The organism is Roseomonas sp. E05 (assembly GCF_030063475.1).
Lineage (GTDB): Bacteria > Pseudomonadota > Alphaproteobacteria > Acetobacterales > Acetobacteraceae > Pseudoroseomonas.
Genome location: NZ_JASIRT010000003.1, coordinates 222851 through 279895 on the forward strand (window position 1 = coordinate 222851; position 57045 = coordinate 279895).

The window sequence follows — 57045 nt, forward strand, 5'->3', positions numbered from 1 at the left end:
CGAGGCCGGGCTGGAGGTGCCGAAGCCCAGCCCGCAGCAGGCGAAGCGCGAGGCCAAGGCGCGCGACCTCCATGGCGTGCTGGAGGCCGCCGCCGACGCCTTCCAGCGCCGCCTCCGCCTGCCCGAGGGGCGCGCCGGGCTGGACTACCTGCTGCGGCGCGGCCTGTCCGAGGAGACCATCCAGAAGTTCGGGCTGGGCTGGTCCGGCGGCGGGCGCGGCGTGCTCGCGGCCGACCTGAAGCCGCAGGGCATCGAACCCCGTCAGCTCATCGAGGGCGGGCTGATGCGGGCGGGGGAGGGCGACGCCCCGCCGGCCGACCTGTTCTTCAACCGGGTCATGTTCCCGATCCGCGACCGGCGCGGGCGGATCATCTCCTTCGGCGGCCGCGTCCTGGGTGACGGCCAGCCGAAATACGTGAACGGCCCGGAGACGGAGCTGTTCTCCAAGCGCCGCAATCTCTACGGCCTGGACCTGGCGCGGGAGGCGGCCTTCCGCGGCGCGCCGGTGGTGGTGGTCGAGGGCTACATGGATGTCATCGCCCTGCATCAGGCGGGCTTCGGCGGCGCGGTGGCCCCGCTCGGCACCGCCCTGACGGAGGAGCAGCTTGCCGAATTGTGGCGCCTGTCTCCGCAGCCCGTGCTGTGCTTCGACGGCGACGCGGCAGGCGCGCGTGCCGCCGCTCGCGCGGCCGAGCTGGCGCTGCCGCTGCTGACGCCGGAGCATTCGCTGCGCTTCGCCACCCTGCCTGCCGGGGAGGACCCGGACACGCTGGTGGCGCGCGGCGGGCCGGGGGCCTTCAAGGCGGTTCTGGAGGCCGCCCGCCCGCTTTCCGAGGTGCTCTACGAGATGCTGGCGGCGCAGTCGCCCGGCGCCTCGCCGGAGGCGCGGGCCATGCTGCGCCATCGCATGATCGCCGCCGCCGACAGCATCCCGGACAAGATCCTGGGCGCCGAGTACCGCCGCCTGCTGCTCGACCGCTTCTTCGCCGGCAGCCGCCGCCAGGCCCCCGCCTTTGCGCCGCGCGGGCGGGGGGAACGGTTCGGGGGCGGGCGCGGCCGGCCGGGCCCCCCGGCGCTCGACCTGCCGCGCCCCGGGATCGACCCGGCCGAGGTACGGCAGGAGCAGGCCCGCTGCCTGCTGGCGGTCCTGATCGCGCATCCCTGGCTCCTGCCGGAGGTGGAGGAGGCATTGATGCAGCTCGATCTTCCCGATGGTGTGGCCATCCGGCTACGGCAGCGGCTCGTCGCCTGGCAGGCGGGTGCGGCGCGGCTTGAAGCCGCCGAACTGCTCGCCCACCTGAAGGAGACGGAGCCGGAAGGATTGGACTGGGCGCGCCGGTTCACCCGGGCTCCGCCGGCCGCCGCCGCTGCCACGGCCCTGCCCAAGCTGGTCGCGGAAAGCTGGTGGCATTTCTATGCCGGGCTGCGGGGCGAGGCGGCCCTGCTGGCCGAGCGGCAGGCCGCGCTGCGGGATTGGGAAGCAACCAATGACCCCATGGCGCAGACCCGCGTCATCCGCCTGAACGAGCTGCTTGCGACTCAGCGCCGCGGCGGCATGGAGGAGGACGGGCCGGGCGAGGAGGCCTGAGCGGGCAACCTCGCCGAATGCCGCCGCGCTCTTGTGCTGGCGGGGGGCGGGGCGTTATGGCCCCCATGTATGGCGTGCAATGCGGGCGCGGCATTTCGGCCCTTGTGCGAGGGCCGTGGGACCAGGGCGAGGCACCCCGGCCAGAATGGCGGGCCGGACAGCGTCAGACGGAGCGGATCGGCATGGCGAGCAAGGTCGCGAACGGCACCGACACGGTCGAGAACCGCGACGAGGCGGTGGAGGGAGCGCTCCTCGATACCCTCTCGGCGGCGGTCAAGAAGCTGGTCGCCCGCGGCAAGGAGCGCGGCTACGTCACCTATGATGAGCTGAACCAGGCACTTCCCTCCGAGCAGGTTTCCTCCGAACTGATCGAGGACACCATGGCGATGCTGAATGACCTCGGCATCAACGTGGTGGAGGCGGAGGAGACCGAGGATCCCGAGGGCGCCAAGGCCGCCACCAAGGCCGAGGGCGCCGAGGAGGAGGAGGACGAGGAAAGCGGCGGCAATGTGGACGAGGAGAGCCTCGGCCGCACCGACGACCCGGTCCGCATGTACCTGCGCGAGATGGGCAGCGTCGAGCTGCTCTCGCGCGAGGGCGAGATCGCCATCGCCAAGCGCATCGAGGCCGGGCGGGACATGATGATCGGCGGGCTCTGCGAGAGCCCGCTGACCTTCCAGGCGATCCTGAACTGGCACGAGGCGGTCAAGGAAGGCCGCATGCTGCTGCGCGACGTGATCGATCTGGAGGCCACCGCCGCCGCCGAGAACCCCGAGGTCCCCCCCACGCCGGAGACCGAGGAGTTCGAGGAGGGCGAGGAGGGTGAGGGGATGGGGCTTTCCCTCTCCGCGCTGGAAGAGAAGCTCAAGCCGGACGTCCTGGCCAATTTCGAGGCCATCGAGGAGCTCTACGGCAGGCTGCAGAAGCTGCAGCAGAAGCGGATGGACGCCTATACCGCCGGCGAGGACTTCGCCGAGCGCAGCGAGCAGAATTACGAGCGGCAGCGCCAGGAACTGGTGGGGCTGGTGCAGAAGGTGCATCTGCACAACAACCGCATCGAGGAGCTGGTGGACCAGCTCAAGGGGCTGAACCGCCGCATCACCGCCTTCGAGGGGCAGGTCCTGCGGCTGGCCGAGGCCAGCCGCGTCAAGCGCGAGGACTTCCTGCAGCACTGGCGTGGCGCCGAGATCGACCCGGCCTGGTTCGAGCGGATCAACACCCTGCCGGGCAAGCCCTGGAAGAACTTCATCGAGCGCAGCCGGGCCGAGGTGGAGGCGATCCGCACCCAGATCGGCAACACCGCCGCCGTCACCGGCCTGCCGGTGGACGAGTTCAAGCGGGTCTACAGCACGGTCAGCCGCGGTGAGCGCGACATGACCCAGGCGAAGAAGGAGATGATCGAGGCCAATCTGCGCCTCGTGATCTCCATCGCCAAGAAGTACACCAACCGCGGCCTGCAGTTCCTGGACCTGATCCAGGAGGGCAATATCGGCCTGATGAAGGCGGTCGATAAGTTCGAGTACCGCCGCGGCTACAAGTTCTCGACCTACGCCACCTGGTGGATCCGGCAGGCCATCACCCGCTCGATCGCCGATCAGGCCCGGACCATCCGCATCCCCGTGCACATGATCGAGACGATCAACAAGCTGGTGCGCACCTCGCGCCAGATGCTGCACGAGATCGGCCGCGAGCCGCAGCCGGAGGAGCTGGCCGAAAAGCTCGGCATGCCGCTCGAGAAGGTGCGCAAGGTCCTGAAGATCGCCAAGGAGCCGATCTCGCTGGAGACGCCGATCGGCGACGAGGAGGACAGCCACCTCGGCGACTTCATCGAGGACAAGAACGCCATCATCCCGCTGGACGCGGCCATCCAGACCAACCTGCGCGAGGCGACCACGCGGGTGCTGGCCAGCCTGACCCCGCGCGAGGAGCGCGTGCTGCGCATGCGCTTCGGCATCGGCATGAACACCGACCATACGCTGGAGGAGGTCGGGCAGCAGTTCAACGTGACGCGCGAGCGCATCCGCCAGATCGAGGCGAAGGCGCTGCGCAAGCTCAAGCACCCCAGCCGTTCGCGCAAGCTGCGCTCGTTTTTGGACAACTGAGATGGCGCTCGCGGCGGTGGAGCCGGTCATCCGGGTGGCGGTGGAGGTCACGTTCCTGCGGATGAGCGCGCCGCCGGCGGAGCCCGGGCCGGCCCTGCCGGCCGGCGCGCGGATGGAGCGGGTGGCGCGCTGCACGGTGCCCTTCTACCGCTATCTCTACAACACGGTGGGCGGGGAGTATGTCTGGTGGCTGCGCCGCGCCGCGCCCGACGCCGAGATCGCCGCCATCCTGGGCGACCCGCATGTCTCCATCCACGTGCTGTACCTGGACGGCGCGCCGGCCGGCTTCTTCGAGCTGGAGCGGCGCCCGGGCCTCGGCACGGCCAATATCGCCTATTTCGGGCTGCTGCCGCATGCCGTCGGGCATGGGCTGGGGCGCGCCTTCCTGCGCGCCGCGGTGGACACGGCCTGGGCGACCGGCTGCGGTGCCGTGACGGTCAACACCTGCACGGCGGACCACCCCCGCGCGCTGCCCAACTACCTGGCGGCCGGCTTCGTCCGGCTGCGCACGCTGCGCGAGGTCTGGCCCGTGCCCGTGCGCCTGGGCCTCAAGGTGCCGGAGCGGCTGCTCGCCTGAGCCGGCGGCCGGCCCCCTTCCGGCGGCACGCCTCCTAAGCCTCCGCTAACCGGAACCGGGGAAGCTTGCGCCGAATGTCCGGCAGCAAGCACCCTCGGAGGCCGCCCATGTCCCCCCCTTCCACGCACCCGCCCGGCCTGCTGGGCCGCCTGCCTCTGGCCTGGCGCCTGGGGCTGATGGTGCTGCTGGCCATGGCCGCGCTCGCCGGCTTCGCCGCCGAGGCCGTCCACAGGCAGACGACCGCGCTGGAGGAGGGGCGGCTGGCCACCCTGCGCGCCGTGGTCGAATCCGTCGTCGCCATCGCCGCCACGGAGGAAACCGAGGAGCGGGCCGGCCGCACCACCCGGGCCGAGGCGCAGGCGCGGGTGCTGCATGCCGTGCGGTCCCTGCGCTACAGCGGCGCCGAGTATGTCTTCATCACCGACATGGAGCCCCGGGTGGTGATGCACCCGATCAAGCCCGATCTGGAGGGGCAGAACGTGGCGGCGGTGCGGGACCCCGCCGGCTTCCCGCTGTTCATGGCGCTGGTCGAGACGGTGCGGCGTTCGGGCAGCGGCTTCGTCTCCTATCTCTGGCCCCGGCCCAACAGCGAGCAGCCGGTCGAGAAGGTGAGCTTCGTGCGCGGCTTCGCGCCCTGGGGATGGGTGATCGGCACCGGCGTCTATGTGGACGACCTGCGCGCCACCCAGCGGCACAGCGCCCTGACCATGGGCGGCATGGCCCTCGGCGTGGCGGCGGTGCTGGGGCTGCTGGCGGCGCTGATCGGGCGTGGCATCACCCGCCCGCTGGCGGCGCTGGGGGCGCGGATGCAGGGGCTGGCGGCCGGCGGGCACGCTGCCCCGGTGCCGGGCCTGGGCCGGGGCGACGAGATCGGCCGCATGGCGGAGAGTGTCGCCGTGTTCCGCACCGCGCTGCTGGAGGCCGAGCAGATGCGGGAGGAGCGCGAGGCCGGCCGGCGTCAGGCGGAGGCGCAGCGCCAGGCGGCGCAGCAGCTCCTGGCACGGGAGGTGGAGGCCTCCCTCGGTGGCGTCGCGGCGGCGCTGGCGGAGTCCGCCGCCGGGCTCAACCGCACCACCGCCGGCATGGCCCATACCCGCCAGCAGGTGACGGGCCAGCTTTCCGCCGCCGCGGCGGAGGCAGAGCGGACGGGCGGCAATGTGCGGGCGGTGGCGGAGGCCGCCGAGGCGCTGGCCGCCTCGGTCAATGCCATCGCCGCGCGGGTGGCCGAGAGCGCCGGCGCCGCCGGCCGCGCCACCACCGAGGCGGTCCGGGCGGACGAGGCGGTGGGCAGCCTTGCCGAGATGGCCCGCCGCATCGGCGACGTGGTGGAACTGATCAGCGACATCGCCGGGCAGACCAACCTGCTGGCGCTGAACGCCACGATCGAGGCGGCGCGCGCCGGCGAGGCGGGGCGCGGCTTCGCGGTGGTGGCCAACGAGGTGAAGGCGCTGGCGGGGCAGACCGCCCGCGCGACCGAGGAGATCGGCGCGCAGATCGGCGCCATGCAGCGCACCACCGAGCAGGTGGTGGTGACGATCCGCGGCGTCAGTGAGGCGATCGGGGAGAGCAGCACCATCGCCGAGGCGATCGCGACCGCGGTGACGCAGCAAGGCGAGGCGACGCGGGAGATCGCCCGCAACGTCGCCGACGCGGCGGCGGGTTCGGGCCGGGTGGCGGCGGGAATGGGAGAGGTGGACCAGTGCATCGCCGCCGATGCCGCCGCGCTGGAGGGGATGCGGCAGGCGGGCGCCGCGGTGGCGCGGCAGGGGGAGGGGCTGCAGGCGGCCCTGTCCGGGCTGGTGCGTCGGCTGCAGGGAGGCACCGCCGAGGCGCAGGGCTGAGGCGGCGCCTCAGCCTGCGGTGCGGGGCCGTGGCGCGGCGGCACAGGGCCGCCGGCGCCCGGCGCGGCTCACTTCGCCGCGGCGATCTGCTTCTGGATGATCTCGGCGGCCTGGGCGGCGTTGCCCCAGCCCTTCACCTTCACCCACTTGCCCGGCTCCAGGTCCTTGTAGCGGGTGAAGAAGTGCTCGATCGCGTCGCGCGTGATCTTCGGCAGGTCCTCCAGCTCCTTCACATCGGTGAAGGCGAGGGTGATCTTGTCATGCGGCACGCAGACCAGCTTCTCGTCCTGCCCGCTCTCGTCCTCCATGAACAGCACGCCGACCGGGCGGGCGCGGATCACCGAGCCCGGCACCACCTGGGTCGGCACCAGCACCAGCGCGTCGGAGGGGTCGCCGTCATCCGCCAGGGTGCCGGGGATGAAGCCATAGGCGGCCGGGTAGGCCATCGGGGTGAACAGGAAACGGTCCACCACCACGGCGCCGCTGTCCTTGTCCACCTCGTACTTCACCGAGCTTCCCTGCGGGATCTCGATCACGACGTTGATGTCATGCGGCGGGTTCTTGCCGGTGGAGAGCTTCGTCACGTCCATGGCGGGCATCCGTTCCGTATCATTGGGCTGGGCAATGTGGCTGGCTGTTAGCAGGGGGCGGCGGCGGCGGCAACGCGAGCGCGCGGCGGGGCTTGCCCGCCCGCCATGCCCAGGGGCACCATGCGGCGTCAGCCGGGCCGCATGGACACGGTACGGACCCGGCCAGAAGGGAAGACAGGTCATGACCACGCGCCGCCTCCTGCTCTCCGCCGCGCTCGCCGGGACTTTGGCTGGCGCGCTGCCGGCAGGAGCCCGGGCCGATACGCCGCCGGCTCTCGTCGAGAAGCGCGAGTTCCGTTTCGAGAACTACACCACGCGCGGCGGCGCCACGATTCCGACGGTCCGCACCGGTTACCAGACGGCGGGCAAGCTGAATGCGGCGGGCGACAACGCGGTGCTCATCACGCATTTCTTCAGCGGCAACAGCCATGCCTTCGGGCAGCTCCAGCCGGGTGGGCCCTTGGGCTGGTGGGACGCCATCATCGGCCCGGGCAAGCCGATCGACACGGAGCGCTTCTTCGTCGTCGCCGCCGACACGATGGTCAACCTGAACGCGGCCGACCAGCACACCATCACCACCGGCCCCGCCTCGGTGAACCCCTCCACCGGCCGGCCCTGGGCGATGAGCTTCCCGGTCGTCTCGATCCGCGATTTCGTGGAGGTGCAGAAGCGGCTGCTGGACAGTCTGGGGGTGCGCCGGCTGGCGCTGGTGGCCGGGCCGAGCATGGGTTCGCTGCAGGCGATCGAGTGGGCGGTGGCCTATCCGGAGATGGTCGAGCGGGTGATGCCGGCCATCGGCACCGGCGAGATGGATGCCTGGATGCTGGGCTGGCTGGACCTCTGGGCCGCGCCGATCCGCATGGACCCCAACTGGCGCAACGGCGACTACTACGCCCAGGGCCGGGAGCCGCCGCTGCGCGGGCTGACCGAGGCGCTGAAGCTGGTCACGCTGCATTCGCGCGACCGCGGCTGGGCCGAGCAGTTCGGCCGCCGCCCGGCGGAGGGGCAGGACCCCGCCCGTCGCATCCAGGACCGCTTCGCCATCGAGCAATGGGTGGAGAGCGCGGCGTCGGCCCGCGCCAAGCAGGCCGACGCCAACTCCTTCCTCTATCTGGCGCGCGCCAACCAGCTGTTCCTGAACGAATACCCGGGCACCGAGGCGGCCCTCGCGCGCAGCCGGGCGCGCTGGATGGTGGTGCCGAGCCGGAACGACCGCGTCTTCCCCATCGAGTACAGCGAGGACCTGGTGAAAAACCTGCAGCGCGCCGGCAGGCCGGTGACCATGGCGCCGCTCTCCGGCGGGCTGGGGCACCTCGAAGGGGTGGCGGGCATGGCGCAGGCCGAGGCACCGATCCGCAGCTTTCTTGCCCCCTGAGGGCATCCCGGTCTAGCAGAGGCGGCGGGGCACGAATCGCGCCCGTCTCCTTTTCCCGGCGCGCCTGTAGCTCAATGGTCAGAGCGGGCCGCTCATAACGGCTTGGTTGCGGGTTCGAGTCCTGCCGGGCGCAGGGAGGGGAGAGGTGCCGCCACGGGGCCCTGCGCGCGGGGCGCGCAATGTTGTCTTGCATTGCTGCTCAAAAAACCGTGAGATGCGCGCGTGCCCGCATGGCGGGCAGTTTCCGCCGCCGGAGAAGCAGCTTGTCCGCGACTGTGCCTGTGTCGCTGCCCGCACCTGCACGGGTGGGCCGCCTGGGGCGCCTTTGGCCGCAGCCCGACGCCGCCTGGTGCCCGGGCTGGTGCCGCGCGGGCGGAGCGCGGCTCTGGCTGGGCCTGAACCTGGCGGTCATGCTGGGCTATCTCGGCCTGGGCTGCGCGGTGGGGCGCTTCTTTGCCGCCTATGGCCTGTTTCCCTCGCCGATCTGGCTGCCCGCCGGCCTCGCCGCAGTGGCGGCGATGCTGGGAGGATGGCGGCTGGCGCCGGGCCTCTTCGCCGGCTCCTTCCTGGTGAATGCCATTGCCTTCGGCAGCCGCCCGGAACTGGCGGCGCTGATCTCGCTCGGCAACATGCTGGGGCCGCTGGCCGGCGCCACGCTGACGCGGCGCTTCCGCCCCGCCACCGGCCTGTTCACCCGCTTCGGCGGCGTGATCGCCTTCCTGGCCGGCGCGGTGCTGCTGCATGCCGGCCTGACCGCGATGGGCGGCACCCTGGCGATGTGGCTGCTGGGCGACGCACCGCCGCAGGCGCTGCCGGGGATCTTCTCGGGCTGGCTGCTCTGCGATGCCGGCGGCACCTTCTATTTCGCGCCCTCGCTGGCACTCTGGCTGGGGGTGGAGCGCACTCCTTCGGCGCCGCAGGGCGCCGGCCTGCGCCTGCTGGACGGCTCGGTATGGCTCGGCACGGCGCTGCTGGCGCTGGTCGTCTTCGAGCTGGACCTGCCGCCGCGCCTGCCTTCGGCGCAACTGGTCTTCCTGCTGGCGGTGCCGCTCTCCTGGATCGCGCTGCGGATCTCGCTGCGCGCCGCCTATTCGCTGCTGACGCTGCTCTGCGTCATCGCCTCGGCCGGCACGGTGGCGGGACATGGACCCTTCCAGGGCGAGGCGGTGGACAACCCGATGCAGTCGGTCGGGCTGCTGATCGTGCTCTGCGGCATGAACATCCTGACCCTGCTCGCCCTGGTCAGCGAACGGCGGGAAGCCGAACTGGCCTTGGCCGAGGCGAACCACCTGCTGGAGCGGCGGGTGGCCGAGCGCACTGCGGAATTGCGCCGGCTGGCGGATACCGACGCGCTGACCGGCCTGGCCAATCGCCGCAGCTTCCTGGCCCAGGCGCAGGCGGCCTTGCAGCGCGCCGCCGGGGCCGGGCGGCCCTTCGCGCTGCTCGCCTTCGATCTCGACCATTTCAAGGCGATCAACGACGGTGCCGGTCACGCGGGCGGCGACCTGGTGCTGCGGCGGGTGGCGGAATGCTGCATGGCGCGGCTGCGGCGGCAGGACCTGCTGGGCCGGCTGGGCGGCGAGGAGTTCGCCATCGCCCTGCCGGAAACCGACTTTGCCGAGGCGGAGCACATCGCCGAGCGCATGCGGGCGGTGCTGGCCTCCATCCGCCTGCCTGCGGGCGCGCCGGCGGAGCATCTTTCCGCCAGCTTCGGCCTCGCCCTGGCACGGGCGGGGGAGGCGCGCCTGGAGGACCTGCTGCGCCGGGCCGACGCCGCCCTCTACGCGGCGAAGCATGCGGGGCGCGACCAGGTGCGGGTGGCCGGCTGAGGCGCGGCAAGGGAGTGCGCTCCATGCCGGCGCCGGCCGGTCCGGAACCCTTACGCTTGGCGTAGGGCGCCCGGATGGCTAGAACCGAGGCCGAACCTCTGCCCCGGGATACGTGTAGTCATGGCCGCTTACCAGTACGTCTATGTGATGAAGGATCTCACCAAGTCCTACCCGGGCGGGCGAGAGATCTTCAAAGGCATTACTCTCTCCTTCCTGCCCACGGCCAAGATCGGCGTGCTCGGCCCGAACGGCGCCGGCAAGTCCACGCTGATGCGCATCATGGCCGGGCAGGACAAGGAGTTCGGCGGCGAGGCCTGGGCCGCCGAGGGCGTCAAGATCGGCCACCTGTCGCAGGAACCCCAGCTCGACCCGACCAAGACCGTGGGCGAGAACGTCCGCGACGCCTTCGGCACGCTCACCGCCGACCTCGAGCGCTTCAACGAGATCTCGATGAAGTTCGCCGAGGAGATGGGCGAGGACGAGATGAACACCCTGCTCGCCGAGCAGGCCGAGCTACAGGAGCGCATCGACGCCGCCAATGGCTGGGACCTGGACCGCACCGTCGACATCGCGCTCGACGCGCTGCGCTGCCCGCCGGCCGAGAGCGCGGTGACGCATCTCTCCGGCGGCGAGCGGCGCCGCGTGGCGCTGTGCAAGCTGCTGCTGGAGAAGCCCGACCTGCTGCTGCTCGACGAGCCGACCAACCACCTGGACGCCGAGAGCGTCTCCTGGCTGGAGAAGACGCTGCGCGACTACCAGGGCGCGGTGCTGATCGTCACCCACGACCGCTACTTCCTGGACAACGTCACCAACTGGATCCTGGAGGTCGATCGCGGCCGCGGCATCCCCTACGAGGGCAACTACTCCGCCTACCTCGCCGCCAAGCGCAAGCGCCTGGCCCAGGAGGAGAAGGAGGAGAGCACCCGTCAGCGGCAGCTGGCCGAGGAGCAGGAGTGGATCGGCCGCTCCCCCGCCGCGCGCCAGGCCAAGAGCAAGGCCCGTATCCAGGCCTATGAGGAGCTGCTGGCCCGCAGCCAGGAGCGCGCCCCGGACCCGACCGAGATCCAGATCCCGCCCGCGCCGCGCCTGGGCAACCTGGTCATCGAGGCCGAGAACCTGCGCAAGGGCTTCGGCAACAACCTGCTGATCGACGACCTCTCCTTCAAGCTGCCGCCGGGCGGCATTGTCGGCGTGATCGGCCCGAACGGCGCCGGCAAGTCCACGCTGTTCAAGATGATCACCGGGAAGGAGAAGCCCGACGGCGGCACGCTGAAAGTCGGCGACACCGTCGATCTCGGCTATGTCGACCAGTCGCGCGACACGCTGGATGACAAGCGCACCGTCTGGCAGGAGATCTCGGACGGCGAGGACCTGATCATGATGGGCAAGCGCGCCGTGCCCTCGCGCGCCTATGCCGCCGCCTTCAACTTCAAGGGCTCGGACCAGCAGAAGCCGGTCGGCGTGCTCTCGGGCGGCGAGCGCAACCGCGTGCACCTCGCCAAGATGCTGCGCAAGCCGCACAACGTCATCCTGCTCGACGAGCCGACCAACGACCTCGACGTGGACACGCTCCGCGCCCTGGAAGAGGCGCTGACCGACTTCGCCGGCTGCGCCGTGATCATCTCGCACGACCGCTGGTTCCTCGACCGCCTGGCGACGCACATCATGTCCTTCGAGGGCGACAGCCACGTCGAGTGGTTCGAGGGCAACTACCAGGCCTATGAGGCCGACCGACGCCGACGCCTCGGCGCGGCGGCGGACCAGCCGCACCGGATCAAGTACCGGCCGCTCACCCGGTAACGTCATGGACGGCCTCGCGCGGGCGGAATCCCCGCACACGGTGCGCACGTCGCGGCTGACGCTGCGCCCCGTCGGCCCCGGGCATCTCGCCGACCTCGTCGCCCTGAAGGGGGACGAGGCCGCCTTCGGACTGATGCTGCACGGCCTGCGCACGCCGGAGCGCGCCGAGGAGGAACTGCGCGACGACATCGCCTTCTGGCAGGTGCGGGGCTATGGCACCTGGGCGGTGCATCTCACCGAGGATGACCGCTTCCTCGGCATCGTCGGGCTGATGGAGCGTCCGGACGGGCGCGGCGTGGCGCTGCGCTTCGCGCTCTGGCCGCAGGTGCGCGGCAAGGGCTATGCGCGGGAGGCGGCGCGCGCCGCGCTGGCCTTCGGGCATGCTGCCGGGCTGGCGCGCATCATCGCCGTGGCGCGGGAGAGCAACCTCGCCTCGCGCGCCGTGCTCGGCGACCTCGGCCTGCAGCCCAGCGACACCTTCCAGCACCAGGGCCACCGGATGCTGGTCTTCGAAAGTTTGCGGCCGCCGGCGCCGCCGGCCCAGCAGGCGCCCGCCCGCAGCGCGTCCTGAGCGCGCCAGCGCCGGCGACCTCCGTCGGCGCGCTTCTCCTCTCCCCATTGTCCTCCGACGGCTGACCTGCTCTGCGCTTCGCGGAGGGGCGCCTCGGCGTGCCAGAAGGCGCCCTCGCCATGCCCGATCCGGCGCCGGCGGCCTGCGCCGGCGCTGTGGATGATTGTGGCGAAGTGGCCACCATTTGCCACAATTTGATGCGCTGCAGCATCTTCATGGCATGGCAGGAAGGGGCGTTAATTTGCTGTTCAGATTTGGGCTTTCTTTGGGGGTGCACCGCCTTTTGCGCGAGGCAATGCGGTTAAAATAAGGCAAAAATGCCATAATTGCGGTTGAAATGTGGCGAAGATGTGGCCTAAGCAGGTCGGCGGAAAGCAAGGCTTAACAGGAGTTCCGCCTGATGATGCGCCCCCGTCTCCTGATTGCCGTGCTGGCCCTTCTTGGGAGTTGGGCGGTGGCGCCCTCGGCGCAGGCGCAGGGTAAGGACATGTTCACGCTGCGCGCGGCCCTCGGCGGAGCTGTGCCCTATGCGCAGAAGGAGTCCTACGTGGTCGCCAACCTGACCGCGCCGGCGCAGGGCCGGCAATTCTCCCTGGCCAGCAGCCTGCCGCTTTCCCAGATGGTGGCGTCGGTCTTCGACGCCCGCCCCCAACTGGTGCTGAATGGCCGGCTTGACCTGGGGCGCCTTGGCCCTGCGGCGGTGTCGCTGAACGCCTATGTCTCGGCGGGCGTCGCGGAGCCGGCGGCGAATGCCGAGCGACCGCTTCTCGGCCTGGCCGCGCTGCGGCTGGTGTTCTGAGCGCCGACGGAAGGCGGGGCCCGGGGGGATACTATCCCCCCGGCGGGGTTCCAGGGGCGGAGCCCCTGGCCTCGGGTGCGGCCCCGCGCCGCCGCCCCAGCAGCCGCACGCCGAGGATGGCGCCCCCGATCACCAGGAAGGAGACCGCGGTGGAGACGGTGCCGAGCGCGTAGAGCACGGGCGTCGTCACCGTCGTGGTCATGCCGAGGATTTCCAGCGGCAGGGTGTTGCCGCTGCCGGCGGTGAGCAGCGTGCGGGCGAACTCGTCGAAGGAGAGGGTGAAGCCGAACAGCGCGATGCCGACGACGCTCGGCGCGATGATCGGTAGCACCACGTGCCGGAAGCTCTGCCAGGGCGTCGCGCCCATGTCGCGCGCCGCCTCTTCCCAGCTCCGGTCGAAGCGGTTGAACACGGCGAACATGATCAGCAGGCCGAAGGGCAGGGTCCAGGTGAGCTGCGCCCCGAAGGCCGAGCTGTACCAGGCCGGCTCCCATTCCATCTGGTTGAACAGCAGGCCGATGCCCAGGCTGACCAGGATGGAGGGCACGATCAGGCTGGCGATGGTCAGGTAGAACACCGCCCCGCTGCCGCGGAAGCGGCGCCGGAAGGCCATGCCCGCCAGCAGCGAGATGACCACCGTGCTCGCTGTCACCATTGCCGCCAGGGCCAGCGTGCGCCGCATCGCCGCGCCGAGGTCGCCTACCGCCTGCGGCTGGAAGAGCTGGGCGAACCAGTGCAGCGAGGCGCCGTTCATCGGGAAGGTCAGCCCGCCATCCGGCCCCTGGAAGGAGAGGATGCCGATGGTGATGGTCGGGCCGTAGAGGAACAGCAGGAACAGGCCGAAGAGCCCGCCCAGCAGGATGCGCGCCGCGCGACCGGGCATCGTCTCAGAGCTCCTTGCGGATGTCGATGGCGCGCAGCATGGCCGAGACCAGCAGCAGCACCATGGCCAGCAGCACCACGGCATTTGCCGCCGCCGCCGGATACTGCATCAGCCCGATCTGGTTGCTGATCATCAGCCCGACCGAGGCGCTCTGCCCGCCGCTCATCAGCCGCACCGTGGCGAAGTCGCCCATGACAAGCACCACGACGAAGATGCTGCCGATGCCGATGCCCGGCTTGCTCAGCGGCAGGATGACGCACCACAGCGCCTGCCAGAAGCCCGCACCCGCATCGCGCGCCGCCTCCAGCAGCCGGCGGTCGATGCGCATCATCGTGTTGAAGATCGGCACCACCATGAACAGCGTGTAGAGATGGACGAAGGCCAGGATCACCGCGAAATCGGAGAAGAGCAGGAATTCCAGCGGCCGGTCGATGGCGCCGACCGCCAGCAGGCCGTTGTTCAGGATGCCGTTGCGGCCCAGGAAAGGCACCCAGGCGATCATGCGGATCAGGTTGGAGGTCCAGAAGGGGACGGTGGTGAGCACGAAGAGCACCATCCGCCAGGCCGGGCTCCGCACCACGAAAGCCAGGAAATAGGCCAGCCAGAAGCCGAGGCCGAGCGTCACCAGCCAGGTCAGGCCGGCGAACCAGAGGGTCTTGAGATAGGTGCGCCAGGTGACCGCGGAGGTGAAGACCTCCTGATAGTTGGTCAGCACGAAATCAGGGATCAGGCTGAAGCTGTCATAGTCGTAGAAGCTGACGACCACCAGCATGGCCAGGGGAACGACCAGGAAGACCAGCAGAACGGCCAGCAAAGGCGCGGTCTGCAGCCAGGGGAAAAGACGGGGCATTCGCGCAAGAACTCCAGCCGAGGCCAGGGGAGGCGCCGCCTCCCCTGGACCCCTCCGCCGGGGTGACCGTGTCACCCCGGACCCCGCCATCAGGTCAGGCCGCGATGAACTCATTCCAGCGCCGCACCATGTAGCGGTCCTCGTCCATCACCGAGTTCCAGCAGACCACCTTGCCCATGCGCTCCATGAAGGAACCGCCATCGCGCACCGCGCCGGCCTTCTCCATCACCTTGCCCTCGGGGGAGAGGATGTCGGCCGTGGCCGGCTTGCCCTCCATCCAGTAGCCCCACTCGTTCTCGCTCATGTTCTGCTTCGCCGTCTCCAGCACGGCCGAGTAGTAGCCCTGGCGGTTGAGGAAGGCGCCGGCCCAGCCGGAGAGATACCAGTTCAGGTACTCATAGGCCGCGTCGAGCTGCAGGCCGGAGACGTGGCGCATGATGCCGAGGCCGGAGCCCCAGGCGCGGTAGCCCTCCGCCAGTGGCTGATAGGTGCAGGGAATGCCGCGCGAGCGCACCGCCGCCACCGCCGGCGACCACATGGACTGGATGATCACCTCGCCCGAGGCCATCAGGTTCACGCTCTCGTCGAAACTCTTCCAGAAGGCGCGGAACTGCCCGGCGCGCTTCTGCTCGATCAGGAAGTTGATCGTCTTGTCGATCTCGGCCTGGGTCATGTTGCCCTTGTCGCCGTACTTGGCGATGCCCGCGCTCTCGCAGACCATCGCCGCATCCATGATGCCGATGCCCGGGATGTTCAGGATGCTCGCCTTGCCCTTGAAGGCCGGGTCGATCAGGTCCTTCCAGTTGGTGATCGGGCGGCCCACCAGGTCGGGGCGGATGCCGAGCGTATCGGCATTGTAGATGGTCGGCAGCAGCGTCATCAGCTCGGTGCGCCTGCCGGCGAAGCTCTTGGCGGCCGGGCTTTCCACGAAGCCGACCGAGAAGGGCGAGGTGCCCTGGCCCATCGGGCTGTCCGGCGTCAGGCGGCCGGTGGTGAAGATCGGCACGATCTTGTCGATCAGCTTGATCTTCTTGGTGTCGATCGGCTGCACCGCGCCGGTCGGATAGACCTTCTTGATCGAGAAATACTCGATATCGGCGATGTCGAAGCTGCGCGCCTGGGTGGCGGCGCGCTGCGCCACCGCGTCCGTATCGGTCACCGTGAGCTGCAGGTTGAAGCCGAGATCCTTCTTCACCTGCTCGGCGATCGGGTTCAGGCCGGAGACGCCGGTGCCGATCTGCCGCAGCGTCACGTCCTTGATGTTCTGCGCCCAGAGGGTCGGGAAGCCGGTCACGGCCCCGCTGCCCAGCGCGGCACCCGCCAGCGCCAGCGCGCCGCGGCGGGTGAGGGATGTCTTCGTCTCGGTCATCCTTACGCTTCTCCTGTCAGGCAGTCGCGGTCGCGGGCAGGGGATGTGCCGCCTCGGCATCCCAGCCCAGGGTCACCGCCGCGCCGGGCTCCACCGGCGCGGCGTGGAAAACGGCATCCGGCAGCAGCGCCTCGGCGGCCTGGCCGCCCTCGCCGCGGACCACCACGCGCACGGCGGCGCCCTGGTACTCGACGGCGGTGACATGGCCGGGCAGCACCGGGCCGCCCGGCCGGGGGGCAAGGCGGGTGCGGTCGGTGCGGATGGCGAAGCGGCCCCCGGGCAGGTCCAGCACGTTGTGCCCGCCGATGAAACGGGCGACGAAGGCGCTGGCCGGCCGCTCGAAGATCTCGCGCGGCGGCGCGGCCTGGGCGATGCGGCCATGGTCCATCACCACGGCGATGTCGGAGAGGGCCATCGCCTCCTCCTGTCCGTGGGTGACGTGGATGAAGGTGATGCCCAGTTCCCGCTGGAGCCGCTTCAACTCCTCGCGCATCTGGCCGCGCAGGAAGGGGTCGAGGGCGGAGAGCGGCTCGTCGAGCAGCAGCACCTTGGGATGGGTGATCAGCGCACGGGCCAGCGCCACGCGCTGCTGCTGGCCGCCCGAGAGCTGCGCCGGCAGCCGGTCTGCCATTCTCTCCAGCTGCACCAGGCGCAGGAACTCGGTGGCCCGGCCCAGCCGCTCGGCCTTGGCCACGCCGCGCATGCGCAGCCCGAAGGCGACGTTCTCCAGCGCCGTCAGGTGCGGGAAGAGGGCGTAGGACTGGAACATCATGGCCGTGCCGCGGGCGGCGGGCGGCAGGTCGGTCACGTTGCGGCCGCCGAGCAGGATGTCGCCCTCGGTGATGCCCTCATGCCCGGCGATCATGCGCAGCGTGCTGGTCTTGCCGCAGCCCGAGGGGCCGAGCAGGCAGCAATAGCTGCCCGGTGGAATGGCCAGGGAGATGTCATCCACTGCCACGGCGCCGCCGTAGCGCTTGGTCACCCCGATCAGCTCGACATCCGGTTGCAAGCGTCTCGCCTCATCCTGTTGCGATGCAGGAAGGTCTCATGCAAGGAGCGCACCACTTTTGGCGGGGCGTGGCGAAGGGGGGCTCTCCTCGAACTCGACAAAGGGCGGACCCGAGGGAGAATGAATTCTCCCCCCGCACCCCCTCTTCTTCTTTTCTGTCAGTTCGGTCGCGCGGGCGGCGCGCGCTCACGCCGGGACTGAAGCAGTCCCGGCGGCTGTGACCGGCAGGGGATCAGGGGCGGGCATCGCCACGGGCGTGACCGGAAAACTGACAAAAGGAAGGAGGGGGTTTGGGGGAGTTCATCTCCCCCAGGCTTCCCTTCATCGACAGGTTTGGCGGCAGGCCCGCGATCAGGGACAGGGAAAGCCTGCCTGCCGGCAGGGCAGGCAAAGGGGAAATGCGCAACGGCGCGGCAGGCGCCGGCACAAGAATGCCAGGGCGGCGCGGGGCCGCCCCGGCCCGGGCAGTCCTCCCGGCCCTGTGGCGACCGGGCCGGGGCGTCAGGAGGCGCTGCTCAGCGGCCTTCGCGGGCCGCCAGCGCGGCGATCTGCCGGCGCATCGCGTCGAGCAGGGCGCTCACCTGGCCGCCATTGCGGCTGACCACAGAGGAGTACTCGCTGCGCTGGGTCAGCCGCAGCGAGGTGCCCTCGGCGATCACGTCCACCACCTGCGGCCGGCCGCCCACATCGCTGACCCGCCAGTCCAGGCTGAAGGGGGCGGTGTTCGGGCGCTCGATGATGGTGTTCACCAGCACGTCGTCCTCGGTGCGCTGCTGTGCGCGGCCGAGGCTGAAGCGCACCCCCTGGTACTCGCCGAAGCGGGCCGAGAGGTTGCGGATCAGCGTCTCCTCGAACAGCTTCATGTATTCCTGCTGCTCCGCCGGCGTGGCGACGCGCCACCAGCGGCCGAGGATGAAGCGGCCGACACCCCCCACGTCCACGGCGTTGCGCAGGATCTGCGCCACCCGTTGCCGCCGGGCGGCGATCGGCTGGTTGCTGTTCAGCGCCGCCACCAGCTCCTGGCCGGTGGAGTCGATGAAGGAGGCAGCCTGATTGATGTCCATCTCCGCCCGGGCGGGGGAGGCCGCCAGCAGCGGCAGGGCAGTGGGGGTTGCCAGCGCGACGGCCAGCAGCGAACGGCGATTCATCCTGTTCCGTCTCATTCTCGTTTCGGGCGGCGCGGCGTCGCGCCTGTATTCAACGGGCCGGACCGGCGGGTTCGGTGACATCCAGGCCGGTGCCGAGGGTCGCCGCAGGCGCCTCCCCGGTGGGGCGGCCGTTGCGGACGTCGTTCCGCCGGCGCTGGCGATAGGCGCTGCGCAGCGTGGCATAGGGGTCCAGGCTGGTTTCGTTGATGGAATCGAGCGCCTCGATCAGCCCTTCGCGCGTGTCCACCACGGTCAGGCCGTAGCGGGTCCAGCCCAGCGCCTCCGCTGTGCTGTCGCCCTCTCTGATGGCCCAGCCCACCGGGTCAGCGGCCACGTCCACTCCAAACCCGGCAAGGTCACGCGGGTTGCTCGGCCCAAGCAGCGGCACGAAGAGGAACGGCCCTTCGTCCAGTCCCCAGACCGCCAGCGTCTGCCCGAAATCCTCGGAATGGCCGGGCAGCCCGACCTCCTTCGCCACGTCGAACACGCCACCGATGCCGAAGGTGCTGTTCATCAGGAAGCGGGCGAGGGTGGTGGCGCTGCGCCGGGTCTCGCCCTGCAGCACGTCATTTATGAGGATCACCGGGCTGCGCAGGTTGCCCAGCGCATTGCGCACGCCGGTGCGCACCGGCTGCGGCAGGAAGAAGCGGTAGAACTCGGCCGCCGGCCGCAGCAGCACCGTGTCGAGGCCATTGTGCACCGTGTACATGGTGCGGTTGAACGGCTCCAGCGGGTCGTTGGCCTGCTCATACTCCGCCAGAGCCTCCGGCTCGCTGGCGGGGGGGCGAGTGGCGCAGGCGGAGAGGGCGAGCAGGCCGAGCAGCAGCAGGGTCGGGCGGCGGAGGAAGGGCATTGGATGGGGGATTCCTGGACAACGCTGCCTGGAGGATGGCAAGGACTACATACATTCTGGGATGAATGTTAGGAATACCTGATGGTAGTACCGGCAGGTGCTGCCAGGGATTTTAACGGTGGGCCTGGCTTCACTTTTCTGCGGCGGTTCAAATCGCCCGGCGGGTAGGCTATGGGAGAGAGCATGAACCATCTCGCCGACCGCGCCGCCTCCGGCACCCTGCAGCGCTGGCTGACCGGCCCGCGCGTGGCTGGCCTGCCGGTGCCGACCGAACTGCCGCCCCCGGCGCTTTCCTTCGAGTTCTTCCCGCCCCGCACCGACGCGCTGGAGCAGCAGCTCTGGGCCTGCGTGCGCCGGCTGGAGCCACTGGGGCCGCGCTTCGTCTCGGTGACCTACGGCGCCGGCGGCTCCACGCAGGAGCGCACCCATGCCACGGTTGCCCGGCTGGTGCGGGAGACCAGCCTGACCCCCGCCGCGCACCTGACCTGCGTCGGCGCCAGCCGCGGCGAGGTGGATGACGTCGCCCGCCGCTACTGGGAGGCCGGGGTGCGCCACATTGTCGCCCTGCGCGGCGATGCGCCGGCCGGCGAGGGCAGCTATCTGCCGCACCCGGAGGGCTATGCCTATGCCGCTGACCTGGTGGCCGGGCTGCGCCGCATCGGCGATTTCGAGATCTCCGTCGCCGCCTATCCGGAGACGCATCCGGCGGCCAGCTCGCCGGGGGCCGACCTGGACAACCTCAAGCGCAAGATCGATGCCGGCGCCACCCGCGCCATCACCCAGTATTTCTTCGATACCGAGGTGTTCCTGCGCTTCCTGGACCGCGCCCATGCCGCCGGCATCACCGTGCCGATCGTTCCGGGCATCCTGCCGGTCTCGAACTTCAACCAGGTGCGCAAGTTCTCGGCCATGTGCGGCACCACCGTGCCGGGCTGGATGGGCCGCCTCTTCGAGGGGCTCGACGAGGACCCGGAGACCCGCCGCATGGTCGCCGCCGCGCTGGCCGCCGAGCAGGTGCGCCTGCTGCAGGCCAATGGCGTGGACGAGTTCCACTTCTACACCCTGAACCGCGCCGACCTGACCTACGCCATTGCGCATATCCTCGGCGTCCGCCCACAGCCGGCCGCGCTGCCCTGAGGCGCCGCCGGGCGCGCGATTGACTCCACATCGGCCGGGGCGCAAATCTTCGCCGCCGGCGGAGGAATAGCCATGGATATCGGAGTCCCGCTGAAGGACCTGGGCGCCATCGAGGTCGCGGACCTGCTCAAGCTGGTCGATTCGCTCACTGAGGAAGACTGGACCGGCAACACCATGCGGCGGGACATCCTCGCCGCCGGTGCGCATGCCGCGGCCGACAACATCCTGATGAAGACCGAGTGGCACCCCTCGGCCAACAGCACGGGCATCCAGCACTTCGAGGACCTAGTCTATGTCTGGGCCAAGGAGCGCGGCGTTGATCCGGCAAAATACATGCCGATCGCGCGGGAGGATACCGACCTCTGGCCGGTCTTCACCATGCCGGAATGGCTGCAGTACAAGGATGTGCTGGCTCCCGTCGTCGAGCAGGTCATCGCGCCGCTGAAGACGCCCCGCGGTGTCGTCACCCGGCTGGCGCTGGTTCGGCTGCGGGCCGGCGCGCATGTCGCGCCGCATACCGACGGCCACCCGATGGCGGCCAAGGCGCACCGCATCCATCTCTCCCTCAGCAGCACGCCCTCGGTCGAGTACAAGATCGACGGGCGCAAGTTCACCATGCTGAAGGGGCACGCCTACGACTTCAACAACCGCGTCCGCCATTCCGTGCGCAACAACGGCAAGCGCGACCGGATCAATCTCTTCGTGGACTACTACCCCGAGCCGGGGCTGGTGGTGCGCAACCCTCTCGACGTCTCCTCGCCGGCCTACGCGAAGCCGACGCCACGCATCAACTGACTGCCATCGCCTCAGCGCCCCCGCAGCAGCCGGCCATAGACCGGCTTGAGCAGGAAGGGGCTGAGGAAGAGCGGGAACTGGCAGAGCGCGAAGAAGAGCAGAATGCGGGGGTCGGTCGCCGCCGGCAGCACCGCCAGGTAGAGCGCCATGTTGCGGTTGCCGGAGAGCAGGCCGGCGGAAAGCGCCAGCCCCTGGCCCGCCGGCAGGAAGGCCAGTGCCGTCAGCAGGTTGAGCGCGAAGCTGCCGGCGAAGGCCAGCAGGATGCCGCCCAGCACGAAGCCGGGATCGGCCAGCAGCTTCGCCAGCACCCCGTCCATCACGCCGAAGCCGTAGAGCACCACCGAGAGCACCACGGCGCCGTCCACCGCCGGACCCCAGCGGTGCAGGCGCTCCGGCCCGGCCAGCCGGCGGATCGCCAGCGAGGCCAGCAGCGGCAGCCCGACCACCAGGGCCAGCCGCCCCATCAGCGCGCCGATGGAGAGCGAGAGATCCACCCCCAGCAGGCCGAGCGCCAGGGGCGGCGCGGTGAAGGGCACCAGCAGGGTGGAGAGCAGCGCGGCGACCAGGGCGATTTCGCCATCCAGCCCGACCAGCCGGGCGAAGGCGGGGGAGGAGGTGGCGGCGCAGCCCGTCGCCATGATGACCAGCGCGGCGCCGAGCGCTGCGGACCCGCCCTGCGCCAGCCCCGCCATCCACACCACCGCATAGGCGAGCAGCGGGCAGGCCAGCAGCAGCCAGGCGAGCAGCGCCGCCACCATGACCGGGCGGCGCAGATAGCTCAGCAGCTGCGCCGGATCGACCCGCAGCAGCACCAGCGTCATCAGCAGGGCGACGGTCGGCGTCACCACGTCGCGCAGTGCCGCCGCCAGGGGCGGCAGCGCCAGGCCGGCGAAAATGCCGGCCGCCAGCAGCACGCTGCCCTGGCGGGCGGACCATTCGAGCAGGCGGACGGCAAGGCGGAGAATCGGAGCGTCCTCGCGGCGGAGCGGCGGGAGGTTGGCCGCGTTCGCCTCCCGTTCTATATCCGCTGGGTGCGCACGCCAATCCTCCCATTCCTCGCCCTTTTCCTGCTGCCGTTGCTGGGGGCCGCCCCTGCCTTGGCAGGCTGCGCCGAGGCGCCAGCCCCCAAGGTGAACTGGCGCCGCTGCCTGCAGGACGGGCAGGACCTGCGGCAGGTCGACCTCTCCGGCGCCGTGCTGAGCGATGCCAGCTTCGGCCGCACCAAACTGCAGCAGGCGAAGCTGGTGGGCGTTGAGGCGCCGGAGGCGCGCTTCACCTCCGCCGACCTGACCGGCGCCGACCTCTCCGGCGCCATCCTGCGCAACGCCGAATTCACCCGCACCAAGCTCGTCGGGGCCAAGCTGGTGCGGGCCGACCTCCGCCGTGCCCGCTTCTTCCGGGCCGATCTGACCGATGCCGACCTGACCGACGCCGAGATCGCGGGCGCCGATTTCACCGCCGCCACGCTGGACGGCGCCCGTTGGGTGGACGGGGAGAAGCGCTGCGCCGCCGGCTCCGTGGGGATCTGCCAGTGACGAACCTTCCGACCGCCCCCCGCCAGCCGGACTATCTGGCCCGCCTCAACCCGGAGCAGCGCGCCGCCGTCGAGACGGTGGACGGGCCGCTGCTGGTGCTGGCCGGCGCCGGCACCGGCAAGACGCGGGTGCTGACCACCCGCTTCGCCCATATCCTGATGACGCGCCGCGCCTATCCCAACCAGGTGCTGGCCGTCACCTTCACCAACAAGGCGGCACGCGAGATGCGCGAGCGCGTCGCCGGCATCCTCGGCCAGCCGGCGGAAGGGCTGTGGCTCGGCACCTTCCACGCCCTCTGCGCGCGGATGCTGCGGCGGCATGCCGAATATGTCGGCCTCACCAGCAACTTCTCCATCCTCGACACCGACGACCAGATGCGCCTGCTGAAGCAGGTGATGGACGCCGCCGGCATCGACCTGAAGCGCTGGCCGCCGCAGGGCATGATGGCGCTGATCCAGCGCTGGAAGGACCGTGGCCTGACACCCGCGCGTGTCACGCCCGCCGAGGATTCCGACTACGCCAACAACCGCGCCCGCGCCCTCTACGCCGCCTATCAGGAGCGGCTGAAGGCGCTGAATGCCTGCGATTTCGGCGACCTTCTGCTGCACATGACGGAGATCCTGCGCACGCAGGAGGCGGTGCTGGCGCAGTACCACCGCATGTTCCGCTACATCCTGGTGGACGAGTACCAGGACACCAACCTGGTGCAGTATCTCTGGCTGCGGCTGCTGGCGCAGCGGCCCGACCCGGCCGAGCGCAACATCTGCTGCGTCGGCGATGACGACCAGTCGATCTATTCCTGGCGCGGCGCCGAGATCGAGAACATCCTGCGCTTCGAGAAGGACTTTCCCGGCGCCACCATCGTGCGTCTGGAATCCAACTACCGCTCCACCGCGCCCATTCTCGCCGCCGCCTCGGGGCTGATCGCCAAGAACAGCGGCCGCCTCGGCAAGACGCTGCGCCCCGGCCGCAACGATGCGAAGGGCGAGAAGGTGCGCGTCGTCTCGCTCTGGGATTCGGAGGAGGAGGCGCGCATGGTGGGCAGCCGCATCGAGGCGGCGCGGCGGGCCGGGCACAACCTCTCCGAGATCGCCATCCTCGTGCGCGCAGGCTTCCAGACCCGCGCCTTCGAGGAGCGGATGATCACGCTGGGCCTGCCCTATCGCGTCATCGGCGGCCAGAAATTCTACGAGCGCGCCGAGATCCGCGATGCCATGGCCTATCTGCGGGTGCTGAACCAGCCGGCGGACGACCTCGCCTTCGAGCGCATCGTCAACACGCCGAAGCGCGGCCTGGGCGATACCGCCCTGCGCGCCATGCACGACATGGCCCGCAACGAGGGTAAGCCGCTGATCGTCGCCGCCTGGCGGCTGATCGAGACCGGCGCGCTGCGCCCCAAGCCGCGCCAGGCGCTGCGCGAGCTGCTGGAAGGCTTCGCGCGTTGGCGCGAGATGTTGCCGCGCGAGGGGCATGTCGTCGTCGCCGGCACGCTGCTCGACGAGAGCGGCTACACGGAGATGTGGAAGCAGGACAAGTCGCCCGAGGCGCCGGGGCGGCTGGAGAACCTGAAGGAGCTGCTGCGCGCGCTCGGCGAGTTCGAGAGCCTGGCGGGATTCCTGGAGCATGTCGCGCTCGTCATGGAAAATGACGAGAATGCCGAGGGCGAGCGGGTCAGCCTGATGACGCTGCACGCCGCCAAGGGGCTGGAGTTCGACACCGTCTTCCTGCCGGGCTGGGAGGAGGGGCTCTTCCCCCACCAGCGCGCGCTGGACGAGGGCGGCGAGAAGGGCCTGGAGGAAGAACGGCGCCTTGCCTATGTCGGCATCACCCGGGCGCGCAGGCACTGCATCATCAGCCATGCCGCCAACCGGCGCATCTACGCCAACTGGACCAGCGCCATTCCCAGCCGCTTCCTGGACGAGCTGCCGCCCGATCAGGTCGAGGTGGAGGGCGGTGCCGGCGCCTCGCGGGCGCGGATGATGAGCCAGCCCTCCGCCTTCCCCGACCAGTTCCCGCTGGTGGCGCGCAAGCCGCGGGTGATCGAGGCCGGCGCCTGGGAGGTGGCGGAGCGCCCGGCGCGCGCGGCCGGCATTCCGGTCGGCACGCGGGTGTTCCACAGCAAGTTCGGCTATGGCCGCGTGGTGGCCGCCGACGAGAACAAGCTCGACGTCGAGTTCGAGAAGGCGGGCCGCAAGCGCGTGCTCGACACTTTCGTGGAAAAGGCCTGACCGTGAACCGTCGCCATCCCCAGACGCTGGAAACCCTGAGCATCGACGGCCTGCCGGAGGAGGCGGTGCCGGCCTTCGAGTCCGCATTGCAGACCGTCTGCCCCAGCGTCGGCTATTTCCGCGACGAGGCCACCGACACCTGGCGGCTGGAAGGCGTGCGCGAGACCGGCGTGGGCGACGAGGAGCTGATGCCGGCGCTGGTGCTGGCCGCCGCGCTCTCCGGCATCGAGGCGCCGGAATTGAAGCGCGAGCCGGTGGAGGCGGAGGGCTGGTTGGCCCGCACGCTGCAGTCCTTCCCGGAGCAGGAGATCGGTGCCCGCGTGCTGATCCGCCCGACCCATCTGCCGAACCCGCATACCTATGGCCGCATCGTGCTGCGGCTGGATGCCGGGCTGGCCTTCGGCTCGGGGGAGCATGGCTCGACGCGCGGCTGCCTGATCGGCTTCGAGGGCATGGCGCACCGCCGCCCGCGCCGCATCCTGGATATCGGCACCGGCTCGGGCATCCTGGCCATGGCGGCGGCCAGGCATCTGAAGCGGCCGGTGCTGGCCACCGACATCGAGCCCTGGAGCGTGCGGATCACCGAGGAGAACGCGCGGATGAACGGGCTGCGCAACCTGATCCGTCCGCGCCTCGCCGATGGCTGGCGCCACCGCGCCGTGCGCTCAGGCACCTATGATCTGGTCTTCGCCAATATCCTGGCGCGGCCGCTCTGCGCCATGGCCAAGTCGCTGGCGGATCATCTGGCGCCGGGCGGCACCGCCATCCTGGCCGGGCTGCTGGGCACGCAGGTGCGCATGGTGCTGGCCGCGCATCGCCGCGCCGGGCTGGTGCTGGAGCGGCGCATCGACCAGGGCGCCTGGTCGGCGCTGGTGCTGCGGCGGCGGGGCGGCTGAGGCGCTGCCTTCCCCCGCTCTCCGCAAAAGGAAACCGCCCCGCATCGGGGGAAGATGCGGGGCGGCTTGCAGCGGAACGGTGGGGGAGGGGGGGAGGAGGCACCGCTCCGCTTGGTCTGTCGGAATAACCCTGGCCCGGCCGGCGGGTTGCAGGCCGGGCCGGGGATTTTCAGGCTGCGTTGGCCGGGCGGGCCTTGGCAGGCGCGTTGGCGGCCAGGCGCTCGCGGGCGCGGAACTCGTCCTCGAACACGTGGGAGATGTCGCCACGGTTGAGGCCGATATCGGCCAGCTCACGGTCGGAGAGGGTGGCCAGCTCCTCATAGACCCGGCGGCGGCGGGGATACTCCACCACGGCGCGGAAGAGAGAGCTGGCAGCCTTGCGGATCCAGCGGCCGATCGCCTCATCCCGCAGGCGGGTCGCCTCCAGGCGGACCGCTTCGGCGCTGCTCAGCGTGCTGGCGCAGCTGGGGATTGCGGAGTCGAACTCCGGCTTGGTGATACGGGCGTCCATTGTCTAGCGTTCCATTGTCGCGTCGGGGCGGTCCGTGGGACCCGCTCTTGCCGTCAACCACCCGTCCCTGGCGCGTTGACCGTGATGTAGTCCTTTACGCTGGCGAACAGGAGCGCAGCGATTGAAGCGGAGCCATGCGCGGGGCGCATTGAAACCTGTGGAAACATGCCTTTAACGGGATGCTAACCGAAGTGACACACGCCGAACGCCTCGCGGCCCTCCGCGCGGAACTCGCCAGCCTGGACATCGAGGGGTTCCTGGTCCCCCGCAGCGACGAGTATCTGGGGGAATATGTGCCGCCGAGCGCCGAGCGCCTGGCATGGCTCACCGGCTTCACCGGCAGCGCGGGCATGGCCATCGTGCTGGCGGATCGGGCGGCGGTGTTCACCGACGGCCGCTACACAACCCAGGTGGCCAGCCAGACCGACCCCGCCCTCTGGGAGCGGCGCCACATCATCGAGCAGCCGCCGCAGGAATGGCTGGCCGAGCACGCGGCGGGGCGCAGCATCGGCTACGATCCCTGGCTGCATCCGCAGGCCGCCATCGAGCGGCTTGCCGCCGCCGGCGTGCAGCTGGTGCCGCTGGCGGCGAACCCGCTGGACACCATCTGGCACGATCGCCCGGCGCCGCCACGCGCCCAGGCGGTGCCGCATCCGCCGGAATTCGCCGGCCGCGACGCCGCCGAGAAGCGCACCGAGCTGGCTGCCATGCTGCGCCAGGCCGGCGAGGACACCGCGGTGCTGGCCGACCCGCATTCGCTGGCCTGGCTGCTGAACATCCGTGGCGCCGACCTGGAGCACACGCCGCTGGCCCTTGGCTTCGCGCTGCTGCACTCCAACGCCACGGTGGACCTGTTCATGGAGCCGGCGAAGGTGCCGGAGGCCACCCGGGCGCATCTCGGCAATGCGGTGGTGGTGCATCCGCCGGTGGCGCTGCCGACCATCCTGGCAGGACTCGCCGGGCAATCCGTGCGGTTCGACCCCGAGGCGACGCCGGCCTGGTTCGCCGCCACGCTGCGGGAGGCCGGCGCCACGCTGCGGCCGGGCGAGGACCCCTGCCGCCTGCCGCGCGCCTGCAAGAACCCGGCGGAGCAGGCGGGCGCCCGCGCCGCCCACCGGCGGGATGCCGTGGCCATGGCGCGCTTCCTGGCCTGGTTCGCCGCCGAGGCGCCCCTGGGTGGGCTGACGGAGATGAGCGCCGCCGATCGCCTGCTGGATTTCCGGCGCATGGTGCCGCGGTTCCGCGCGGAAAGCTTCCCGGCCATTTCCGGCGCCGGGGAGAACGGCGCCATCGTCCACTACCGCGCCACCGAGGCCACCAACCGCGCCGTCCGTGCCAATGAGTGCTACCTGGTGGACAGCGGCGGCCAGTACACCGACGGCACCACCGACATCACCCGCACCCTCTGGACCGGCCCCGGTACCCCGCCACCAGACCTGGAGGAGCGCTACACCCGCGTTCTGCGCGGCCATATCGCCCTGGCCACGCTGCGCTTTCCCCAGGGCGTGGCCGGGCCGCATCTCGACGCGGTGGCGCGCGCGCCGCTCTGGCAAGCCGGGCTGGACTACGACCACGGCACCGGGCACGGCGTCGGCAGCTTCCTCTCCGTGCATGAGGGGCCGGTCAGCATCAGCCGGGCGGCGCGGCCGATCCCGGTGCGGGCGGGGATGATCCTGTCGGACGAGCCGGGCTACTACCAGCCGGGCGCCTATGGCATCCGTATCGAGAACCTGCTGCTGGCCCGTCCGGCGGCCGAGCAGCCCGGCCAGACGAAGCCCTTCCTGGAATTCGAGACGCTGACCCTGGCGCCCTATGAGCGGCGGCTGATCGATGCCGGCCTGCTCAGCCCGGCGGAACGCGCCTGGGTGGATGCCTACCACGCGCGCGTGCTGGAGGAGGTGGGCGGCGAGGTCGAGCCGGCGGTGCGGGACTGGCTGGTGGCGGCCTGCGCGCCGCTCTGAGGCGGCGATGTTCCGATTCCGCATCAATATGACGGGAGGGGAGGGGATTCGCTTCTCAAGGGAGCGCGCGCTGCCGCAAGCTGCGCGCGTGTTCCGCCGCTGCCTTTCCGTGCGCCGGCCGGGCGGGCCAGGATCGGCCTGCCGCATCTGACACGCGCACTTCCGGAGCGCGGCCCTGGCACGGCAGCAGGAGCCCTGGAGGAAGCCGCGCCTGAGCGGACCCGGTCCGGCCATGCCCCGATCCGGCCATGCACGGCACGCCTGCGGGCCCCAAATCACGGGAGAACGCAGATGTCCACCGCGATGTCCGTCGATGAAGGCCGGCTGCAGGCTTTCATGGGCAAGATGGTCGATGACATGAGCGCGGCGATGAGCGGCGCACTCGTGCTGATCGGCGACAAGCTCGGTCTCTACAAGGCCCTCGCCGGGCACGGTCCGCTCACGCCGCGGCAACTGGCCGACCGCACAGGCACCAGTGAGCGCTACGTGCGCGAGTGGCTCGCAGCGCAGGCCGCCTCGGACTACGTCACCTATGATGCGAAGTCCGGCCACTTCTCCATGTCCGCCGAGCAGGCCATGGCGTTGGCGCAGGAGGACAGTCCGGTCTTCCTGGCCGGCGCCTTCGACATCATCGCCGCGGCCTATATGGACGAGCCGAAGGTGCGGCAGGCCTTCCGCACCGGTGGCGGCGTGGGCTGGCACGAGCACAGCCAATGCCTGTTCCAGGGCACGGAGCGCTTCTTCCGCACCTCCTACACGGCGCATCTGGTGCAGGAATGGCTGCCCGCGCTGGATGGCGCCGTCGCGAAGCTGGAGAAGGGCGCCCGGGTGGCGGATGTCGGCTGCGGCCATGGCGCCTCCACCATCCTGATGGCGCGCGCCTTCCCCCACGCCCGGTTCTTCGGCTTCGACTATCATGACGGCTCGATCACGCGCGCGCGCAAGGCGGCGGAGGCGAGCGGCCTGGGCAACCTCCATTTCGAGGTCGCCTCGGCCAAGGCTTTCCGCGGCTCGGACTTCGACCTGATCACCGCCTTCGACTGCCTGCATGACATGGGCGACCCGGTGGGCGCGGCGCGGCGCATCCGCGAGGCGCTGGCGCCGGACGGCATCTTCATGCTGGTCGAGCCCTTCGCGCGTGACCGGCTGGCCGACAATCTGAACCCGGTGGGGCGGATGTATTATTCGGCCTCGACGATGATCTGCACGCCGGCCTCGCTGTCGCAGGAGGTCGGGCTGGCGCTGGGCGCCCAGGCCGGCGAGGCGCGGCTGCGCGGGGTGCTGGAGGAGGCGGGCTTCACCCGCATCCGCCGCGCCGCCGAGACGCCGTTCAACCTCATCCTGGAGGCGCGGCCCTGAGCGCGGGCTGGGCTGGCGGGCTCAGAGGCCCGCCATCTCCCGCCACTCGGCCTCGGTGAGGGTGCGGATGCCGAGCTCGGCGGCCTTCTTGGCCTTCGAGCCGGCCTCGGCGCCGACCACCACGAAGTCGGTCTTCTTCGAGACGCTCTTGGTCACCTTGGCGCCGAGCCGCTCGGCCACCGCCTCGGCCTCGTCGCGCGAGGTCTGCTCCAGCGTGCCGGTGAAGACCATGACCTTGCCGGCGAAGGGGCTGTCGGCGTTCGCGAAGCCGGCGGCCTCCTCCGGCGTCACCTCGCGCGCTAGGTCGTCCAGCGCGGCGAGGTTGCGCGGCTCGGCGAAGAACTCGACCAGCTCCTGCGCGATGGCCGGGCCGATGCCCTGGATGGAGCCCAGCTCCTCCCGCGCCTCGGAGCCGATGGTGGTGGCGGCCAGCATCCGCGCCCGCCAGTGGGCGAAGGAATGATAGTGCCGCGCCAGCAGCTTGGCGTTCTGCTCGCCGATGCGGCGGATGCCGAGGGCGAAGATGAAGCGCTCCAGCGGTACCTGGCGGCGCGCCTCGATGGCGGCGAGCAGGTTGGCCACCTTCCGCGTCGCCATGCCCTTGGCCGACTTGCCCCAGCCCTCCCACTGCCGCATCCGCTCGGTGTGCTGCGCCAGGCGGAAGATGTCGGCGGGGCTCTTCACCAGCCCCTCCTCGTGCAGCTTGAGGATGTTCTCCTCGCCCAGCCCCTCGATATCCATGGCATTGCGGCTGACGAAATGCTTCAGCCGCTCCACCGTCTGCGCCGGGCAGACCAGCCCGCCGGTGCAGCGCCGCACCACCTCGCCTTCGGGGCGCACGGCATGGCTGCCGCAGGCCGGGCAGCGGGTGGGGAATTCGAAGGGCTGGCTGTCCGCCGGCCGCTTCTCCGGCACGATGCCGACGATCTGTGGGATGACGTCGCCGGCGCGCTGGAGGATGACGGTGTCGCCGATGCGCACGTCCTTGCGGGCGATCTCGTCCTCGTTGTGCAGCGTCGCGTGCTGCACCATGACGCCGCCGACATTGACCGGCTGCATCACCGCGCGCGGCGTCAGCGCGCCGGTGCGGCCGACCTGGATCTGGATGTCGAGCAGCACGGTCATGGCCTGCTCGGCCGGGAACTTCCAGGCGATCGCCCAGCGCGGCGCGCGGCCGACGAAGCCGAGCCGGGCCTGCCAATCCAGCCGGTCCAGCTTGTAGACCACGCCATCGATGTCATAGGCGAGGCCGGCGCGCTGCGCTGCCATCTCCGCCTGGAAGGCCTCGGCGGCGTGCTCGTCGGGCAGTTGCCGGGAGAGCGGGTTCACCGCGAAGCCCCAGCCGCGCAGCCGCTCCAGATAGCCGGAATGGGTCTCCGCCACCGGCTCGCTGGACTCGCCCTGGGCATAGGCGAAGAGGCGCAGCGGCCGCTTCGCCGTGATGGCGGGGTCGAGCTGACGCAGCGAGCCGGCGGCGGCGTTGCGCGGGTTGGCGGGGATGCGGATCTCGGGGCCCACCTTCTCACCGCGCTCGCGGCGCTCCTCGCGCTCCTCGGCCAGGCGCTGCTGCTCGGCCTGGAACTGAAGAAAGTCCGCCTTGCTCATGAAGACCTCGCCGCGGATCTCGATGCTGGCGGGGTGAGGAGCAGGGAGCCGGCGCGGCAGGATGGCCTCGTCGAAGGTCTCCAGGTTGCGGGTGATGTCCTCGCCCACCATGCCGTCGCCGCGCGTGGCGCCGCGCACGAAGCGCCCGTCCTCGTAGAGCAGGTTGACCGAGAGCCCGTCGATCTTGGGCTCGCCGACGAATTGCAGCGTCTCGTCCTCGGGCAGCTTCAGGAAGCGCCGGATGCTCTTCGCGAACTCGGCGAAATCCTCCGGCGCGAAGGCGTTGTCCAGGCTCAGCATCGGCGTGCGGTGGCGGGACTTGGCGAAGCCGGCGGCGGCGGGGGCGCCGGGGGCGGCCTCGCTCGGGCTGTCGGGCCGCTTCAGCGCGGGGAAACGCGCCTCGATGGCGGCGTTGCGGCGGCGTAGGGCATCATAGTCCGCGTCGGTGATCTCCGGCGCGTCGTGCTGGTGATAGGCGATGTCGGCGGCGGCGATCTCGCGCGCGAGGGCGGCGAGCTCCTCGGCGGCCTGGGCCTCGGTCAGGTCCTGGACGGGAATCGGGCGGAGGGGCGCGCTCATGCCGCCCTGCTAGCCTGCCCGGCGCCCGGCGGGAAGCGCCGCCCGGCCGCATTCCGTCCGGGCGGCGATTGTCCTAACCTGGGCGGCCTTCAGGAGCCCGAGACATGCCGGAGCCGTCGATCCTCGCGCTGTTCGCCGCCGCCTGCCTGGCGCTTGCCATCACGCCGGGGCCGGACATGCTGCTGGTGGCCTCGCGCAGCCTCAGCCAGGGCCGGGCGGCGGGCTTCGCGACGCTGGCGGGCATCCAGGTGGGCATCTACGGCCATGCGCTGGCGGCGGCGCTGGGCCTGTCGCAACTCTTCGTGCTGGTGCCGCTGGCCTATGACGCGGTGCGCTACGCGGGCGCGGCCTATCTGCTCTGGCTGGCCTGGAAGGCGATCCGCGCCCCGGCGCCGGCGGCCAGCGCGCCGCCCGGCCTGCGCCGCGCGCCGATTGGCGCGATGTTCCGGCAGGGCCTGCTGACCAACCTGCTCAACCCCAAGGTCGCGTTGTTCGTGCTGGCGCTGTTTCCCCAGTTCCTGCGCCCGGAGGCGGGCTCGGTGCTGGCGCAGAGCCTGGTGCTGGCGACGGTGCTCAACCTCATCGGCGCGGCGGTGAACGGCGCGGTGATCCTGGCGGCCGGCCGCATCGGCCGCACCCTGGCGGGCGGGCGGCTGGGCCGGGCGCCGCAGTTCCTGCTGGGCGCGGTCTTTGCCGGGCTGGCGGCACGGCTGGCCTTCGAAGGCCGGCGCTGAAGGAACAGAAAAAAGCTGGGGGGCCGGGGGAATTCCTTCCCCCGGACTTTTTCCACCGCATGCGCAACGTGACGGCGCTCGCAACCGGCCGGAGGGGCAGGCTAAACTCGCCCGCCGGCCCATTGCCCGTTTGTGCCGCCGCCTGCAGGACGTTCTGCCATCACCTTGCCGCCGCCCGTCATGAGATCCGCGCGCCTTGTCCTTTCCCTGGGGCTGCTGACCGTCCTGCTGGCCGGGTGCGCGCCGCGCATGATCGGCCCTGGTCCCGCGATCATGCCTCCCAGCATGGCGGCGGAGACCTTCACCATGCCGGATGGCGCCGCGCTGCCGCTGCGCGCCTGGCCGGCGCAGGGGGCGCCGCGCGCCATCATCCTTGGCCTGCACGGCTTCGGCGACACCGCCAACAACGCCTTCGCCCGCGCCTCGCAGGCCTTCACCGCGGCGGGCGTGGCCTTCTACGCCTATGACCAGCGAGGCTTCGGCGGGGCGCCGCATCGCGGCGTCTGGCCGGGGGTGGAGGCGCTGGTGCAGGACGCGACGCGGGCAGCCCGGCTGATCCGCGAGCGCAACCCCGGCCTGCCGCTTTACCTGATGGGTGAGAGCATGGGCGGGGCGGTGGCGCTGGCCGCCGCCGCCTCGGCCGATCCGCCGCCGGTGGAGGGCATCATCCTGGTGGCGCCTGCGGTGGAGGGGCGGGCCAGCATGTCCTGGCTCAGCCGCGGGTTGCTCGACTTCGCCGCGCATACGGTGCCGCTGCTGGAGATCCGCAACTCCGCCCCCGGCTTCTCCCCCACCGACGACGAGGAGGCGATGCGCGGCTGGGGCCGCGATCCGCTGACCTACAAGGAGGTGCGGGTGGATGCGGTGTTCGGGCTGGTCGGGCTGATGGACGCGGCGGTGGCGGCGGCGCCGCATGTCCGGTCCCGCCTGCTGGTGCTCTACGGCGCCGAGGACCGGATCATCGATCCCGGGCCGGTGCGCGCCCTGCTGCGGGCGCTGCCCGACCCCGCCGCACAGCGCGGCGCCTACTACCCGAAGGGCTACCACATGCTGCTGCGCGACAGGAACCGCGCCTCGGTGGCACAGGACGTGCTGGCCTGGATGGCGGACCCGGCCGCGGCGCTGCCCTCGGGGGCGGACCGGGCGGCACAGGCCTGGCTGGCGCAGGCGCAATAGCCGGCCCGCTCACGCCGCCTGCCGGATGTGGCGGCGAACATTGCTCAGCAGGCGCGCGGCGAGGCTCAGCCGCTCCGCCGGGGTGGTGCTGGGCTGGCGCAGCACCAAACGCTCGCCCGCGAGCTGCGCCACGGCGCCCTGCGGCCCCACCTCCAGCCGCCGCACGCCGAGACGGCGGCAGCGCAGCCGCAGCCGGCCCAGATCCAGCCAGTGCCGCACCGCCGGCGGGGGCGGGCCGAAGCGGTCCTCGATCTCCTCGGCCAGTTCCTCCAGCGCGCCGGTGGCGCCCTGCCGCAGCACCTCGCCCATGCGGGCATGCAGCTCGATGCGCAGCGCGTCCTCGGCGATGTACTCCTCCGGAATGGCGGCGCTGATGCCGAGCACCACGGCAGGCGACCATTCCTCCCGTTCCGCCTCGCCGCGGGCGGCGCGCAGGGCGCCATCCAGCATGTGCTGGTAGAGGCCGATGCCGATCAGCTTCACATGCCCGGCCTGCTCCTCGCCCAGCAGGTCGCCGGCGCCGCGCAGATCCATGTCGCGCGCGCTGATGGCGAAGCCGGCGCCGATGCGGTCGAAGGCCTGCAGGGTGTTCAGGCGGCGGGCGGCGGCGGCGCTGGGCGGCGCCTCGGGGTCGGTCAGCAGCAGGATGTTGCCGCGCGTGCGGCTGCGCCCGACCCGGCCGCGCAACTGGTGGAGCTGGGTCAGGCCGAACAGGTCGGCGCGCCAGACCAGCATGGTGTTGGCGCGCGGCACGTCGAGCCCGGTCTCGACGATATTGGTGGAGAGCAGCGCGTCCACCCCGCCATCGGCGAAGCGCACCATGGCGGCGTCGATCTCCTCCGGCGGCATGTCGCCATGCGCCTCCAGCACCTTGAGGCGCGGCAGCAGGCGGCGGATGCGGGCGTGCATCGGCGCGATGTCGGCGATGCGGGGGCAGACGATGAAGCTCTGCCCGCCGCGGCGCTGCTCGCGCTGCAGCGTCTCCTTCACCAGGCTGTCGGTCCAGGGCGCCTGCAGCGTGCGAATGGGCTGGCGGCGGGCGGGCGGCGTGGCGATGACGCTCAGCGCCTGCAGCCCGATCAGCGCCGATTGCAGCGTGCGCGGGATGGGCGTGGCGGTGAGCGTCAGGCAATGCACGTCCCGCCCGAGGCGGCGCAGCATGGCCTTCTGCCGGGCGCCGAAGCGCTGCTCCTCGTCGATGATGACGAGGCCGAGCTTTTTGAAGCGCACATCCTTCGCCGCCAGGGCCTGGGTGCCGATGGCGATGCCGATCTCGCCGCTGGCCAGCCCCGCCTTGGTGGCGCGCGCCTCGGCGGGGGAGGAGAGGCGCGAGAGCGGTTCGACACGGGTGCCCAGCGCCTCGAAGCGGCGGCGGAAGGTCTCCAGGTGCTGCCGCACCAGCACGGTGGTGGGCGCCAGCACCGCCACCTGACAGCCGGCCAGGACGGCGACGGCGGCGCCCCGCAGCGCCACCTCGGTCTTGCCGAAGCCGACATCGCCGCAGACCAGCCGGTCCATCGGGCGGCCGGCGGCGAGGTCGTGCAGCATGGCCTCGATGGCCGCCTCCTGGTCGGCGGTGGGAGCGAAGGGGAAGCCGTTGACGAAGCGCTGGTAGGCGGCGCGCGGTGCGCGCAGCACCGGCGCCTTGCGCGCCTCCCGCTCGCGCGCCAGCGCCAGCATGGCCTGCGCCGTCTCGGCAATCTGCGCCTCGACCTCGGCGCGCCGCTTCGGCCAGGCCTCGCCGCCGAGCCGGTCGAGGCTGACGCTCTCCGCCTCGGCGCCGTAGCGCCAGAGGCGGTCCACTTCCTCGCCCGGGACCAGCTCGGTGGCGCCGCCGGCATATTCCAGGCGCAGGCAATCCTGCGCGACGCCGTCCAGTTCCACCGTCTCGACGCCGCGCAGCGCGCCCAGCCCGTGCTCCAGATGCACCACCGCATCGCCGGGCTGCAGCTGCGCCGCACCGAAGATCAGCCCGTGCAAGGGGAGGTCGCGCTCCCGCGCATAGGCCGGGCGCACATCGGCCAGCGCGACCACGGTCGCTTCCTCCGTGCGGAAGCCGCTGGCCAGGGCGCCGTCCAGCCGGCCGAAGCCGCCGGGTGGGGCGGCCCGCAGCGCCAGCCAGCCGGAGAGGGGTTCGGCCGGCGCGCCCAGCCGCTCGGCGGCGAGGCGCAGCAAGGGCCGGGCGGCGCGGGGCGGCCCGGCCAGGGCGACGCGCCGCCCGGCCGCGCGCTCCGCCTCCAGGAAGTCGAGGAAGGCCTCCTCGGGTTCCGGCGCGGCGGCGAAGCGGGGCAACTGGCCTGGCGGCGCCTCCGTGGCCTCCTCCAGGACGGTGACCTCGCGGCCCGCGCGCGCGGCTTTCCAGGCGGCGTGGTCAAGATGCAGCGCGGCCGGCTCGCTGAGGCGGGGCGCCGTCTCCTCGCCGGTGTCCAGGCGCAGGCGGGTGCGGAAGGCCTCGGCCACCTCCCGCTCGCGGCGGGCGCGGCCTTCCTCCACCTCCGGCTCCTCCACCACCCGCGCCTCGGGAAGCAACTCGAACAGGCTGACGAGGCGCGGGTGGAACTCGGCCAGCGCGTGCTCGGCGCCGGCCGGCAGCGGCAGCTCCTCGCCTCCCGGGTTCACGATCTCCGAGGCGGGGCCGAGCGTCACCGCCTCCACCTCCGCCGCGCTGCGCTGGGTCAGCGGATCGTAGCGGCGGATGGCGCCGATGCGGCCTTCCTCCAGCTCGACCCGGCAGGGCAGCGCGCCCTCGGCGGCAGGGAAGATGTCGAGCACCGCGCCGTGCAGGGCCGCCTCGCCGGGCTCGTCCACCCGCTCGTCCAGCACATAGCCAAGCCGCAGCAGGCGATCGCGCAGGGCCTCGCGCTCCAGCGCTGCGCCGCTGCGCAGCGTCAGCCCGTCCAGCGCGTCGGGCGGCGGCAGGCGCTGCATTGCCGCGGCCAGGCTGGCGATCACCAGGCGCGGACCGCATGCCGGCCGGGACAGCGCCGCCAGCGCCGCCATGCGGCTGCCCATCACGGCGCGGGAGGGCGAGATGCGGTCATAGGGCAGGCAGTCCCAGCCCGGCAGCAGCACCGCCTCCAGCGTGGGCGCCAGCGCCCGCACAGCGTGGTGCAGCCGGGCGGCGCGCGCCTCCGAGCGGGCCAGATGGATCAGCCCGGCCGTCCCGCTCTCCTCCGCCCGCTCCACCAGTTGCGCGGCCAGCAGGCCTTCGGGTTCCAGATCCATCGCCTCGTCCTGGCTGTGTTCCGGGCGCCGGTCCGTCGCGGCGCCCTCGGGAGCCATCCTAACGCGCCAGAGGGATAAAAGGCTCAGGACGGGCAAAAGGCTCGCCGGCGGCTGCGGCCCCGAAGGCGCAGCCGCGCCACGCAATGCCGTGACGTGCGGAACCCTGCCCCGCAGCGCGGGTTTCCCGCGAAGGTGCAGCGGCCAGGAGGTCGCGCACCGCCTGAAGCAAAGCCGCGGCGGGCCGCAACCGCGCGGCCCAGACACAGGGTTCCCCCCGCATGAAAGCAGTCGTTTTCCACGGCATCGGTGACATCCGGCTGGAGACCGTGCCGGAACCGAAGATCCGGGCGGCCAGCGACGCCATCGTCCGGCTGACCGCCAGCGCCATCTGCGGCACCGACCTGCACATGATCCGCGGCACCCTGCCCGGAATGAAGCCGGGCACGATCCTCGGCCATGAGGGCGTTGGCATCGTCGAGGAGGTGGGGCGCGGCGTGCGCAACCTGCGGCGTGGCGACCGCGTGGTGATCCCTTCCACCATCGGCTGCGGCAACTGCTCCTACTGCCGCTCCGGCTATTCGGCGCAATGCGACGACGCCAACCCGAACGGCCCGAGCGCCGGCACCGCCTTCTTCGGCGGCCCCGAGATGACCGGGCCCTTCGACGGTCTGCAGGCGGAATACGCGCGGATCCCCTTCGCGCATCACAACCTCATCCGCCTGCCGCGCGATGTCTCGGATGACCAGGCGATCCTGCTCTCCGACATCTATCCGACCGCCGATTTCGGCGCCGTTCTGGCCGAGGTCGGCGCGGGGGACGTGGTGGCGGTCTGGGGCTGCGGGCCGGTCGGGCTCTTCGCCGTGCTCAGCGCCTTCCAGCGCGGCGCGCACCGCGTCATCGCGGTGGACGGCCATGCCGACCGGCTGGAGAAGGCCCGCGAGCTGGGCGCGGAGACCATCAACTTCAATGAAGAAGATCCCGTCGAGACCATCAAGGAACTGACGCGCGGCATCGGCCCCGATCGCGCGATCGACGCGGTGGGCGTCGATGCCGAACGGCCGAAGCAGGGGCCCGCCGCGGTGAGCGGGGAGCAGGCGAAGCAGTTCGACGAGCAGGTCTCGAAGATCGCGCCCGACGCGAAGCCGCAGGGCAGCCTGTGGAAGCCGGGCGACGGGCCCTCGCAGGTCAGCATCTGGGCGGTGCAGACGCTGGCCAAGGCGGGCACGCTCGGCATCATCGGTGTCTATCCGCAGACCGACCAGTTCTTCCCGATCGGCGCCGCGATGAACAAGAACCTCTCGATCAACATGGGGAACTGCAACCATCGCACCTACATCCCGCGTCTCGTCGAGATGGTGGACGCCGGCGTGGTGGACCCGACCTCGGTTCTCACCCAGCACGAGCCGCTGACGGACGTGATCGAGGCCTACAAGCAGTTCGACCAGCGGAAGCCCGGCTGGGTGAAGGTGGAGCTGAACCCGGCCGGATGATGAGCGCCGCACCCGCCGCCTGCGCCTCACGCCCCCAGGGCGGGCCTGGGTGGAACATTAAGAATCGACAAGGCGGGCAACCATGACGAACAGCTGAGATTAGGGCGTTGAAGTCCAAAGGCATGTAAGGGGGACGGAGCCTTGACGCACCGAGCCGCAGCGGAATTGCCGCTTCGCCGCCGCGCAGGCTTTTGTCCGCAGGTCCTGTGGCGCGCCGGTTGATCCGGCATGGCACAGCATTTTCCTCCCAGCGCCGACACCATCCTGCGCGCGGTGCTCGCCGGCGCTGCATTGTTCGTCGTGGCCCTCCTCGCCGTGCTGCTGGTCCGGCCCTACACCGCCTATTCCACCTCGCAGGACCGCATCGTCGAGCAGCCCGTGCAGTTCAGCCACGCCCACCATGTCGGCGGGCTCGGGCTGGATTGCCGGTACTGCCATGAGTCGGTGGAGGAATCCGCCTTCGCCGGGCTGCCGCCGACCCATACCTGCATGACCTGCCACTCGCAGCTCTGGACCAATGCCGAGATGCTGGCGCCGGTGCGCCGCAGCCTGGGCGAGGGCAAGCCGATCCCCTGGCGGCGCGTGAACCAGGTGCCGGACTTCGTCTACTTCGACCACAGCGTGCATGTGAAGAATGGCGTCGGCTGCAGCACCTGCCACGGCCCCGTGCACACCATGCAGCAGACCTGGCAGGACAAGCCGCTGACCATGCAGTGGTGCCTCGACTGCCACCGCGATCCGGCCCAATTCCTGCGGCCGGAGGACAAGATCCTTGACATGAACTGGACGCCGCCCGCCGACCAGGAGGAGCGCGGCCGCAGGCTGATCCAGCACTACCTGATCGAAACCAAGAACCTGACGGATTGCTCGCGGTGCCATCGATGACGCCCCCGATGCCGCCCCTGCTCGGGCGCCGCCAGGCCGCGCTCGGCCTGCTCGCTTCCGCCCTGACGCTGACCTCCTGCGGGCAGCCGGAGGAGGAGATCCTCCCCTACGTCAACAAGCCGGATGGGCTGACGCCGGGCGTCTCGATGCGCTTCGCCACCAGCCTGCCGATGAACGGCTATGCCCGCGGCGTGCTGGCGACCACTTACGAAGGACGGCCGGTGAAGCTGGAGGGCAATCCGCGCCACCCGGCGAGCCAGGGCGCCACCGACGTCTTCACCGAGGCGGCGATCCTCTCGCTCTACGATCCGGACCGCTCCCGCAGCCTGCGCCAGGAGGGGCGGGTGGGCACCTGGGAGGGCTTCGAGGCCGCGCTGCTGCCGCGCCTCGCCGCCGCCGAGGCCAGGGGCGGGGAGGGGGTGCGGCTGCTGACCGGGCGGCAGACCTCGGCCACGCTTCTGCGGCTGATCGGCGGCCTGCGCGAGCGCTTCCCGGCGATGCACTGGCATGTGCACGAGCCCGTCGCCGAGACCGATGCGCGGGCCGGCGCCCGCCTGGCCTTCGGCACGCCGCTGACCGTGCTGCCGCGCCTGGAGCGGGCGCGGGTGATCCTGGCGCTCGACGCCGATCCGCTCGGGCCCGGGCCGGAGCAGATCATGCATGGCCGCGCCTTCGCCGCCATCCGCAGCGCCCGGCGCGACCGCCCCGATAGTCTCGCGCGGCTCTACGCGGTGGAGCCGGGCTTCTCCACCACCGGCGCCAAGGCGGACCACCGGCTGGCGCTGGCGCCCGCCGGGCTGCGGGATTTCGCCCTGGCGCTGGCGGCGCGGCTGGGGGCCGGCCTGTCGGCGCCCGACCTGCCGGCACCCGTCGCGCGCTTCCTGGACGCCGCGGCGCAGGACCTGGAGGGCGCGCGCGGCGCGGCGCTGGTGCTGGCGGGCCCCTGGGCGCCGCCCGAGATGCAGGCGCTGGTCCACTGGATCAACGGCCGGCTGGAGGCGCCGGTGGATTACCTGCCGCCGCCGCCGGAGCAGCCGGAGGACCTGCCCGCCCTGGCCGGAGCGCTGCGCGGCGGCGCCGTGGACACGCTGGTGATCCTCGACGCCAACCCGGCCTATGACGCGCCGGCCGACCTCGACTTCGCCGCCGCGCTGCGCGAGACCGAGGCCTTCACCGTGCATCTCGGCCCCTGGCGCGACGAGACCGCCGCGCTCTGCCGCTGGCATCTGCCGCAGCACCATCCGCTGGAGGACTGGGCCGACCTGCGCGCGCCCGACGGCACGGCCAGCATCGCCCAGCCGCTGATCCGGCCGCTCTACGCCACCCGCTCCGCCGCCTGGCTGCTGGGGCTGCTGCGGGGGCGGCTTTCGCTCGACTCCTATGCCGCGGTGCGCGAGACCTGGGCGGCGCAATGGCCGGCGGAGGCGTTCGAGGCGACCTGGCGCCGCGTGCTGCATGACGGCGTGGTGCCGGAGAGCGCCGCACAGCCCCTGCCGCCGCCCGCCGCGCGCCTGCCGGAGCCGCCATCTGCCCCGCAGGCTGGCCTGACCCTGCTGCTGCGGCCGGACCCGACCGTCTGGGACGGCCGCTACGCCAACAATCCCTGGCTGCAGGAATGCCCGAAGCCGCTGACCCGGCAGGTCTGGGGCAATGCGGCGCTGATGGCGCCCGGCGAGGCGGAGCGGCATGGGCTGCGCGAGGGCGACGTGGTGCAACTGCATGCCGGCGGCCGCATGCTGGAGGCGCCGGTGCTGCCGCTGCCCGGCATGGCGGCCGGCGTGGTGATGCTGAGCCTGGGCTACGGGCGGCGGCGCGCCGGGGCCATCGGCAACGCGTTCGGCGCCAATGCCTATGTGCTGCGCCGGGGCGATGCGCTCTGGACGCTGCCCGGGCTGCGGCTCGCGCCGGCCGGGCGGCGCGAGGACATCCTGCACCTGCAGGAGGCGCACCGGCTGGAGGGCGAGGCGCAGGAACTGCTGCCCGAGCGGCCCTTCGCCGATTTCCTCGACCACCCCCTGGAGCCTGAGCCGAAGGAGCCGCCGACCAGCATCTTCAAGCCGCTGGAGCCGGACGCGCCGGTCGCCTGGGGCATGGTGATCGACAGCACGCTGTGCATCGGCTGCAATGCCTGCGTCGTCGCCTGCCAGGCGGAGAACAACGTGCCGGTGGTCGGCCCCGAGGAGGTGGCGAAGGGGCGCGACATGCACTGGCTGCGCATCGACACCTACTGGCACGGGCCGGAGGCCGCGCCGCGGCCGGGTTTCCAGCCGGTGCCCTGCATGCATTGCGAGACCGCGCCCTGCGAGCCGGTCTGCCCCGTCGCCGCCTCGGTGCATGACGCCGAGGGGCTGAATGTGCAGGTCTACAACCGTTGCATCGGCACCCGCTTCTGCCAGGGCAACTGCCCCTACAAGGTGCGGCGCTTCAACTTCCACGGCTATGCCGACGGGCAGGAATACGCCAACCAGGGTGAGCCCATCGTCGCCGCGCACTACAACCCGGACGTGACGGTGCGCAGCCGCGGCGTGATGGAGAAGTGCACCTACTGCGTGCAGCGCATCAGCGCCGCGCGGCGGCAGGCGGAGAAGGAGGATCGCCCGATCGCGGAGGGCGAGGTGCGCACCGCCTGCCAGTCCGCCTGTCCCTCGCGGGCCATCCAGTTCGGCGATCTGCGGAAGGCGGAGGCCGCCGTCAGCCGGCTGCGTCATGAGCCGCAGCACTATGCGCTGCTCGGCCATCTCGGCACCCGGCCGCGCACCACCTACCTGGCGCAGGCGCGCAACCCCAATCCTGCGCTGGAGGAGCCGGAGGCATGAGCGGTGGAGGCAGCGAGGGGCTGCTGCCGCGCGGCACGAGCTATGGCGCGCTGGTCGGGCTGGTGGCCGACGCGCTGATGCGCCGCAATGTCGGCTGGCGCTGGTACGCCGCCTTCGGCGTGGCCCTGGCGATGACGCTGATGCTGGCGGGCTGCGTCACCTGGCTGTTCCTGCGCGGACTGGGCATCTTCGGCAACAACACCGCGGTGGTCTGGGGCTTCCCGATCGCCAACTACGTCTGGTGGATCGGCATCGGCAATGCCGGAACCTTCATCTCGGCGGCGCTGCTGCTGACGCGGCAGCCCTGGCGCGCGGCGATCAACCGCTTCGCCGAGGTGATGACGATCTTCGCCGTCTCCATCGCCGGGCTGTTTCCCATCCTGCATCTCGGCCGGCCGGAATACGCCTATTGGCTGGCGCCCTATCCGAACGTGATGGGGCTGTGGCCGCAGTGGCGCAGCGCGCTGGTCTGGGACTTCGCGGCGATCGTCAGCTACCTGATCTTCTCGCTGCTGTTCTGGTATCTCGGCCTGATCCCGGACATGGCGACGCTGCGCGACCGGGCGCAGACGCGCACGGGCCAGGTGATCTACGGCGTGCTGGCGATGGGCTGGCGCGGCTCCGCCCGTCACTGGCAACTGCACGATGCCGTCTATCGCGCGCTGGCGGTGATGGCGCTGCCGCTCGTCGTCTCCGTGCACAGCGTGGCGGCGATGGACTTCTCCGCCAGCCTGATGCCCGGCTGGCAGGAGACGATCTATCCGCCCTATTTCGTCGTGGGCGCGCTGTTCTCCGGCTTCGGCATGGTGATCGTGCTGACGGCGCTGGTGCGGCTCGGGCTCGGCCTGCAGGCGGTCATCACCCCGCGCCACTTCGGGGTGATGGGCAAGATCGTGCTGGCCTGCTCGCTGGGCATGGGCCTCTCCTACGCCACCGAGTGGTTCTACGCCTGGTCGCTCGGCAGCCGGGCGGAGCTGGTGCATCTCCACAAGCTGTTCACCGGGGAATACGCGCCGCTCTACTTCGCCATGCTGGCCTGCAACCTGCTGGCGCCGCAAATCCTGTGGTTCCCGCAGGTGCGGCGCAACATTCTCGCGGTGGTGGGCGTGGCGATCGTGCTGAACATCGGCATGTGGCTGGAGCGCATCCTGATCATCTGGAACACGCTCTCGCATGGGCACCTGCCTTCGATGTGGTCGGTGTTCTGGCCGAGCCTGTTCGATTGGCTGATCCTGGCCGGCTCGCTCGGCTTCTTCGCGCTGATGTTCCTCTGCTTCGCGCGGCTGCTGCCGGCGGTGGCGATGCACGATCTCGGCAAGCTGCTGCGCGAGCGGAGACGGGAGTCATGACGGCGCTGCTGCTGGCCGAGTTCCGCGATCCGGAGACGCTCATCGCCGCCGCGCGCCGCGCCCGCGAGGCCGGCTGGAACGGCCTCGACGCGCATACGCCCTTCGCCGTGCCGGAACTGGTCGAGGCGCTGGGCCTGCCGCCCGCGCGCATCCGCCCCGTCATGCTGGGAGCGGGGGTGGTCGCGGCCGTGCTGACCTACGCGATGTGCTGGTACAGCGCGGTGATCGACTATCCGCTCGACCTGGGTGGGCGGCCGCTGAACAGCTGGCCCACTTTCGTCGTGCTCTGCTTCGAGGCGGGGGTGCTGGCGGCCGCGCTGGCCGGCTTCGTCGCCTTCTTCGCCTTCAGCGGCCTGCCGCGGCTGCACCACCCGCTTTTCGCGGCGCGCGACTTCGACCGCGCCAGCCAGGACGCCTTCTTCCTCGCCGTGCAGGACCCGAAGGTGGATGCGGAACGCTTCGCGCTGCTGCTGGATGGGCTCGGCCCCGTCTCGGTGCGGGAGGTGGCGCAATGAGGCATGCCCTGGCCTGTGCGGTGGCCTTGCTGGCACTCGCCGGCTGCAAGCTGGACATGAAGCAGCAACGCAAGCTGAACCCCTATGAGCGCACCGACCTCTGGCCGGATGGCACCGCCGCGCGCCCGCTGCCCGAGGGCGTGGTGGCGCAGGGCGACCTGGCGCGCGACGCCGCCGCCGCCAGCCCGCCGCCCGCCACGCCGGAGCTTCTGGCGCGCGGCAAGGCGCAGTACGAGATCTTCTGCACGCCCTGCCACGGCACCGCCGGGCTGGGCGACGGCATGATCGTGCAGCGCGGCTTCCCGAAGCCGCCGAGCTACCACACGCAGCGCCTGCGCGCCGCGCCGGCCGCGCATTTCTTCGACGTCATCAGCAACGGCTACGGCGTCATGTATGGCTATGGCGACCGCGTCGCGCCGCAGGATCGCTGGGCCATCGTGGCCTATATCCGCGCGCTGCAGCTCACGCGGGCGCCGGCGCTGGCTGAGGCCGGAGGAGGGGGCAGGCCATGAGCGGCGAGGCCTTGCACGCCCGGCCCGGACGGGTGCGGCTGGCCCTGCTGGGGGGCGCGGGCGGGACGGCGCTGCTGCTGGTGGGCCTGTTGGTCCTGCCCGAGGCGCGCGAGGCCCTGGCGGCGGGCTGGATGATCGGCCTGCTGTTCTGGCTCGGCATCGCGCTCGGCGCGCTGGCACTGCTGGCGGTCCATGCGCTGACCGGCGGCAGGTGGGGGCGCGCCCTCTGGCTTGCTTTGGCGCCGGCCGCCGCCAGCCTGCCGCTGTTCCTGCTGCTGATCCTGCCGCTCGTCGTCGGCCTGGGCAGGCTCTACCCCTGGGTTGCCGGCCCGGAGCACCCGGAGCGGAACATCGTGGCGCAGCTCTACCTCAACCTGCCGGCGGCCGCGCTGCGCGGGGTGGCGGCGCTGGCGGTCTGGTCCGTGCTCGGCCTGCTGCTGGTGGGGCTGCGCCCCGGAGGCCTGCGGCAGATGGTGGCGGCGCTCGGACTGATCTTCCACGTGGTGGCGGTTACCCTGCTCGGCTTCGACTGGGTGCAGTCGCTGGAGCCGCATTTCCACTCGACCTCCTTCGGCATGGCCTCGCTGGTGCTGCAGTTGCTGGCCTGCCTCGCCTGGGCCACGCGGCTGCGCCCGACGCCCTCGGAGGCGGCCCCGGATGTCGGTGGGATGCTGCTCGCCACCGTGCTGGGCTCGCTTTATCTCGGCTTCAGCCAGTATCTCGTCATCTGGTACGGCAACCTGCCGGAGAAGGTGGAATGGTACGTGCTGCGCCAGCACTGGGGCTGGCTCAGCATCGAGCTGCTCTCGCTGCTGCTCTCCACGCTTCTGCCGCTGGTGATGCTGCTGCCCAGCGCGGTGCGCGGCAGCCCGGCGGCGCTGGCGCAGCTCGCCCCCTGGGTGCTGGGCGGCGTGCTGCTGCACCAGGTCTGGCTGCTGGCGCCCGGCGCCGGCTTCTGGGCTTTGCCGGTCGCCGCCCTGGCCGTTCTGGCGGTGGGCGGGCTGTGGTTCGGGCTGACCTATGGGCTGATCGCCGGCCGTCTCGCCGGCGTGGCGGAAGCGAGGTCCTGAGGCCATGCCGAACGATCTGACGGAACGCCGCTCCCGCATCGACCTGCGTTCCTGGCTGATCCTGGGCGTCGGGCTGGGCACGGCGGCCTTCCTCGCCCTCGCCATGGGCGGACTTTATGCCCTCTACAACTGGATGCAGGCGCCGATGGACTACGCACCCCCGCGGCAGTTCCCGCAGCCGCGGCTGGAGACCAACCCGGCCGCCAATCTGGACAGCTTCCGGGCGGCGCAACGTGCCGAGATGGAAGGGGGCAGGCAGGCGGACGGCACGCTGCATCTGTCCATCGAGCAGGCGATGGATCGCGTTGTCCGGCGCGGCGCGCAGGCCTATGCGCCGTTGCAGGCGCCCCCCGGCACGCCTCTGCCGGTTCGCCCGGAGGCGGTCCGGTGAGGCGGGGTCTGCTCCTTTTCCCGGCGCTGCTCGCTCTGCTTGGCGCCAGCCCCGCCCAGGCCGCGCTGACGCAGGCGACCCTCTCGGAGGTGGCGCTGGCGCCGCCGCCGGGGGCGCGGCTGCCGGCCGACCTGGCGCTGCACGACGCGGCGGGCCATGCCACCACGCCCGCCCAGGCGCAGGGCAAGCGGCCCGCCGTGCTGGTGCTGGCCGACTACACCTGCACCGTGCTGTGCGGCACCGAGCTGGGGCTGGCCGGAGCGGCGCTGGAGAAGGTGAAGCTGCGGGCGGGAAAGGACTACACCTTCCTGGCGCTGGGCATCGACCCGAAGGACGGGCCGGCCGAGGCGGCGGCGATGAAGGCGGCCCACTTCCCGGATGCGCCGGCGGAGGGCGTGCGCTTCCTGGTCGCCGATGCCTCCGGCATCGAGCGCGCCGAGGCGGCGCTCGGCTATACCGCGCGTTACGACGCCGAGACCGACAGCTACGCGCATCCGCTCGGACTGCTGGTGCTGACGGCCGACGGCGCCGTCTCCCGCGTGCTGAGCGGGCTGGAGATCGATCCGCCGACGCTGCGCCTGGCGCTGGTGGAGGCAGGGAAGGGACAGGTCGGCAGCCTGGGCGAGCAGCTGCGGCTGTTCTGCTACGGCTTCGACGCCGCGCGCGGGATCTACAACGCCTGGGTGGAAAGGGTGCTGACCATCGGCACCACCACCACCGTGCTGCTGCTCGGCGGCTTCCTGGTCTGGGCCCTCTGGCGGGAGCGCCGGGCATGAGCGGGGTCGCCTTCTGGCCAGCCGAGGCCTCCTCCGTCGCCGGACGGGTGGATGTCATCGTCATTGCGCTGCTGGTGATCAGCACCGCGATCGTGCTGCTGGTCGGCGGCCTGATTCTCGGCTTCTCCATCCGCTACCGTCGCGGCTCCTCCGCCCGGCGCGGGGAGCTGCCCGAGTTCATCCAGAAGGAGGTGGAGGTCGGCTGGATCGCCGGCACGCTCTTCCTGGCGCTGTTCCTCTTCGGCTGGGCCAGCATCACCGTGCTCACGGCGGAGCAGCAGAAGGCGGATGCGCTGGAGGTCCATATCGAGGCGCGGCAGTGGATGTGGAAGGCGCGGCATCCCAACGGTGCGCGTGAGATCAACACGCTGCACCTGCCGCTCGGCGAGCCGGTGCAACTGCTGATGCAGTCGCAGGACGTCATCCACAGCTTCTTCGTGCCGGCCTTCCGCGAGAAGCAGGACGTGCTGCCCGGCCGCACCACGCAGATCTCCCTGACGCCGACCAAGGAGGGCAGGTTCCCGCTCTACTGCGCGGAATATTGCGGCACCTTGCATTCGCGCATGGGCGGCGAGGTCGTGGTGATGAAGCCCGAGGACTACATCCGCTGGCGCGCCGCGCAGCCGCAGGAGGATGACCAGTCGAAGGAGGGCGAGGCGCTGTTCCGCACCGTCGGCTGCTCCGGCTGCCACGCGCCCGCCTCGCCGGTGCACGCGCCGGACCTCACGGGGCTCTACGGCCGCATGGTGAACCTGGCCGATGGCCGCACGGTGCGCGCCGACGAGGCCTATCTGCGGGATTCCATCCTGCAGCCGCGGCGCGACATCGCCGCGGGCTACGCGCCGATCATGCCGACCTTCGCGGGCATCCTGAGGGAGGACGAGTTGCAGAAGATCCTGGCCTACCTCATGTCCCTGCGGCAGGAGGGCGGTTCATGAGCGACCTGGCCGCGCGCCGCGTCCGTCCCGCCGAGGCTCCGGCCGAGCCATGGCACGACAACTACCTGACGGCCGAGCAGGGCATCCTCTCCTGGCTGACGACCACCGACCACAAGCGGATCGCCCTGCTCTACATGGCGTCGCTGCTGGCCTTCTTCATCATCGGCGGCTTCGCGGCGGTGATGATGCGGCTGGAGCTGTTCACTCCGGCGCAGGACGTGATGACGGCGGACGCCTACAACCGCATGTTCACCCTGCACGGCACCGTCATGGTGTGGTTCTTCCTGGTGCCCTCGATCCCCAACACGCTCGGCAACTTCCTGCTGCCGCTGATGATCGGCGCGCGCGACCTGGCCTTCCCGCGCGTCAACCTCGCCAGCTGGTACTTGTTCAACGGTGCCGGCCTGCTGCTGCTGCTCTCGCTGCTGCTGGGCGGGGTGGACACGGGCTGGACCTTCTACACGCCCTTCTCCACCATGTTCTCCAACGGCTATGTGCTGCTGGCGGCGCTGGCGGTGGTGCTGGTCGGCTTCTCCTCGATCATGACGGGGCTGAACTTCATCGCCACCGTGCACCTGCTGCGCGCGCCGGGCATGTACTGGTTCCGCCTGCCGCTGCTGGTCTGGGCGATCTACGCCACCTCCATCGTCATCGTGCTGGCTACGCCGGTGCTCACCGCCTCGCTGCTGCTGATCGTGGCCGAGCGCGGCTTCGGCCTGCCGGTCTTCGATCCCGCCCATGGCGGCGATCCGCTGCTGTTCCAGCACCTGTTCTGGTTCTACAGCCACCCCGCCGTCTACATCATGATCCTGCCCTCCTTCGGCGTGATCAGCGAGATCGTCACCTGCTTCGCGCGGCGGCGGATCTTCGGCTACACCTTCATGATCTACGCGATCCTCTGGATCGCGGTGATCGGCTTCCTGGTCTGGGGCCACCACATGTTCGTCTCCGGCCAGTCGCTCTTCGCCAGCCTGGTCTTCTCCTTCCTTTCCTTCGTCATCGCCGTGCCCTCGGCGATCAAGGTGTTCAACTGGAGCTTCACCCTCTACCGCGGGCAGATCACCTTCGAGGCGCCGATGCTCTACGCGCTCGGCTTCATCGGGCTGTTCACCCTGGGCGGGCTGACCGGACTGTTCCTCGCCTCCGTGCCGATCGACATCCATGTCACCGACACCTATTTCGTCGTCGCGCATTTCCACTTCATCATGGTGGGCGGCGCGGTGACGGCGCTCTATGGCGGGCTCTCCTTCTGGTGGCCGAAGATCACCGGGCGCCTGTACCCGGAGGGATGGGCGCGTTTCGCCGCGGTGCTGATGTTCTTCGGCTTCATCTTCACCTTCTTTCCCATGTTCATCATGGGCTATGCCGGCATGCCGCGCCGCTACGGCGCCTATCCGCCGGAGTTCCAGATCTGGCATGTCATGTCCTCCTCCGGGGCGGTGCTGCTGGCGGCCGCCTATCTCCTGCCGATGGGCTACCTGACGCTCTCCCTGTTCCGCGGCGCGCGCGCCACCGACGATCCCTGGGCGGCGACGGGCCTGGAGTGGCGCACCAGCTCGCCGCCGCCGCGCCACAACTTCAGGCGCATGCCGGTGGTGGATGAGGGACCTTACCTCTACCACCCGGAATCCGAGGGGCCGCACCACACCGAGCGGGAGCCGCACGAGAACCAGGGGAGGGGCGCATGAACAGCGGCGGCGAGGCCCTGCGGGAGCCCTGGGAAAGCCTGCGGCGGCAGCGCGAGGCGGCCGGCTTCGGCATGTGGCTCTTCCTCAACAGCGAGGCGCTGCTGTTCGGTGCGCTGATCGCCGCCTTCTTCGCCACCCGCTTCTACCATCCGCAGGCTTTCGAGGCGGCGGGGAAGGAGGCCGAGATCGTCTATGGCACGGTGAACACCCTGGTGCTGCTGACCAGCAGCCTGACCATGGCGGTCGCCTCCTTCGCCACCCGGGCGGAACTGCGTCGCGTGAGCTTCTGGAGTCTCGGCCTGACCCTGGCGCTCGGCCTGGTCTTCCTGGGACTCAAGATCATGGAATGGCGGTCCGACCTGGAGAAGGGCATGGTCCCCGGCCCCGGCTTCCCGATGGAGCAGCCCGGGGCAGTGCTCTTCTGGGGCTTCTACTGGGCGCTGACGCCACTGCACGCGCTGCACCTGATCGGCGGGCTCAGCACCGTGGGCTTCCTGACCTGGCAGGCGGCGCGGGGCGCGCGGCCGCTGCGCAGCCCGGCCTTCGAGGCGGCGGGGCTGTACTGGCATCTCATCGACGTGGTCTGGATCTTTCTCTATCCGCTGATCTACCTCCAGGGGCGGGCCTCCTCATGAGCCGGCACTCCCTGGGCGAGGGCGATCCGAAGACCCTCGGCGCGATCCTCTGGCGCACCGTCCCCGTCTGGGCGGCGCTGATCGCCCTGGCACTGGCGAGCTGCGCGCTGGCCTATGTGCCGATGGGTGGGTTCAACATGGCGGCGAGCCTGGCGATCGCGGCGGCGAAGATGGTGATGGTCGGCGTGTTCTTCATGCATCTGCGCCGCCCGGACCCGCTGCTGCGGCTCTCGGGTGGCGCCTGGCTGCTCTGGATCAGCTTCCTGCTGGCGCTGGTCTTCGCGGACCAGGCGACGCGCGCGCCGATCAGCCAGCCCGCCCGCACCGAAGGCGTGACGCAGCGGCCCACGGGCCCGGCGGGGATGCCGAGCTTTTAGAGCAGATCCTGTTCCGGTGGCATCATCGGAACGGGTGAAGATGCTCGTCAAAACAAACGGCTGGAGCGCTTTCCGCGAGCCAGAGCGAACGGAAAATGCTCTAAGCCCTGGCGGGGGCGCCGCCTCAGCCCTGGGTGACGTGCACGGCCGGCCGCCGCCCGGCATTCCACTGGCCGCTGATCGCCCGCTCGATCTGCGCCGCGAGCTGCAGCAGCAGCCCGTCATTCGCCTGCCGGGCCAGGGCGTGGATGCCCAAGGGCAATCCGTTGTCCTGCATCGCCAGCGGCAGGGAGATGCCGGGAATGCCGCAGAGATTGGCCAGCGGCGTATAGGCGAAGTTGCGCCAGAGATTGCCGAACCAGTCGAGCACCGAGGGATTGTCGCTGAGCGTCAGGTATTCCGTCGTGCCGATGCGCGGCGTCGGCAGGGCGGTGATCGGCGTCAGGATGATGTCCCAGTCCTCGAAGAAGGCGCCGAAGCCGCGGGACGTCGTGTTGAACACCGCCTGCATCCGCGCCCGCTCCGTGTAGGAGGTGTTCAGCCCGGCCTCCCAGATGCGGATGTTGACCGGCTCGACGCGGTCGGCGGGCGGCCGTTCGAGGCCGAGCGGCGCGAGCAGGTTGCCGATGGTCTGCGCGAAGTTGCTGATGTAGCAGGTGGTCTGCGCGGCGAAGGCGGCGCGGAAGTCCACCACCGGCAAGGCCCAGTCCACCTCGTGGCCGAGCTCTTGGAGGAAGCGGCCGACCCGCTCCAGCTCCTGCACCCGCTCCGGCGTGGCGCGGTAGTCACCCCATTCATGGGAGAGTGCGATGCGCAGCCGGCCGGGATCGCGCCGGATCAGCTCGGAATAGGGCTCGGCGGGGGACCAGTAGGGCATGAACTCGCCCGGTGCGCCGCCGCGGCAGCTGTCCACGAAGGCCGCCATGTCGCGCACCGAGCGGGTGAGGCAGCCCTGGGTGGAGACCAGCCCGGTCAGGTCCGAGGCGGAGGGCGCGATGGAGAAGACGCCCCGCGAGGCCTTCAGCCCGATCACGCCGTTGACGCCCGCGGGAATGCGGATGGAGCCGCCGCCATCCGTGGCGTGGGAGATGGGGAGGGCGCCGGCCGCGACCATTGCCGCGCTGCCGGCGGAGGAGCCGCAGGTGGTGTAATCGGTGTCCCAGGGGTTGCGCGTCACGTAGACGGCCGGGTTCTCCGCCGAGCTGCAGACACCGAATTCCGGCGTCGTGCTGCGGCCGAGGATGTTGAGCCCGGCCTGCCGGATCCGTCCGGCCAGGTAGCTGTCGGCGGTCGCGCGGTTGCCGCGCATCAGCAGCGAGCCCATTTCCTGCAGCCGGCCCTTCAGGGTCGGGCCGAGATCCTTCATCAGGTAGGGAACACCGGCGAAGGGGCCGGCCGGGTTCATGCCGTCCTTCAGCGGATCGGCCACGACATCCTCGAAGACCTCGACCACCGCGCTCAGGGCCGGGTTGGTGCGGGCGATGGCGGCGGCAGCCTGGGTGGCCAGCTCGGCGGCGGTCAGCTCGCCTTTGTTCACCCGGGCGGCCAGCGCCGTGGCATCGTGTCCCGCCCATTCGTCCCAGCTCATCGCCAGTGTCATGCCGCGTGCCCGCCTCCTGAATGCCGGGGAAGCGTAGAGAAGCACCGCACGGGGTCAAGCCGGCCTCACCCCTCTGCTGGAGCCGCGCTGGGGCAGCGCGTGCTGGCCGGGAACCGCGGCAGCCCGGGCCCGGAAAGGGGCCGGGGAGGCGCGCTCCCCGGCGCCGGCCTCACTCGGCGAGGCCGAGCTGCTCCAGATGGGCCGCGCCCTTGCGCAGCCCGGCCGGCTCCCGCACCTCCAGGATCAGCCGCGGATCGGAGGTGAGTGCCGCGAGGGCGGCGAAGACGGCCTCCCAGCGCACCGTGCCCTCGCCGGGGTGCCAGTGGCGGTCGGCGAAGCCGTCGGCGTCCTGCAGGTGGACGTGCTGCAGCGCGTCGCCGGCGGCATGCACGTAGTAGTCCACCGGGGGGGCGCCGGTGCTGCCATGGGCATAATGCGCATGGCCGGTATCGAGCGAGACGCGCACCGCCGGGCTGTTGAAGGAGGCGGCAAGGGCGACGCGGGCATGCGGGTCCTTGTCCTCGATGTTCTCGATGACCAGAACGCAGCCCATCGCCTCGGCGCGGGCGACGGCGCGGCGCAGGGTGAGGTGCACGCGCTCGACGAGCCGCTCGCGGGCGCCGGGAGTGTTGTCCAGGTTGTTGTGGCTCCAGGTCGTGTAGGGAGAGTGAACCACCATCTGGGTGACGCCCAGCGCGGCGCAGACATCAAGCGCCTGGTCCATCCGGCGGGCGACCACGGCGCGGATCTCCGGGTCCTCGGAGTCCAGCCGGAAGCCGAGGAAGGGCCCGTGCAGGCCGAGCCGGCCGCGATGGCCGTCGAGCAGCGCCTTGATCTGCTCGGCCAGCGGCTGCCAGTCCCCGTCCAGCACCTCCGGCGCGTAGAAATCCTGCAGTTCCAGGTCGCGCTGCCGTTCGAGGATCCAGCCCCGGTGCATCCGGAGCCCTTCGAGGGGGAGCGCGGCGCCGAGAAGGGGGCGCGCGCGGCGTGTTTCGGTCATGGCCGTCCTTGGTGCTGCCGTGAAGCGTCGCCGGATGCGGCTCAGGACCGGCGGGGCCGGGGCTCCAGGGTGGCGCGCCTGGCCCCGGTCGGTCCTTTGGCGCCCGGATTGTCGCCGGGCGCTTCTAAGCCGGGCCGGCTGCGCTTTTGTGACGCTTCCCGGAAGGAACGGTGACGGATGCCCCGCCCGGCGCGTTCAGGCCGCCGGCTTGGAGGTGGCGGTGCGGATCTTCGTCGCCGTGGGGCCGGCGCCGCCCTGCTCCTCGACATAGTGGACGCGGTCGCCCTGGCGCAGATCCTCGAAGCGGCCGTCGGTCACGCTGTCACGGTGGAAATAGAGCTGCGTGCCGGTATTGGTCAGGATGAAACCATGATCCTGCCCGGGCTCGATCAGCGTCACCTGGCCGGCCATGGCTTCCGCGCTCGGCTTGGTGGTGTCCTCGCGCAGCTTGCCCTTGAAGGATTCGAGCTGCCGCTCGGCGGCCTTGAAGGCGTCGCGCAGCGAGGTGCGCACGTCCGGATTGGCATAGCGTTCCTTGGCGCGCTGCGGCTCGCGCGAGACGGCGAGGTCACGCCCCGGGACGGAGAGGACGATGTGCACCTCATAGACATTCCCGGTCTGGTGCTGCTGGTGCAGCGCCTCCACGGAGACGCGGCAGCCGATCAGATGCGAATAGCGCTTCTGCAGCTTGTCCACGCCCTGGCGAATCTCGGCTTCGAGCGCGGAGGAAGAGGGCATGTTGTGGAAGGCGATCTCCAGCGGGCGATCCATCGGATCCTCCTTTCGTGCAATCAGTAGCGAAGCAGCGCGGCCGCCATGCTGGCGCGCGGGATGCGCTCGCGCGGCAGGGCGAAGGCGCGGCCTCCGGTGCGCAGCGTGGCGATGGCCACCTGGTTGAGCAGATCCTCGTCCAGCCCGTGCGCCGTGCCATGGACCTCCTGCAGGCCGGCCTCCAGGTCGAAGCGGCCCCAGACCGCCGCGTCGGAGGCCACCGCGACGGCATCGACGCGGCCTTCCTCCGCGGCGCGCAGGATCTCCTCCAGCCGGATCGCGACCGTGTTCTCCGCCGCGCCGAGGCGCGCGTTGATCTTCTCGATCAGCGCCTGGGCTTCGCTCTCCAGCAGCGGCTGGATCACGGCGAGGGCGCGTTCCTGCAGCTCCGCCGGGGAGAAGGCGTGCGGATTGAGCGACAGCCCCTCGGGCAGCAGTTGCGGCAGCTGCGCCAGCTTGCGGAAATGGCCGCTCACCTTGGGTTCCGCCGCCAGCAGCAGGGGGGCGGGATCACTCGTCAGGCGCGCCCTGAGGGTCTCGGCGACGCGCTGGATCTCCTCGACCAGGCCCGTCGCGCCCTCCTCCTGCGGCTCCGGCTCTCCGGCGGCTTCGGCGGCGGGCTGCTCCAGCCCCAGCGGGATTTCGCTGCGCTCGAAGGGCGTGACGGAGAACAGCCGGGCGCGCCCCGCGCTGAGCGCCAGCAGCCAGAAGCGGCGATGGCGCGCCATGACGGGCAGCAGCGGCTTGATGCAGGCATGCCGCGCCACGGTCACGTGGAAGGGGACGGCCTGCGGCAGCGGCAGCATCCGCACCCCGCTGTTGTGCAGGAACAGCGCGAGGGCCGGCTCCCGGTGCTCGGCGAAGTCGAGACTGGCGGCGACCTCCACAAGCGGGGCCAGCATTGCCTCGCGCTGGCGCTGATCGAGACCACGCCGCTCCAGCCCGGCTTCCGCCGCTTGCAGAACGTCCCGCAGGCGCCCCTGCTGCAGGCGGATGTCGCGCTGTTCGGGGTCAAGCGGAAGGTAGGCAGAAAGGACGTGCTCGGCAGGCTCGAAAAGATCTCTCAAATTGGCATTGCTGAGCATGGCGCTTCCTGCTGTTGGCACTGGAAGTTCAACGCCCCACGGAAACCGCGGTTTCGGCGCGGGAACTTGCCGGCCGCGGGCAGGAATCCCCCCGGGGCGCGCGCCGACTTGCCGTGCGTCCTGTGATGAGGCTGAAGGTTCCGGCTGCGCTCCGCTGCTACCGGGAGCCGGGCCGCAAGCAGACCAGGCGCGGCGTGGTCAGGCGGCGCCCGCCCCGCCCGCCGGTGAAGCGCAGCGCCGGCACCCGCCCGCTCGCACAGAGGCCGGAGACCAGCTTCGGCGGCAGCGGCGCCGCGCCGCCGCCGTTCCAGGCGGCGCCCAGGCGGGCAAGCGCGACCCGGCGGCTGTAGGCGAGGCCGCGCTCCGGCTCGCCCGAGTGATAGCGCGCGACGGCGGCGCCCCAGTCGCCGTGCTGCGCCCGCAGCGCGCGCAGGAAGCGCACGGCGTAGCGCGTGTTGGCCTCCGGGTCGAAGGCTTCCTCCAGGTTCTCGAAGGCCTTGGGATGATAGAGCAGATTGACCTGCATGCAGCCGACATCGATCGAGCGGGCGCCGCCCGCCAGCAGCTTCTCGACCGCCGCGATGGCGGCCGCCTTGCTGGGGACCGCGAAGCCTTCGCCCTCGACATTGTAGGTCCAGGGCCAGGGCACGGGGCGGCCGGTGGCCGGGTCGGGGCGGCCGCTCTCGACCAGCGCGATGGCGCCGAGCAGGCCGGGTGGCACGCCGGCGGCCGGAGCGATGCGGGCGATGGCCTGCCGGCAGAGCGCCGCGTCACGCTCCGCCGCATGGGCGGCGGGGGCGAGGATGGCGCCAAGGGCAAGCAGGGCGGTGGGGAGGGCGAAGCGGAGCATGCCCGGGAGAAGATGCGCCGGGCGGCGCGCGGCGCAAGCCTCCCCGCCGCCGCGGCAGGGCGGCGGCGGGGCAGGCGAGGCGCTCAGCGGCTGCTCGTCTGCGTGGGCCGGCCGTCGCCGGGAAGCGCATAGGCGATGAGGTAGTCGCCCTGCTTGGTGCCGAGCGAGCCATGGCCACCCGCCACGACCAGCAGGATCTGCCGGCCGCTCGGGGAGCGGTAGGTCATCGGCGTCGCCTGGCCGCCGGCGGGCAGGCGGTCCCGCCAGAGCTGCCGCCCCGTCGTCACGTCATAGGCGCGGACGTAGTAGTCGAGCGTCGAGGTCATGAAGGCGACACCGCCCCCGGTGATGATCGGGCCGCCGAGCGACGGCACACCCATCTTGAAGGGCAGCGGCACCGGCGACTGGTCGCGCACCGTGCCGTTCTTGTGCATGTAGGCGATCTCGCCGCTGCGCAGGTCCACGCCCGCGACATAGCCCCAGGGCGGCGCCTGGCAGGGCAGGCCGAGCGGCGAGACCAGCGGGCCCATGTCCACCGCGAAGGGCGCGCCGTAGTTCGGGTTCACGCCGATCTCGTCGGCGCCGCCCTCCATGTCGGAGCCGCCGGCGGGGCTCTGGATGTCGGCGGGGCGGTTCTCCTGCTGCTGCTCACGCGGGATCAGGCGCGAGTAGAAGGCGAAGTAGCTCGGCGCGGTGAAGGCCACCTGCCGCGCCGGGTCGATGGCGATGCCACCCCAGTCGAAGACGCCGAAATTGCCGGGATAGACCAGCGAGCCCTGCACGGAAGGCGGCGTGAAGATGCCCTCGTAGCGGAGCCGGTGGAAACGGATGCGGCAGTAGAGCTGGTCGAACATGGTGGCGCCCCACATGTCGCGCCCCTCCAGCGGCCGTGGCGGCGTGAAGGTGACGCTGGAGAAGGGCTGGGTGGGGGAGGTGTGGTCGCCCGCGGCGGCGCCCTGCGGCACCGGCCGCTCGGGCGCGGGGAAGATCGGCTCGCCGGTGCGACGATCGAGCACGAAGAGGTCGCCGCGCTTGGTCGAGGCCACCAGCGCCGGCACCGTCCGGCCCTCGATGGTGAGGTCCAGCAGGCTTGGCTGGCCGCCGATATCCATGTCCCAGAGGTCGTGGTGGACGGTCTGGTAGACCCAGCGCACCTGGCCGGTGTCGATGTCGAGCGCCAGGATGGAGCTGGAGAAGCGTTCCATGTTGGGCGTGCGGTGGCCGCCCCACTGGTCCGGCGTGGCATTGCCCATCGGCAGATAGATCATGCCGAGTTCCTCGTCGGCGCTGGAGATGCTCCAGCTGTTCGGCGAGTTGTGGGTATAGGTCTCGTCCGGGCCGATCGGCGCGGTGCGTTCGGGCTGGCCGGGGT

General features: G+C 71.2%; 48 protein-coding genes and 1 tRNA gene (2 of these 49 only partly in view). 32 read left to right on the top strand and 17 right to left on the bottom strand.

The features are described 5' to 3' along the window. The 4 genes from dnaG to QMO56_RS05315 all read left to right on the top strand — a co-directional run. A protein-coding gene (dnaG, locus tag QMO56_RS05300) for a DNA primase (RefSeq protein ID WP_283523994.1) crosses the window boundary here: on the top strand, positions 1-1588 show its 3' portion. 260 nt of this gene lie to the left of the window's left edge; 1588 of the gene's 1848 nt are visible here — the last part of the coding sequence; the start codon falls outside the window, past its left edge; the stop codon is at positions 1586-1588. A 182-nt stretch (positions 1589-1770) separates the two neighbouring features. Next, complete coding sequence (rpoD, locus tag QMO56_RS05305) at positions 1771-3690, top strand: RNA polymerase sigma factor RpoD (RefSeq protein ID WP_283523995.1); 1920 nt, start codon at positions 1771-1773, stop codon at positions 3688-3690. A gap of 1 nt (position 3691) precedes the next feature. Continuing rightward, positions 3692-4267: an N-acetyltransferase gene (locus tag QMO56_RS05310; RefSeq protein ID WP_283523996.1), complete on the top strand. Its 576-nt coding sequence runs from the start codon at positions 3692-3694 to the stop codon at positions 4265-4267. Between the two features lie 107 nt (positions 4268-4374). Beyond that, a complete protein-coding gene (locus QMO56_RS05315; RefSeq protein WP_283523997.1) occupies positions 4375-6108 on the top strand; it encodes a methyl-accepting chemotaxis protein in 1734 nt (577 codons plus the stop codon). Between the two features lie 68 nt (positions 6109-6176). Here the strand turns inward: QMO56_RS05315 and ppa are convergent, their stop codons facing one another. Further along, the gene (gene ppa / locus QMO56_RS05320) at positions 6177-6698 is read right to left on the bottom strand and encodes an inorganic diphosphatase (protein WP_283523998.1); all 522 of its coding nucleotides are present in this window, start codon (positions 6696-6698) and stop codon (positions 6177-6179) included. A gap of 181 nt (positions 6699-6879) precedes the next feature. Between ppa and QMO56_RS05325 the strand changes: the two genes are divergently transcribed. From QMO56_RS05325 to QMO56_RS05350, 6 genes are all read left to right on the top strand, one after another. Next, positions 6880-8073: a homoserine O-acetyltransferase gene (locus QMO56_RS05325; RefSeq protein WP_283523999.1), complete on the top strand. Its 1194-nt coding sequence runs from the start codon at positions 6880-6882 to the stop codon at positions 8071-8073. A gap of 60 nt (positions 8074-8133) precedes the next feature. Beyond that, positions 8134-8206, top strand: a tRNA-Ile gene (locus QMO56_RS05330). Positions 8207-8336: 130 nt separating this feature from the next. After that, positions 8337-9902, top strand: a complete 1566-nt coding sequence (locus QMO56_RS05335; protein ID WP_283524000.1) for a diguanylate cyclase — start codon at positions 8337-8339, stop codon at positions 9900-9902. A 120-nt stretch (positions 9903-10022) separates the two neighbouring features. Then, positions 10023-11702 (top strand): energy-dependent translational throttle protein EttA, encoded by a 1680-nt coding sequence (ettA, locus tag QMO56_RS05340; protein ID WP_283524001.1) that lies wholly within the window; start codon positions 10023-10025, stop codon positions 11700-11702. Positions 11703-11706: 4 nt separating this feature from the next. Beyond that, on the top strand, positions 11707-12273 hold the full coding sequence (locus QMO56_RS05345) for a GNAT family N-acetyltransferase (RefSeq protein WP_283524002.1): 567 nt from the start codon (positions 11707-11709) through the stop codon (positions 12271-12273). Positions 12274-12673: 400 nt separating this feature from the next. After that, the gene (locus QMO56_RS05350) at positions 12674-13072 is read left to right on the top strand and encodes a hypothetical protein (protein WP_283524003.1); all 399 of its coding nucleotides are present in this window, start codon (positions 12674-12676) and stop codon (positions 13070-13072) included. A gap of 31 nt (positions 13073-13103) precedes the next feature. On the opposite strand, the gene QMO56_RS05355 is transcribed toward QMO56_RS05350, so the two are convergent. The 6 genes from QMO56_RS05355 to QMO56_RS05380 form a co-directional block, all read right to left on the bottom strand. Beyond that, positions 13104-13955 carry an ABC transporter permease gene (locus QMO56_RS05355; RefSeq protein WP_283524004.1) on the bottom strand — a complete coding sequence of 284 codons (852 nt, stop codon included), beginning with the start codon at positions 13953-13955 and terminating at the stop codon, positions 13104-13106. A gap of 4 nt (positions 13956-13959) precedes the next feature. After that, positions 13960-14805, bottom strand: coding sequence for an ABC transporter permease (locus QMO56_RS05360; RefSeq protein WP_283524005.1), 846 nt, complete (start codon positions 14803-14805; stop codon positions 13960-13962). Positions 14806-14899: 94 nt separating this feature from the next. Continuing rightward, positions 14900-16174 carry a PotD/PotF family extracellular solute-binding protein gene (locus tag QMO56_RS05365; protein ID WP_283524006.1) on the bottom strand — a complete coding sequence of 425 codons (1275 nt, stop codon included), beginning with the start codon at positions 16172-16174 and terminating at the stop codon, positions 14900-14902. A gap of 16 nt (positions 16175-16190) precedes the next feature. Beyond that, positions 16191-17183 (bottom strand): ABC transporter ATP-binding protein, encoded by a 993-nt coding sequence (locus tag QMO56_RS05370; RefSeq protein WP_283524007.1) that lies wholly within the window; start codon positions 17181-17183, stop codon positions 16191-16193. Positions 17184-17698: 515 nt separating this feature from the next. Next, positions 17699-18331, bottom strand: a complete 633-nt coding sequence (locus QMO56_RS05375; RefSeq protein ID WP_283524008.1) for a phospholipid-binding protein MlaC — start codon at positions 18329-18331, stop codon at positions 17699-17701. A gap of 49 nt (positions 18332-18380) precedes the next feature. Further along, positions 18381-19184 carry a VacJ family lipoprotein gene (locus QMO56_RS05380; RefSeq protein WP_283524009.1) on the bottom strand — a complete coding sequence of 268 codons (804 nt, stop codon included), beginning with the start codon at positions 19182-19184 and terminating at the stop codon, positions 18381-18383. 183 nt (positions 19185-19367) lie between these two features. On the opposite strand from QMO56_RS05380, the gene metF reads away from it, so the two are divergent. Continuing rightward, complete coding sequence (metF, locus tag QMO56_RS05385; protein WP_283524010.1) at positions 19368-20321, top strand: methylenetetrahydrofolate reductase [NAD(P)H]; 954 nt, start codon at positions 19368-19370, stop codon at positions 20319-20321. 72 nt (positions 20322-20393) lie between these two features. After that, a complete protein-coding gene (locus QMO56_RS05390; RefSeq protein WP_283524011.1) occupies positions 20394-21116 on the top strand; it encodes an aspartyl/asparaginyl beta-hydroxylase domain-containing protein in 723 nt (240 codons plus the stop codon). Between the two features lie 11 nt (positions 21117-21127). On the opposite strand, the gene QMO56_RS05395 is transcribed toward QMO56_RS05390, so the two are convergent. After that, entirely contained in the window at positions 21128-22030 is a 903-nt protein-coding gene (locus QMO56_RS05395; protein ID WP_283524012.1) for a hypothetical protein, read from the bottom strand. Positions 22031-22246: 216 nt separating this feature from the next. Between QMO56_RS05395 and QMO56_RS05400 the strand changes: the two genes are divergently transcribed. Genes QMO56_RS05400 through QMO56_RS05410 form a run of 3 tightly spaced genes read left to right on the top strand, consistent with a single transcriptional unit; the run spans position 22247 to position 25775 of the window. Next, complete coding sequence (locus QMO56_RS05400) at positions 22247-22651, top strand: pentapeptide repeat-containing protein (protein ID WP_283524013.1); 405 nt, start codon at positions 22247-22249, stop codon at positions 22649-22651. Beyond that, positions 22648-24879, top strand: coding sequence for an ATP-dependent helicase (locus QMO56_RS05405; protein ID WP_283524014.1), 2232 nt, complete (start codon positions 22648-22650; stop codon positions 24877-24879). Before QMO56_RS05400 ends, QMO56_RS05405 begins: the two co-directional genes overlap by 4 nt. A gap of 2 nt (positions 24880-24881) precedes the next feature. Further along, positions 24882-25775 carry a 50S ribosomal protein L11 methyltransferase gene (locus tag QMO56_RS05410; protein ID WP_408906507.1) on the top strand — a complete coding sequence of 298 codons (894 nt, stop codon included), beginning with the start codon at positions 24882-24884 and terminating at the stop codon, positions 25773-25775. Positions 25776-25944: 169 nt separating this feature from the next. On the opposite strand, the gene QMO56_RS05415 is transcribed toward QMO56_RS05410, so the two are convergent. Continuing rightward, positions 25945-26286: a DUF1127 domain-containing protein gene (locus tag QMO56_RS05415; protein ID WP_283524015.1), complete on the bottom strand. Its 342-nt coding sequence runs from the start codon at positions 26284-26286 to the stop codon at positions 25945-25947. Positions 26287-26465: 179 nt separating this feature from the next. On the opposite strand from QMO56_RS05415, the gene QMO56_RS05420 reads away from it, so the two are divergent. Further along, positions 26466-28247, top strand: a complete 1782-nt coding sequence (locus QMO56_RS05420) for an aminopeptidase P family protein (protein WP_283524016.1) — start codon at positions 26466-26468, stop codon at positions 28245-28247. 291 nt (positions 28248-28538) lie between these two features. Beyond that, positions 28539-29606 carry a class I SAM-dependent methyltransferase gene (locus tag QMO56_RS05425; protein WP_283524017.1) on the top strand — a complete coding sequence of 356 codons (1068 nt, stop codon included), beginning with the start codon at positions 28539-28541 and terminating at the stop codon, positions 29604-29606. Positions 29607-29627: 21 nt separating this feature from the next. On the opposite strand, the gene ligA is transcribed toward QMO56_RS05425, so the two are convergent. After that, positions 29628-31790, bottom strand: coding sequence for an NAD-dependent DNA ligase LigA (gene ligA, locus QMO56_RS05430; RefSeq protein ID WP_283524018.1), 2163 nt, complete (start codon positions 31788-31790; stop codon positions 29628-29630). A 104-nt stretch (positions 31791-31894) separates the two neighbouring features. Here ligA and QMO56_RS05435 point away from each other — a divergent pair, with 104 nt between their 5' ends. Then, entirely contained in the window at positions 31895-32524 is a 630-nt protein-coding gene (locus QMO56_RS05435) for a LysE family translocator (RefSeq protein ID WP_283524019.1), read from the top strand. A 180-nt stretch (positions 32525-32704) separates the two neighbouring features. Beyond that, positions 32705-33700, top strand: a complete 996-nt coding sequence (locus QMO56_RS05440) for an alpha/beta fold hydrolase (RefSeq protein WP_283524020.1) — start codon at positions 32705-32707, stop codon at positions 33698-33700. Positions 33701-33709: 9 nt separating this feature from the next. Here QMO56_RS05440 and QMO56_RS05445 read toward each other — a convergent pair whose 3' ends face one another. Continuing rightward, positions 33710-36925 (bottom strand): DEAD/DEAH box helicase, encoded by a 3216-nt coding sequence (locus QMO56_RS05445; protein WP_283524021.1) that lies wholly within the window; start codon positions 36923-36925, stop codon positions 33710-33712. Positions 36926-37203: 278 nt separating this feature from the next. On the opposite strand from QMO56_RS05445, the gene QMO56_RS05450 reads away from it, so the two are divergent. The 13 genes from QMO56_RS05450 (at position 37204) to QMO56_RS05510 (ending at position 50367) form a co-directional block, all read left to right on the top strand. Further along, positions 37204-38415, top strand: coding sequence for a zinc-dependent alcohol dehydrogenase (locus tag QMO56_RS05450; RefSeq protein WP_283524022.1), 1212 nt, complete (start codon positions 37204-37206; stop codon positions 38413-38415). A 228-nt stretch (positions 38416-38643) separates the two neighbouring features. Continuing rightward, positions 38644-39300 carry a cytochrome c3 family protein gene (locus QMO56_RS05455; protein WP_283524023.1) on the top strand — a complete coding sequence of 219 codons (657 nt, stop codon included), beginning with the start codon at positions 38644-38646 and terminating at the stop codon, positions 39298-39300. Between the two features lie 8 nt (positions 39301-39308). Further along, entirely contained in the window at positions 39309-42116 is a 2808-nt protein-coding gene (locus QMO56_RS05460; RefSeq protein WP_283524024.1) for a 4Fe-4S dicluster domain-containing protein, read from the top strand. Beyond that, positions 42113-43465, top strand: a complete 1353-nt coding sequence (gene nrfD, locus QMO56_RS05465) for an NrfD/PsrC family molybdoenzyme membrane anchor subunit (protein WP_283524025.1) — start codon at positions 42113-42115, stop codon at positions 43463-43465. The genes QMO56_RS05460 and nrfD overlap by 4 nt, the downstream gene beginning before the upstream one ends. Further along, a complete protein-coding gene (locus QMO56_RS05470; protein ID WP_283524026.1) occupies positions 43462-43980 on the top strand; it encodes a DUF3341 domain-containing protein in 519 nt (172 codons plus the stop codon). Before nrfD ends, QMO56_RS05470 begins: the two co-directional genes overlap by 4 nt. Then, positions 43977-44492 (top strand): cytochrome c, encoded by a 516-nt coding sequence (locus tag QMO56_RS05475; RefSeq protein WP_283524027.1) that lies wholly within the window; start codon positions 43977-43979, stop codon positions 44490-44492. The genes QMO56_RS05470 and QMO56_RS05475 overlap by 4 nt, the downstream gene beginning before the upstream one ends. Further along, the gene (locus QMO56_RS05480; protein ID WP_283524028.1) at positions 44489-45562 is read left to right on the top strand and encodes a hypothetical protein; all 1074 of its coding nucleotides are present in this window, start codon (positions 44489-44491) and stop codon (positions 45560-45562) included. The genes QMO56_RS05475 and QMO56_RS05480 overlap by 4 nt, the downstream gene beginning before the upstream one ends. Positions 45563-45566: 4 nt before the next feature. After that, positions 45567-45953: a hypothetical protein gene (locus QMO56_RS05485; protein WP_283524029.1), complete on the top strand. Its 387-nt coding sequence runs from the start codon at positions 45567-45569 to the stop codon at positions 45951-45953. Next, complete coding sequence (locus tag QMO56_RS05490) at positions 45950-46729, top strand: hypothetical protein (protein ID WP_283524030.1); 780 nt, start codon at positions 45950-45952, stop codon at positions 46727-46729. The genes QMO56_RS05485 and QMO56_RS05490 overlap by 4 nt, the downstream gene beginning before the upstream one ends. After that, complete coding sequence (coxB, locus tag QMO56_RS05495; protein ID WP_283524031.1) at positions 46726-47667, top strand: cytochrome c oxidase subunit II; 942 nt, start codon at positions 46726-46728, stop codon at positions 47665-47667. Before QMO56_RS05490 ends, coxB begins: the two co-directional genes overlap by 4 nt. Next, a complete protein-coding gene (locus tag QMO56_RS05500) occupies positions 47664-49355 on the top strand; it encodes a cbb3-type cytochrome c oxidase subunit I (RefSeq protein WP_283524032.1) in 1692 nt (563 codons plus the stop codon). Before coxB ends, QMO56_RS05500 begins: the two co-directional genes overlap by 4 nt. Next, a complete protein-coding gene (locus QMO56_RS05505) occupies positions 49352-49990 on the top strand; it encodes a cytochrome c oxidase subunit 3 (RefSeq protein ID WP_283524033.1) in 639 nt (212 codons plus the stop codon). Before QMO56_RS05500 ends, QMO56_RS05505 begins: the two co-directional genes overlap by 4 nt. Next, a complete protein-coding gene (locus tag QMO56_RS05510) occupies positions 49987-50367 on the top strand; it encodes a cytochrome C oxidase subunit IV family protein (RefSeq protein WP_283524034.1) in 381 nt (126 codons plus the stop codon). Before QMO56_RS05505 ends, QMO56_RS05510 begins: the two co-directional genes overlap by 4 nt. 124 nt (positions 50368-50491) lie before the next feature. On the opposite strand, the gene QMO56_RS05515 is transcribed toward QMO56_RS05510, so the two are convergent. The 6 genes from QMO56_RS05515 to QMO56_RS05540 all read right to left on the bottom strand — a co-directional run. Next, positions 50492-51967, bottom strand: a complete 1476-nt coding sequence (locus tag QMO56_RS05515; RefSeq protein WP_283524035.1) for an amidase — start codon at positions 51965-51967, stop codon at positions 50492-50494. Positions 51968-52136: 169 nt separating this feature from the next. Beyond that, positions 52137-52967, bottom strand: a complete 831-nt coding sequence (locus QMO56_RS05520; RefSeq protein WP_283524036.1) for a sugar phosphate isomerase/epimerase — start codon at positions 52965-52967, stop codon at positions 52137-52139. A 195-nt stretch (positions 52968-53162) separates the two neighbouring features. Next, positions 53163-53738 (bottom strand): HPF/RaiA family ribosome-associated protein, encoded by a 576-nt coding sequence (locus QMO56_RS05525; RefSeq protein ID WP_283524037.1) that lies wholly within the window; start codon positions 53736-53738, stop codon positions 53163-53165. Positions 53739-53758: 20 nt separating this feature from the next. Then, complete coding sequence (locus QMO56_RS05530; protein WP_283524038.1) at positions 53759-54823, bottom strand: hypothetical protein; 1065 nt, start codon at positions 54821-54823, stop codon at positions 53759-53761. Between the two features lie 157 nt (positions 54824-54980). Then, a complete protein-coding gene (locus QMO56_RS05535; protein ID WP_283524039.1) occupies positions 54981-55673 on the bottom strand; it encodes a lytic transglycosylase domain-containing protein in 693 nt (230 codons plus the stop codon). Positions 55674-55756: 83 nt separating this feature from the next. Further along, positions 55757-57045: the 3' portion of a glucose/quinate/shikimate family membrane-bound PQQ-dependent dehydrogenase gene (locus QMO56_RS05540; RefSeq protein ID WP_349362342.1), read on the bottom strand. Its footprint extends 1156 nt past the window's final position; 1289 of the gene's 2445 nt are visible here — the last part of the coding sequence; its start codon lies beyond the right edge, outside the window; the stop codon is at positions 55757-55759.

Coding starts and splice junctions, on each gene's coding strand:
- QMO56_RS05420 (WP_283524016.1), top strand. CDS start 26,466: ATGCTAACCGAAGTGACACACGCCGAACGCCTCGCGGCCCTCCGCGCG.
- QMO56_RS05530 (WP_283524038.1), bottom strand. CDS start 54,823: ATGCTCAGCAATGCCAATTTGAGAGATCTTTTCGAGCCTGCCGAGCAC.
- QMO56_RS05350 (WP_283524003.1), top strand. CDS start 12,674: ATGATGCGCCCCCGTCTCCTGATTGCCGTGCTGGCCCTTCTTGGGAGT.
- QMO56_RS05500 (WP_283524032.1), top strand. CDS start 47,664: ATGAGCGACCTGGCCGCGCGCCGCGTCCGTCCCGCCGAGGCTCCGGCC.
- QMO56_RS05535 (WP_283524039.1), bottom strand. CDS start 55,673: ATGCTCCGCTTCGCCCTCCCCACCGCCCTGCTTGCCCTTGGCGCCATC.
- rpoD (WP_283523995.1), top strand. CDS start 1,771: ATGGCGAGCAAGGTCGCGAACGGCACCGACACGGTCGAGAACCGCGAC.
- QMO56_RS05325 (WP_283523999.1), top strand. CDS start 6,880: ATGACCACGCGCCGCCTCCTGCTCTCCGCCGCGCTCGCCGGGACTTTG.
- QMO56_RS05475 (WP_283524027.1), top strand. CDS start 43,977: ATGAGGCATGCCCTGGCCTGTGCGGTGGCCTTGCTGGCACTCGCCGGC.
- QMO56_RS05390 (WP_283524011.1), top strand. CDS start 20,394: ATGGATATCGGAGTCCCGCTGAAGGACCTGGGCGCCATCGAGGTCGCG.
- QMO56_RS05470 (WP_283524026.1), top strand. CDS start 43,462: ATGACGGCGCTGCTGCTGGCCGAGTTCCGCGATCCGGAGACGCTCATC.
- QMO56_RS05445 (WP_283524021.1), bottom strand. CDS start 36,925: ATGGATCTGGAACCCGAAGGCCTGCTGGCCGCGCAACTGGTGGAGCGG.
- QMO56_RS05505 (WP_283524033.1), top strand. CDS start 49,352: ATGAACAGCGGCGGCGAGGCCCTGCGGGAGCCCTGGGAAAGCCTGCGG.
- QMO56_RS05415 (WP_283524015.1), bottom strand. CDS start 26,286: ATGGACGCCCGTATCACCAAGCCGGAGTTCGACTCCGCAATCCCCAGC.
- QMO56_RS05435 (WP_283524019.1), top strand. CDS start 31,895: ATGCCGGAGCCGTCGATCCTCGCGCTGTTCGCCGCCGCCTGCCTGGCG.
- QMO56_RS05310 (WP_283523996.1), top strand. CDS start 3,692: ATGGCGCTCGCGGCGGTGGAGCCGGTCATCCGGGTGGCGGTGGAGGTC.
- metF (WP_283524010.1), top strand. CDS start 19,368: ATGAACCATCTCGCCGACCGCGCCGCCTCCGGCACCCTGCAGCGCTGG.
- ettA (WP_283524001.1), top strand. CDS start 10,023: ATGGCCGCTTACCAGTACGTCTATGTGATGAAGGATCTCACCAAGTCC.
- QMO56_RS05425 (WP_283524017.1), top strand. CDS start 28,539: ATGTCCACCGCGATGTCCGTCGATGAAGGCCGGCTGCAGGCTTTCATG.
- QMO56_RS05375 (WP_283524008.1), bottom strand. CDS start 18,331: ATGAATCGCCGTTCGCTGCTGGCCGTCGCGCTGGCAACCCCCACTGCC.
- QMO56_RS05515 (WP_283524035.1), bottom strand. CDS start 51,967: ATGACACTGGCGATGAGCTGGGACGAATGGGCGGGACACGATGCCACG.
- QMO56_RS05440 (WP_283524020.1), top strand. CDS start 32,705: ATGAGATCCGCGCGCCTTGTCCTTTCCCTGGGGCTGCTGACCGTCCTG.
- QMO56_RS05345 (WP_283524002.1), top strand. CDS start 11,707: ATGGACGGCCTCGCGCGGGCGGAATCCCCGCACACGGTGCGCACGTCG.
- coxB (WP_283524031.1), top strand. CDS start 46,726: ATGAGCGGGGTCGCCTTCTGGCCAGCCGAGGCCTCCTCCGTCGCCGGA.
- QMO56_RS05520 (WP_283524036.1), bottom strand. CDS start 52,967: ATGACCGAAACACGCCGCGCGCGCCCCCTTCTCGGCGCCGCGCTCCCC.
- QMO56_RS05380 (WP_283524009.1), bottom strand. CDS start 19,184: ATGCCCTTCCTCCGCCGCCCGACCCTGCTGCTGCTCGGCCTGCTCGCC.
- QMO56_RS05525 (WP_283524037.1), bottom strand. CDS start 53,738: ATGGATCGCCCGCTGGAGATCGCCTTCCACAACATGCCCTCTTCCTCC.
- ppa (WP_283523998.1), bottom strand. CDS start 6,698: ATGGACGTGACGAAGCTCTCCACCGGCAAGAACCCGCCGCATGACATC.
- QMO56_RS05450 (WP_283524022.1), top strand. CDS start 37,204: ATGAAAGCAGTCGTTTTCCACGGCATCGGTGACATCCGGCTGGAGACC.
- QMO56_RS05355 (WP_283524004.1), bottom strand. CDS start 13,955: ATGCCCGGTCGCGCGGCGCGCATCCTGCTGGGCGGGCTCTTCGGCCTG.
- QMO56_RS05485 (WP_283524029.1), top strand. CDS start 45,567: ATGCCGAACGATCTGACGGAACGCCGCTCCCGCATCGACCTGCGTTCC.
- QMO56_RS05365 (WP_283524006.1), bottom strand. CDS start 16,174: ATGACCGAGACGAAGACATCCCTCACCCGCCGCGGCGCGCTGGCGCTG.
- QMO56_RS05460 (WP_283524024.1), top strand. CDS start 39,309: ATGCCGCCCCTGCTCGGGCGCCGCCAGGCCGCGCTCGGCCTGCTCGCT.
- ligA (WP_283524018.1), bottom strand. CDS start 31,790: ATGAGCGCGCCCCTCCGCCCGATTCCCGTCCAGGACCTGACCGAGGCC.
- QMO56_RS05480 (WP_283524028.1), top strand. CDS start 44,489: ATGAGCGGCGAGGCCTTGCACGCCCGGCCCGGACGGGTGCGGCTGGCC.
- QMO56_RS05455 (WP_283524023.1), top strand. CDS start 38,644: ATGGCACAGCATTTTCCTCCCAGCGCCGACACCATCCTGCGCGCGGTG.
- QMO56_RS05510 (WP_283524034.1), top strand. CDS start 49,987: ATGAGCCGGCACTCCCTGGGCGAGGGCGATCCGAAGACCCTCGGCGCG.
- nrfD (WP_283524025.1), top strand. CDS start 42,113: ATGAGCGGTGGAGGCAGCGAGGGGCTGCTGCCGCGCGGCACGAGCTAT.
- QMO56_RS05315 (WP_283523997.1), top strand. CDS start 4,375: ATGTCCCCCCCTTCCACGCACCCGCCCGGCCTGCTGGGCCGCCTGCCT.
- QMO56_RS05360 (WP_283524005.1), bottom strand. CDS start 14,805: ATGCCCCGTCTTTTCCCCTGGCTGCAGACCGCGCCTTTGCTGGCCGTT.